Genomic DNA, 56266 nt, shown 5'->3' with positions numbered 1-56266 from the left:
CGGCGGCGCTCACCGCCCGCGCGGCGGCCTGGCGGCCCTGGCGGGCGTACGCCGTGCAGTACCTGTGGGCGACCGACAGCCACCCGATCAACTTCCTGCCCCAGTGAGGCACCGCGTGAAGCAGCACACCGTCACCGACAGCCCCTACGGCCCCCTCACCCTGGTCGCCGACGACGGCGTCCTGAGCGGCCTCTACATGACCGACCAGCGCCACCGCCCGGCCGAGGAGAGCTTCGGGCCCCGCGACGAGCGCCCCTTCGGCGAGGCGATCGACCAGCTCACCGCCTACTTCGCGGGCGACCTGAAGGAATTCACCCTGGAGCTGCGCCTGAACGGCACCCCGTTCCAGCGCACGGTCTGGGACCGGCTGCGGGCCATCCCCTACGGCGAGACACGCACCTACGGCGAACTCGCCGCCGAGCTGGGCAACCCCGCCGCCTCCCGCGCCGTCGGCCTCGCCAACGGCCGCAACCCGATCGGCATCGTCGTCCCCTGCCACCGCGTCATCGGCGCCGGCGGGAGCCTCACCGGCTACGGCGGCGGCCTGGAGCGCAAGCGCCGGCTGCTGGACTTCGAACGGGGGGCGGCGCTGTTCTGACCGGCCGGCCGCCGCGTCGTACGCCGTCAGCGGCCGACGCGGCGGCCGTTCTCCAGCTCCGCCGGCCCCGAGCCCTCGGCCAGCACGTCCAGGGCGGCCAGGACCCGGCCGTGCAGGGGGCCGAGGAGGAAGCCGGCGAGGTCCTCGCGGGGGACCAGCCGCCAGGACAGCAGCTCCTCCTCCTGGAGCCGGATCGCCTTCAGGTCGTCCTCGGTGAGGACCCCGCCGTCGTACAGGTACGCCACCAGCGGCGGCCGGCCCGTGCCCGGCACCCAGTCGACCGCGAGCAGCGGGCCCAGGGTGACGTCCAGGCCGATCTCCTCGGCCGTCTCCCGGCGCGCGCCCTGCCGGGGCGTCTCACCGGCGTCGGACTCCACCGTGCCGCCGGGCAGCGCCCAGCCCTCGCGGTAGTTCGGCTCGACCAGCAGGACGCGGCCCTCGGCGTCCCGGAACAGGGCGGCGGCACCGGCCAGGACCCGGGGGAGGCCGGCGATGTACGTGGCGTAGTCAGCAGTGCTCATCCCGGAAGCCTAACCAGGGGGCACCCGGCGCATTCCGGGCCGTTCGTCCCGTTCCAGCGGGTGGGCGGGGGCATGACGGCCGGGGCGTGCTGCGGTTAAGGTCGCAGCGGCGCGACTGCCTTGACGTGCGCAAGGCTCGGAGAGCAAGGGGAGAGCAAGGTGGCTGACGCTTCAGTGGACGGGACCCGCCGGGTACTGGTGGCCGCGGACAAGTTCAAGGGCTCGCTGACGGCCGTCGAGGTCGCCGAGCGGGTGACGGCCGGGCTGCGCCGGGTGGCGCCGGACGTGACGGTCGAGGCGCTGCCGGTCGCCGACGGCGGCGACGGGACGGTGGCCGCGGCGGTCGCGGCCGGGTTCGAACGCCGGGAGGTACGGGTCGCCGGCCCGCTCGGCGCGGAGGTGACGGCGGCGTTCGCGCTGCGCGACGGCACGGCGGTCGTGGAGATGGCCGAGGCGAGCGGGCTCCAGCGGCTTCCGGCCGGGGTGCTGGCGCCGCTGACGGCGTCCACGTACGGCTCCGGTGAGCTGCTGCGGGCCGCGCTGGACGCGGGCGCCCGGACCATCGTGTTCGGGGTCGGCGGCAGCGCGACCACGGACGGCGGCGCGGGGATGCTGTCGGCGCTGGGCGCGCGGTTCCTGGACGCCCGGGGGGAGCCGGTGCCGCCGGGGGGTGGCGGGCTCGCCGAGCTGGCCTCGGCGGACCTGTCCGGACTCGACCCCCGGCTGTCCGGCGTGGAACTCGTCCTCGCCAGTGACGTCGACAATCCGCTGACCGGGCCGAAGGGGGCGCCCGCGGTCTACGGCCCGCAGAAGGGGGCCTCGCCGGACGACGTGGCCGCGCTCGACGCGGCGCTCGACCGCTTCGCCAAGGTCCTGGAGGGGGCGGTGGGGGCACGGGCCGCCGAGTACGCCGCCTCGCCGGGCGCGGGGGCGGCGGGCGGCATCGGGTACGGGGCGCTGCTGCTGGGGGCGCGGTTCCGGCCGGGCATCGAGGTGATGCTCGACGTCCTGGGCTTCGGTCCCGCGGTGGAGCGGGCCGGACTGGTCATCACGGGCGAGGGCTCGCTGGACGAGCAGACCCTGCACGGCAAGGCGCCCGCCGGGGTCGCGGCGGCGGCGCGGGCGGCCGGCAAGGAGGTCGTCGCGGTGTGCGGGAGGCTGGCGCTGCCGGCGGAGGCGCTCGGGCGGGCGGGCATCCGCCGCGCCTACCCGCTGACGGACGTCGAGCCGGACGTGACGGTGTGCATCGCCGACGCGGGCCCGATCCTCGAACGCGTGGCCGAGCAGATCGGCCGCGACTTCCTGAACTGAGGCCGGGTCACGCACCCGTCCGTGCCTCTCGGCCGACCGAGTCGGGTGGCGGGCGGGTGCGGGTCCGGGGGCTGGGGGCGGAGCCCCCGGCAGGAAGCGCCGGGGTACGAAAAAGCGGGCCTCGGACCGAATCCGGTCCGAGGCCCGCCCGGCGGAACGTCACGGCAACTGCGCCGTCCGCGCCTCACGCCGATTGTCCCGGAAGTTGTTCACCTTGCGAGCCGTGGCGAACAGGGGGATCACCGCCCCCATGACCAACTGCAGCGCACAGCCCGTCTGCAGCAGCAACTGCCCGCTCGGCGCGTCGAACGCCCACCCCGCCAGCAGCCCCATCGACAGCACGATCCACGACAGCATCGCCACCGCGAGCCGCCCCCGCGGCTTCGGGTACTCCACCCGGCTCACCATCAGCCAGGCCGTCCCGATGATCGCCAGCACCGTCGCCACGAACGGCAGTTCGAGGAGCACGATCGAGACGACCGTCAGCGCCCCGAACGGCGACGGCATCCCCTGGAACGTGCCGTCCTTCACCGTCACGCAGGAGAATCTCGCCAGCCGCAGCACGACCGCCAGCAGCACCACGATCGCCCCGACCGCCGCCAGCCGCTGATGCGCGTCGTCGGCGACCATGCCGTAGACGAGGACGAAGTACGCCGGCGCCAGCCCGAAGCTGATCAGGTCGGAGAGGTTGTCAAGCTCCGCGCCCATCGGCGAGGACCGCAGCTTGCGTGCGACGAGCCCGTCGAACAGGTCGAAGACGGCCGCGCACAGCATCAGGATCACGGCCGTCGCGGCGCTGTGCCGCGCCATGCCGCTCTCCTGGCTGCCCTGGAGGTGCGGGATGAGGATGCCGGTGGTGGTGAAGTACACCGCCATGAAGCCGCACGTGGCGTTGCCGAGGGTCAGGGTGTCCGCTATCGACAGGCGGAGCGAGAGCGGCATCTCCTCCTGCTCGAAGACCTCGTCGGCCTCGTCGGCCTCCGGGACCCAGTTCGCCTTGGTGTCCGGATCAATCACGGTCAATGCGAGTCACCCCTGCCACGGTCTTCTGACCGACCTCGACCGCGACCTCCACGCCCTCCGGCAGGTAGAGGTCGACACGCGAGCCGAAGCGGATCAGGCCGATCCGCTCACCCTGCTCGACCTTGGTGCCCTGCGGCACGTACGGGACGATACGACGGGCCACCGCGCCGGCGATCTGGATCATCTCGATGTCACCGAGTTCGGTGTCGAAGTGCCAGACGACCCGCTCGTTGTTCTCGCTCTCCTTGTTGAAGGCGGGAACGAAACCACCGGGCACGTGCTCGACCGAGGTGACCGTGCCGGACAGCGGCGCGCGGTTCACATGGACGTTGAGCGGGCTCATGAAGATGGCGACGCGGGTGCGGCCGTCCTTCCACGGCATGATGCTCTGCACCACGCCGTCGGCGGGCGAGATGACCCGGCCCTGGGCGACCTCGCGCTCGGGGTCGCGGAAGAACCACAGCATCCCCGCCGCCAGCGCGGTGACGGGGACGGCGACGGCCTTGGCGGCTCCCGAGCGGCGGGCGCGGACCAGGCTGACGGCCGCGGTGGCGACGGTCGGGAGGAGCCACGGCGATGCTCCGCGCGCGAGGCGTACGCCGGCGAGGCTGTCGCGAGGTGCAGAGGTTTGGCTGTGGGGCATGGATGACCTTCGTAGCGGATGAGGCCGCGCTCTGACGGGGGACGGCGGCTTTTCGGCGATCGTAGCGGCTCGGGGCCGCAACTGGGTAAGCCAGGAAGCCGAGTCGGCGGCCGAGGGGCCCCTACGGGGTGTGATCTTCTTCTCCAAGAAAACACCCCGTATCCGGACATTCAGCCCTGGAATCGATACTCTTCGAGCAGCCTGCGCCCGATGATCATTTTCTGGATCTCGGCGGTCCCTTCACCGATCAGCAGCATCGGCGCTTCCCGGTAGAGGCGCTCGATCTCGTACTCCTTGGAGAAACCGTAGCCACCGTGGATACGGAAGGCGTCCTCCACGACCTCCTTGCAGTACTCGGACGCGAGGTACTTGGCCATCCCCGCCTCCAGGTCGTTTCGTTCGCCGGAGTCCTTTTTGCGTGCGGCGTTCACCATCATCGCATGCGCCGCCTCGACCTTGGTGGCCATCTCGGCCAGCTTGAACTGGATGGCCTGATGCTGGGCGATCGGCTTGCCGAAAGTGTGACGCTCCTGGGCGTACCGGACACCCAGCTCGAAGGCACGCTGGGCGACGCCGCAGCCACGCGCCGCGACATTCACCCGTCCCACCTCCACACCGTCCATCATTTGGTAAAAACCTCGGCCGGTGGTCCCGCCGAGCACCCGATCGGCCGGAACGCGCAGTCCGTCCATGATCAACTCGGTGGTGTCGACGCCCTTGTAGCCCATCTTGTCGATCTTCCCGGGGATGGTCAGACCGGGGCGCACCTCGCCGAACCCGGGCTCCTTCTCCACCAGGAACGTCGTCATCGACCGGTGCGGGGCGGTCCCCTCGGGGTGACCCTCGTCACTGCGGACCAGGACGGCCACCAGGGACGACGTACCGCCGTTGGTGAGCCACATCTTCTGGCCGGTCAGCACGTACTCGTCGCCGTCCCGGACGGCCTTGGACGTGATCGCCGAGACGTCCGAGCCGAGCGCCGGCTCCGACATGGAGAACGCGCCGCGGATGTCCCCGGCGGCCATCCGGGGCAGGAAGTACTCCTTCTGCTCCGCCGTGCCGTGCTGCTTGAGCATGTACGCCACGATGAAGTGGGTGTTGATGATGCCGGACACCGACATCCAGCCGCGGGCGATCTCCTCCACGCACAGCGCGTAGGTGAGCAGCGACTCGCCCAGGCCGCCGTACTCCTCGGGGATCATCAGGCCGAACAGGCCGAGTTCCTTCAGGCCGTCCACGATGGCCTGGGGGTACTCGTCGCGGTGCTCCAGTCGGGTGGCGACCGGGATGATCTCCTTGTCCACGAAGTCGCGGACGGTGGCCAGGATCTCCTGCTGGACGTCGGTCAGACCGGCGGTCTGGGCGAGGCGCGCCATCGCTACTTCCCCTGTTCCCTCAGCTCGGGGCGGCCCGGCTGTTCGCCGCCGCGCTCCTCGGTGTACGTCTCGGTGGGCACCATCACCTTGCGGCGGAACACGCACACCAGGGTGCCGTCCTGCTTGTAGCCCTTGGTCTCCACGTGCACGATGCCGCGGTCGCCCTTGGACTTCGACGGCCACTTGTCCAGCACGGTCGTCTCGCCGTAGACGGTGTCGCCGTGGAAGGTCGGCGCCACGTGCCGGAGCGACTCGATCTCCAGGTTGGCGATCGCCTTGCCCGAGACGTCCGGCACGGACATGCCGAGCAGCAGGCTGTAGACGTAGTTGCCGACCACCACGTTCTTGCCGAAGTCGGTGGTGTGCTCGGCGTAGTGGGCGTCCAGGTGGAGCGGGTGGTGGTTCATGGTGAGGAGGCAGAAGAGGTGGTCGTCGTACTCCGTGACCGTCTTGCCCGGCCAGTGCTTGTACGTCGCCCCGACCTCGAACTCCTCGTAGGTGCGGCCGAACTGCATCGCGCTCACGCCTCCGGGATCTCGAACGTGCTGGTCCGCCTCATGCCGGCCGCGCGGCCCTTGCCCGCGATCACCAGCGCCATCTTCCGGCTGGCCTCGTCGATCATCTCGTCGCCGAGCATCGCCGAGCCCTTCCTGCCGCCCGCCTCGGACGTGTAGTACTCGTACGCGTCCAGGATCAGCTCGGCGTGGTCGTAGTCCTCCTGGGACGGCGAGAAGATCTCGTTGGACGCCTCGACCTGGCCCGGGTGCAGCACCCACTTGCCGTCGAAGCCGAGGGCGGCGGCGCGCCGGGCGACCTCGCGGTAGCCGTCGACGTTGCGGATCTGGAGGTAGGGGCCGTCGATCGCCTGGAGGTCGTTGGCGCGGGCGGCCATCAAGATCTTCATCAGGATGTAGTGATAGGCGTCCGCCGGGTAGCCGGGCGGCTGCTCGCCCACGACGAGCGACTTCATGTTGATCGACGCCATGAAGTCGGCCGGTCCGAAGATGATCGTCTCGATACGCTGACTGGCCGACGCGATCGCATTGACGTTGTTGAGGCCCTGTGCGTTCTCGATCTGCGCCTCGATGCCGATGCGGCCCACCTCGAAGCCCATCGTCTTCTCGATCTGCGTCAACAGCAGATCCAGGGCGACGATCTGCTGGGCGTCCTGCACCTTCGGCAGCATGATGCAGTCGAGGTTCTGCCCCGCGCCCTCGACGACCGTCACGACGTCCCGGTACGTCCACTCGGTCGTCCAGTCGTTGACGCGGACCACCCTCGTCTTGCCCGTCCAGTCGCCCTCGTTGAGGAACTTGACGACGGTGTGCCGCGCCTCGGGCTTGGCGAGCGGCGCGCACGCGTCCTCCAGGTCGAGGAAGACCTGGTCGGCCGGGAGGCCCTGGGCCTTCTCCAGGAACCGCGGGTTCGAGCCCGGCACGGCCAGACAGGAACGCCGGGGACGAAGGCGGTTGACGGTAGTCATGCGGGGACCTCCAGGGGGTCGAGCTCGTTCGCGTTCCGGATCTCGTCCACGATCCGGCCGATGATGCCGGTGATGTCGAAGTCCTTCGGGGTGAAGACCGCGGCCACTCCGGCGGCCCGCAGCGCTTCGGCGTCACTGCTGGGGATGATGCCACCGGCGATCACCGGTATCTCTGTGGCACCGGCCACACGCAGCCGCTGGAGCACGTCGGGGACGAGCCGCGCGTGCGAGCCGGACAGGATGGACAGGCCCACCGCGTGCACGTCCTCGGCCAGGGCCGCGTCCACGATCTGCTCCGGGGTCAGCCGGATGCCCTGGTAGACCACCTCGAAGCCGGCGTCCCGGGCCCGCACCGCGATCTGCTCGGCGCCGTTGGAGTGCCCGTCCAGGCCGGGCTTGCCGACCAGGAAGCGCAGCTTGCCCACGCCCAGGTCCCGGGCGGTCAGCTCCGCCGCCCGGCGCACCCGGGCCAGCGCGCTGCCCTCCGCGGCGGTGACCGCCACGGGCGCCGAGGACACGCCCGTCGGGGCGCGGAACTCGCCGAACACCTCGCGCAGGGCGCCGGCCCACTCGCCGGTGGTGACCCCGCAGCGCGCGCACTCCAGGGTCGCCTCCATGAGGTTCTCGGTGCCGCGGGCCGCCTCCTTCAGCCGCTCCAGCGCCGAGGAGCACCGGGGGTGGTTGAACGGCGGCTGCCAGCGGGTGTCCCGCCACTGCTGGAGCGCGGCGACGACCTGGGCCTCGACCGCCGGGTCCACCGTCTGGATCGCGGTGTCCAGGTCGGCGGTGAGCGGGTTGGGCTCGGTGGTCCCGAAGGCGTTGACGCCGACGATCTTCTCCTCGCCGGACTCGATCCGGGCCCGCCGCTCGGCGTGCGAGGCGACCAGCCGGGACTTGAGGTAGCCCGACTCGACGGCGGCCATCGCGCCGCCCATCTCCTCGATCCGCCGCATCTCGCCGAGCGCGTCGGCGACCAGCTCGTCCACCTTGGTCTCGATCACCTTCGAGCCCTCGAAGATGTCGTCGTACTCCAGCAGGTCGCTCTCGTAGGCCAGCACCTGCTGGATGCGCAGCGACCACTGCTGGTCCCAGGGGCGGGGCAGGCCCAGCGCCTCGTTCCAGGCGGGCAGTTGCACGGCACGCGCACGTGCGTCCTTGGAGAGGGTGACGCCCAGCATCTCCAGCACGATCCGCTGGACGTTGTTCTCCGGCTGCGCCTCGGTCAGACCGAGGGAGTTGACCTGGACGCCGTAGCGGAAGCGGCGGTGCTTGGGGTTCTCGATGCCGTACCGCTCGCGGGTGACCTGGTCCCAGATGCGGCCGAAGGCGCGCATCTTGCACATCTCCTCGACGAAGCGGACGCCCGCGTTGACGAAGAAGGAGATCCGGCCGACGACGTCCCCCATGCGCTCCCGCGGCACCTGGCCGCTGTCGCGCACGGCGTCCAGGACGGCGATCGCGGTGGACATCGCGTACGCGATCTCCTGGACCGGGGTGGCGCCCGCCTCCTGCAGGTGGTAGCTGCATATGTTGATCGGGTTCCACTTCGGCAGGTGGGAGACCGTGTACGCGATCATGTCCGTGGTCAGCCGGAGGGAGGGCCCCGGCGGGAAGACGTGCGTCCCCCGGGACAGGTACTCCTTGACGATGTCGTTCTGGGTGGTGCCCTGGAGCCGGCTGATGTCCGCGCCCTGCTCCTCGGCGACGACCTGGTAGAGCGCCAGCAGCCACATGGCGGTGGCGTTGATGGTCATCGAGGTGTTGGTCCGCTCCAGGGGGATGCCCTGGAACAGCTTGCGCATGTCACCGAGGTGGGCGACCGGCACCCCCACCCGGCCGACCTCGCCGCGGGCGAGGACGTGGTCGGCGTCGTAGCCGGTCTGCGTCGGCAGGTCGAACGCCACCGACAGACCCGTCTGGCCCTTGGCGAGATTGCGCCGGTACAACTCGTTGGACGCCTCGGCCGTGGAGTGGCCGGCGTACGTGCGCATGAGCCACGGCCGGTCCCGTTCCTGCCGCGCCCGCGGCGCGGTCTGACGCTCACTCATGGACGACCTCAGACGTTCCGGAAGCGGTTGATGGCGTCGATGTGCTGGGCGCGCTTGGCCTGGTCGCGCACGCCCAGGCCCTCCTCGGGCGCCAGGCACAGCACTCCGACCTTGCCCTGGTGGAGGTTGCGGTGCACGTCGTACGCGGCCTGGCCGGTGTCCTGAAGCGGGTACACCTTGGACAGGGTCGGGTGGATCTTGCCCTTGGCGATGAGCCGGTTGGCCTCCCACGCCTCGCGGTAGTTGGCGAAGTGGGAGCCGATGATCCGCTTCAGCGACATCCACAGGTAGCGGTTGTCGTACTCGTGCATGTAGCCCGAGGTGGAGGCGCAGGTGGTGATGGTGCCGCCCTTGCGGGTGACGAAGACGGACGCGCCGAACGTCTCCCGGCCGGGGTGCTCGAAGACGATGTCGATGTCCTCGCCGCCGGTCAGCTCCCGGATGCGCTTGCCGAAGCGCTTCCACTCCTTGGGGTCCTGGGTGTGCTCGTCCTTCCAGAACCGGTAGCCCTCGGCGGTGCGGTCGATGACCGCCTCCGCGCCCATCGACCGGCAGATCTCCGCCTTCTGCGGCGAGGACACCACACAGATCGGGTTCGCGCCGCCGGCCAGCGCGAACTGGGTGGCGTACGAGCCGAGGCCGCCGCTGGCGCCCCAGATCAGCACGTTGTCGCCCTGCTTCATGCCGGCGCCGTTGCGGGAGACCAACTGGCGGTAGGCGGTGGAGTTGACCAGCCCCGGCGCGGCGGCCTCCTCCCAGCTCAGGTGGCCCGGCTTGGGCATGAGCTGGTTGGACTTCACCAGGGCGATCTCGGCGAGCCCGCCGAAGTTGGTCTCGAAGCCCCAGATCCGCTGCTCCGGGTCGAGCATCGTGTCGTTGTGCCCGTCCGAGGACTCCAGCTCCACGGAGAGGCAGTGCGCGACGACCTCGTCGCCCGGCTTCCAGGAGTTCACCCCGGGGCCGGTGCGCAGCACCACGCCCGCGAGGTCGGAGCCGATGATGTGGTACGGCAGGTCGTGCCGCCTGGCCAGCTCGCTGGTGCGGCCGTAGCGCTCCAGGAACCCGAAGGTGGACAGCGGCTCGAAGATCGAGGTCCACACCGAGTTGTAGTTGACCGAGGAGGCCATCACGGCCACCAGGGCCTCGCCGGGGCCCAGTTCGGGCACCGGCACCTCGTCCAGGTGGATCGACTTGCGGGGGTCCTTGTCGCGGGTCTGGAGGCCCGCGAACATCTCCGTCTCGTCCTTGTGCACGGTGATCGCGCGGTACGACTCGGGCAGCGGCAGGGCGGCGAAGTCGGCCGGCGTGGAATCGGGCGACTGGATCGCGTCCAGGATGTCCTTCACGGTCACGGTGTTGCCTCCGGCGGTGAGCGCCCTGAGGGAGGGGCGCTTGAGGGGTACGTCGGTGCTGTTGCTGAAGGTGCCTGTGACGCAGGCGTCCGGGAACGCGGGCGACGGCTCGCGGGGACAGCCCGGACTCCCTCAACGTATGGCACCCCGTGTCACGCCGCAAGGCACTGGGTGCCAGAAATTGCTCTCAGATGAAATCTTTACGTAACAGATGAGCGATGATCGATCGAACGCGTGGTAAAGGGCGGGCGAAATCGGGCCCGGACACGCGAAACGGCCACCCCGGGGGGTGGCCGTCGTCACATGAGGGAGGGGAGGGTCAGCGCTCCTTCAGCGCCTGCTCGATGGCCCGCATGACCTCGCCCAGCGGGGCGTCGGTGCGGGCCACGGCCACCAGGACCTCGCCCTCGGCGGCGACCGTCGCCGGCCGCGGGGCGGCACCGCCGCGCCCGGCGCCGATGCCGCTGCCGAAGGTCTTGCGGACGATGGCGAAGGCGTGGTCGAGCTGGGTCTCCACGTCGCCCTGGCCGTCCGCGCGCAGCCAGCGCCGCAGGACGTGGTTGTGGGCGGTGACCACGGCGGAGGCGGCGACCTCGGCCAGCAGCGGGTCGTCGTTGGCGTCGTCGTCGTGGGCGTGCTCGTCGAAGTGGCCGAGGAGGTAGCGGGTGAACAGCCGCTCGTAGCGGGCGACCGACGCGATCTCCGCCTCGCGCAGGGTGGGCACCTCGCGGGTCAGCTTGTACCGGGCGACCGAGATGTCCGGGTGGTCCGCGTACATCTTCATGACTTCCTTGATGCCGCGGCACACCGTGTCGAGCGGGTGCTCGTGCGCGGGGGCGGCGTTGAGCACCGCCTCGGCGCGGACCAGGGTGTCGTCGTGGTCGGGGAAGATCGCCTCTTCCTTGGAGCGGAAGTGCCGGAAGAAGGTGCGGCGGGCCACCCCGGCCGCGGCGGCGATCTCGTCGACGGTGGTCGCCTCGTACCCCTTGGTCGCGAACAGCTCCATCGCGGCGGCCGCCAGTTCCCGGCGCATTTTCAGCCGCTGGGCGGCGGCGCGGCCACCGGCGGCACTCTCCGGCGCGTCGGACGCGGCAGGTGTACGTGAGGACTTGGCGGGCTGGGACATGCCCCGAACGTACTGCATGTGCCCAGCTCGGTGCGCACGACGGCCGAATCCCCCGCCCACGGGGGGCGGGGGAGGCACCATCGGGTCGAGCAGTCCGCCCCAGTCGTCGGCGGGCCGGAACCAGTCGCCGGGCCGGCGGTCAGCGGCGGGCATACTCGCGGAAGCCGCGGCCCGTCTTGCGGCCGAGGCAGCCCGCGGCCACCAGGTGCTCCAGCAGCGGCGCGGGGGCCAGCCCCGGGTCGCGGAACTCGCGGTGCAGCACCTTCTCGATGGCCAGCGACACATCCAGGCCGACCACGTCGAGCAGCTCGAACGGGCCCATCGGATAGCCGCCGCCCAGCTTCATCGCGGCGTCGATGTCGTCGAGGCTCGCGTAGTGCTCCTGCACCATCTTGACCGCGTTGTTCAGGTACGGGAACAGCAGCGCGTTGACGATGAAACCGGCCCGGTCGCCGCAGTCCACGGCGTGCTTGCGCAGCTTGCCGCAGACCTCGCGGACGGTGGCGTGCGTCTCGTCGGCGGTCAGCACCGTGCGCACCACCTCGACCAGCTTCATGGCCGGCGCCGGGTTGAAGAAGTGCATGCCGATGACGTCCCGCGGACGGGAGGTGGCCCGGGCGCAGGCGACGACCGGCAGCGAGGAGGTGGTGGTGGCGAGGACCGCGCCCGGCTTGCAGACCTTGTCCAGGGTGGCGAACAGGTGCCGCTTGACCTCCAGGTCCTCGGCGACCGCCTCCACCGCCAGGTCGACGTCGGCGAAGTCGTCGTACGTCCCCGTCGGCGTGATCCGCTCCAGCGCCCGAGCGGCGGCCTCGGCGGTCAGCCGGCCCTTGTCCACGGAACGCGCCAGGGACGTGCCGATCCGGGCCCTGGCCGCCTGGGCCTTCTCCTCGCTGCGGGCGGCGAGGACCACCTCGTAGCCGGCCTTGGCGAACACCTCGGCGATGCCGGAGGCCATGGTGCCCGAGCCCGCCACGCCGACCGCGCGCACCGGCCGGCCGGGCACGGCGGTCGTGTCCTCGCGCGGGGTGAGGGCGTCCGGCACCACGACCGCGCTGCCCGGCCCTTCGTAGGTGTAGAAGCCGCGCCCCGCCTTGCGGCCGGTCAGGCCCGCCTCGCTGAGCTGCCGGAGGATCGGCGCGGGGGCGTGCAGCTTGTCGTGGGAGGCGGCGTACATGGCCTCCAGCACGGTCCGCGCGGTGTCCACGCCGATCAGGTCGAGCAGGGCGAGCGGGCCCATCGGCAGTCCGCAGCCCAGGCGCATCGCGGCGTCGATGTCCTCCCGGGAGGCGTACCGCGCCTCGTACATCGCCGCCGCCTGGTTCAGATAGCCGAACAGCAGCCCGTCGGCGACGAAACCGGGCCGGTCGCCGACCGCGACGGGCTCCTTGCCGAGGTCCAGGGCGAGGTCGGTGACGGCCGCGACGGCGGCGGGCGCGGTCAGCACCGAGGAGACGACCTCGACCAGCTTCATGGCCGGGGCCGGGTTGAAGAAGTGCAGGCCCAGCACCCGCTCGGGGTGCGCGGAGTCGGCGGCCAGCCGGGTCACCGACAGTGCGTTGGTGCCGGTCGCCAGGATCGCCGTGGGCCGCACGATGCCGTCCAGCTCGCGGAAGATCCGCTGCTTGACCTCGTACGACTCCGGCGCCACCTCGATCACCAGGTCGGCGTCGGCCGCGGCCCGCAGATCGGTGGAGACACGCACCCGGGCCAGGGCGTCCGCGCGCTCGCCCCCGGTCAGCCTGCCGCGTTCGACGGCCCGCGCGGTGGACGCCTCGACGGCGGCGACCGCGCGGGCGGCCTGCGCCTCGCTGATGTCGATGCCGACGACGGTGCGGCCGGCGCGGGCCAGCACCTCGGCGATGCCGGTGCCCATGGTGCCGAGGCCGACCACGGCGACGGTGCGGAGCGGGGACAGGGAGGGGTCGGGAAGGGAGGTGGCCATCGCGGGGCTCCTGGGATGAGGGTGACGACGGGAGCCGCACCCCGGCGCGCCGGGCGGCGGGCCGGGGTGCGTGCGGTGTGTGGAGTGCGGGTGTTGCCGGGCTGCCGGCGCACACGCCCGGTGCCGTGGGACGGGCGTGCACACGCCCGCGCCGCGGCGGAACCGACCGGCCCTGTCCCGGAGCCGAGTCGCACTGCGGTACCCGAGGTACCGGAAATGGAGCTGACTCCCGCACCGGCCGCGTCACCAGACCGCCACGGGAGAACACGAGTGGGTCACTCGCTCGTCCGACCTTAACCGCCGGGTAACGAGCGCGCCAGACCCCGGTGTTCGTGAGGTACGTCCCAGCCGGCCGGTGACCGGCATAACCTCGGTGCCATGGACGAAGAGTCGCGCTCGCTCACGGAGCGTTTACGGGCGGAGTCGGGCGGGCCGCCGGCGTACGACCGTCTGCTGAAGGCCGAGGACCCGGACGAACTGGCCGCCGTGCTCACCGGGCCCGGACAGCCGCTGTGGGCCCGTGAACTGGCCGCGTTCCAACTGGGCGTGGCGGGGGACCGGCGGGCCTTCGAGGCCCTGGTGCTCTTCCTCAACCACCGCGACCCGCCCCGCTGCGCCTCCGCCGCGTACGCCCTCGCCCGGCTCGGCGACCCCCGTACCGCCCGCGCGGCCGCGGCCCTGGCGACCAACGAACTGCGCGTCGCCTACGCCCTGTACCCGGTCCGCCTGCTGACCGAACTGCGCGCCCCGGAGTCCGTGCCCGCCCTGATCACCACCCTGCGGCGGCGGCTGCGCCCGCACGACCCCTACCGCCGGGTGGCCCTGGCCTGCGTGGAGGGGCTCGCCGCCCTCGGTGACCCACGGGCCCGGCCGGTGCTGACCGAGGCCCTGGCCCACCCGGCGGTGGCCGAGGCGGCGGCGCGGGCACTGAAGCGCCTGCCCGAGCGCGACTGAGCGGTCAGCCGGCGACGACCGCCAGGGCCTCGATCTCCATCAGGAACTCCGGCCGCACCAGGGCCGCGACCTGGACCGCGGAGGCGGCGGGGAGCCGGTCGTCGGCAAGGTGCGCGGCACGGGCGGCGCGGACGGCCGGCATATGGGCCATGTCCGTGACGTAGTAGGTGAGTTTGACGACGTCCGCGAAGCCGGCCCCGGCGGCGGCCAGGCAGCGGCGCAGGTTCTCGAAGACCTGGCGGGCCTGCGCCTCGGGGTCGCCCTCGCCGACCACGCGGCCCTCCTCGTCCAGCGGAAGCTGGCCGGAGACGGCCACCAGCCTGCCGGTGGCGGTCACGACATGGCTGTACTGGGCGGCGGGGGCGACCCCGGCGGGGGCGGCAATCCTGGTCGGCTCGGTCATGCGCCCATCATGGAGCACACGGGTGGCCGCGCCCCCGCCCCCGGGTGCCGGGCGGGCCGTTCGTCCAGCCGCGGTCAGAGGAACGACAGTTGGGTCGGGCCCGGGACCTCGGGGACGGCCCGCGGTTCCGCCACCCTGATCCGCCGGGGCATTCCCGCGCGGGCGGGGCCGATGCCGTACTCCTGGGCCAGGTCGTGCACCTGGCGGGTGACGCGGCGCTGGTACCACTTCGGGGCGTAGGAGCCCTCGGCGTACAGCCGCTCGTAGCGGCGCACCAGGTGCGGGTGGTACCGGGCCAGCCAGGCCATGAACCACTCCCGCGCGCCGGGCCGCAGATGCAGCACCAGCGGGGTCACCGAGGTCGCCCCGGCCGCCGCGATCGCCCGTACCGTCGCCCGCAGCCGGTCCGGGCCGTCGCTCAGGAACGGGAGCACCGGCGCCATCAGCACCCCGCAGCCGATGCCGTGCGCGCCCAGCGTCCGCACCACGTCCAGCCGGCGCTCCGGGGCGGGCGTGCCCGGCTCCACCGTGCGCCACAGCTCGGTGTCGGTGAAGCCCACCGAGACCGAGATCCCGACGTCCGTCACCCGGGCCGCCCGGGTCAGCAGGTCCAGGTCGCGCAGGATGAGCGTGCCCTTGGTGAGGATGGAGAAGGGGTTCGCCCGCTGCCGCAGGGCGTCGATGATGCCCGGCATCAGCCGGTAGCGGCCCTCCGCGCGCTGGTAGCAGTCCACGTTGGTGCCCATCGCGATGTGCTCGCCCCGCCAGCGCGGCGAGGCCAGGTCGCGGCGCAGCAGCTCGGGCGCGTTCACCTTGACCACGATCTGGCTGTCGAAGCCCAGTCCGGTGTCGAGGTCCAGATAGCTGTGGGTCTTGCGGGCGAAGCAGTACACGCACGCGTGCGTGCAGCCCCGGTAGGGGTTCACCGTCCACTCGAACGGCATCCGCGAGGCGCCCGGCACCCGGTTGACGATCGAGCGGGCCCGCACCTCGTGGAAGGTGATCCCCCGGAACTCCGGGGTGTCGAAGGTGCGGGTGGTGACCGCGTCCGCGCCGAACAGCGCGGCGTCGGCCGCCCGGCCGTGACCGGACTCGGAGAGGTTCTCCCAGCGCATGACGCCTCCTCGGTAGTGCTCCGCCCACAATAGAACAAGTGTTCCCTTGATCGTGCGGACCAGCCCGGACGCCCCCCGATTTGGCGGCCGGACGGCGGGGTGATTGGCTTGCCCCGACCCCGAGGAACCAGGCCCTGGAGGAACCCCGATGGCGCAGGTCGAGGCCACGACGGAGCGGATCGTCGCCGCTGACGCGGAGACGGTGTTCGACGCTCTCGCCGACTACAGCGGCACCCGCGCGAAGCTGCTGCCCGAACAGTTCAGCGAGTACGAGGTGCGCGAGGGCGGCGACGGCGAGGGCACCCTCGTCCACTGGAAGCTCCAGGCCACCAGCAAGCGCGTCCGCGACTGCCTGCTGGAGGTCACCGAGCCCGCCGACGGCGAGCTGGTCGAGAAGGACCGCAACTCCTCCATGGTCACCACCTGGCGGGTCACCCCGGCGGGCGAGGGCGCGTCCCGGGTCGTCGTGGTGACGGTCTGGAACGGCGCCGGCGGCATCGGCGGCTTCTTCGAGAGGACGTTCGCCCCCAAGGGCCTCGCCCGGATCTACGACGCACTGCTCGCCGAACTCGCCACCGAAGTGGAGAAGTGACCAACACACCGACGCACGGCGGCAGTTGGCCGCCTCACCGATTCGAGTGATCCTCACGCCCCCGGGCCGTACGCCGTAACTCGCCGCACCCGTTCGTAGTTGTCGCCTCATGCGGGAAATGAACGGCAGTGCGACGACGGGAGCGGTACATGGGCGGGATCACTCTGGTGAAGGACGCGCCGGCCGCCGCCGCGCCGCCGGACGTCCCGGCGCCCGCCCCGCGGCCGGACGCCGGGCTCGGCCCGCGCCGGGTCCGGCTGGTCTTCTTCGGGCTGATGCTGGCGCTGCTGCTCGCCGCGCTGGAGCAGATGATCGTCGCCACCGCCCTGCCGAAGATCGTCGGTGAGCTGCACGGCCTGGACAAGATGTCCTGGGCGATCACCGCCTACCTGCTCACCTCCACCGTCGGACTGCCGATCTACGGCAAGCTCGGCGACCTCTTCGGCCGCAAGGGCGTCTTCCAGTTCGCCATCCTGGTCTTCGTGATCGGCTCCGCGCTGGCCGGCCGCGCTCAGACCATGGACCAGCTCATCGCCTTCCGCGCGGTCCAGGGCATCGGCGCCGGCGGCCTCATGATCGGCGTGCAGGCGATCATCGCGGACATCGTGCCGCCCCGCGAACGCGGCCGGTACATGGGCCTGATCGGCGCCGCCTTCGGCCTCGCCTCCGTCGCCGGACCGCTGCTCGGCGGCTACTTCACCGACCACCTCTCCTGGCGCTGGTGCTTCTACATCAACGTGCCCTTCGGCCTGGTCACCATGGCCGTCGTCGCCCTCGTGCTGAAACTCCCCGGGCGGCGCGGCCGGCCCCGCCTGGACGTGCTCGGCGCGCTGCTGCTCACCGCCGCCTCCAGTTGCGTGGTCCTGCTCACCAGTTGGGGCGGCACCGAGTACGCCTGGGGCTCCACGGTCGTCCTCGGGCTCGGCGCCGGGGCGGTGGCGGCCACCGTCCTGTTCCTCGTCGCCGAGCACTTCGCCGCCGAACCCCTCATCCCGCTGCGCCTGTTCAAGGACTCCGTCTTCACCATCACCGGCCTGGTGGGACTGGTCGTCGGCGTCGCCCTGTTCGGCGCCGCCAGCTATCTGCCGACCTTCCTGCAGATGGTCGACGGCGCCTCCGCCACCGAGTCCGGCCTGCTGATGCTGCCGATGATGGGCGGTATCGTCGCCGCCTCGGTCGTCTCCGGGCAGCTCATCAGCCGCACCGGCCGCTACCGCATGCACCCCATCCTCGGCGGGGTCCTCTCCGTCACCGGCATGTGGCTGCTCTCCCGCCTCGGCACCGACACCCCCCGCCCGCTCTACAGCCTCTGGATGGCCGTCCTCGGTGCCGGCATCGGCATGGTGATGCCCGTCCTGGTCCTCGCCGTGCAGAACTCCGCCCGCCCCGCCGACCTCGGCACCGCCACCAGCGCCAACAACTACTTCCGGCAGATCGGCGGCAGCGTCGGGGCCGCGGTCTTCGGCACCCTCTTCGCCGGCCGGCTCACCGACGCCCTCGCCGACCGCCTCCCCGCCGACGCGGGCGCCGGGCTCCCCGACGCCGACGCCATCACCCCGCAGCTCGTCCACACCCTGCCGCCGGCGCTGCGCGACGCCTACGTCCAGGCGTACGCCGACGCCATGCCGCGGATCTTCCTGTACCTGGTGCCGGTACTGGCCCTCGGTCTGTTCCTCGCCTTCTTCCTCAAGGAGAAACCCCTCGTGTCCCACCACGCGCCCCTGACCGAGACGGAGACCGAGCGGCTCACCGCCCCGGTGCCGGGTGCCCGCGCGGTCCACACCGGCGGCATCCCGGTCTGCGGCACCGTGCAGCACCCCGACGGCACCGTCGTGCCCCGCGCCGCCCTCACCCTCATCGACGCCTCGGGACAGCAGATCGGCCGCGGCGCCAGCGGCGCCGACGGCCGCTACGCCCTGGCCACCCCGGGCGCCGGGGCGTACGTCCTGATCGCCGCGGCGGGCGGCCACCAGCCGCAGGCCGTCTCGGTGACCGTCGGCGAACGCCCCGTCGAACTCGACGTGGTCCTCGGCGGCGCCGGACGCCTCGCCGGCAGCGTCGTCACCGCCGACGGCACCCCCGTCCGGGACGCCACCGTCACCCTCACCAACGTGCACGGCGAGGTCGTCGCCGCCACCCGCAGCGGACGCGAGGGCGGTTACGTCATCACCGAGCTGGTCGCCGGCGAGTACACCCTGGCCGGCAGCGCGCCCGCGTTCCGCCCCGCCGCCCTGCCGGTCACCGTCCAGGCGTCCCGCGAGACCCGGCAGGACATCGAACTGGCCGGCGGGGCCGTGCTCCGGGGCACCGTCCGGGCCGGCGGCGGACGGCCCGTCGAGGACGCCCGCGTCACCCTCCTGGACGCCGCCGGCAACGTCGTCGACACCCTCACCACCGGCCCCGACGGGACCTTCCGCTTCGTCGACCTGTCCTCCGGCGAGTACACCGTCATCGCCGCCGGCTACCCGCCGGTCGCCACCGTCCTCCAGGTGGCGGGCGGCGGCCGTACCGAGCGCGATCTCCAGCTCGGCCACGAGGACTGAACCGCCCCCCGGCGCGCGGGCGTACGCCGGGGCGAGGGCGAGCCGCTCGCAATTCCCGGTTCCCGCCACATCGCGCCGGGCGCGGGCCGTACGGTGGTGACGGCGGCACGAGCCTGCCGAGCCGTGGAGAGAGGGCCTGACGCCATGGACCGTGGCAGCGAGCCGGAGGCGTCGTACGGCCGCATCCCGCTGGCCGTGGTCGTGGTCGACGGCGAGGGACTCGTCTCCCACTGGAGCCGGGGCGCCCGCCGCCTGTTCGGCCTCCCCAGGGAGCGGGCGATCGGCCGGCCCGCCCTCGACCTGCTGCCCGTCTCCGGAGCGTTCCCCGAGGAGGGCGACACCGCGTACGGCTACGGCTCGTACGCGGTCCCCGACGGACTCGGCCCCGGCCTGGAGACCTCGCTCGGCGGGCGGCTGTCCTACCCGGCCGCCGGACGCGCCCGCCTCCCCGCCGCCGGCCCCGGCCGGCTCGACGTCCTGTGGTGGGCCTACCCGCTGGCCGGCCCCGGCCCGGAACGGCTGCTGGTGCTGGCCGCCGACGCGGGCGCCCTGCTGCCGGACGCCCCCGGCGACATCCCGCCGTCCGAGCGCGTGGCCCCCGGCTTCGCCTCGCACACCGACTTCCCCGGCGCCGAGGAACTCGCCCGCCGCCTCCCCGAGATCCTGCCCAGCATGAGCGTCGGCGAGAGCGCCCGCATCGTCGCCCAGGTCCTCGAACTGGGCTACCCCGTCCTGGAGTTCAGCCAGAGCGAACGCGTCCCCGTCACCCCCGACTGGGGCGTGCCCCGGCGGGCCGAGCGCCGGGCCCGGCGGGAACGGGCCGCCCGGACCCGCGCCGCCGGCCGGCCCCTCCCGGCGGACCTCCGCGACGAGGCCGAGGACCTGGAGTACGCCGCCGTCCGCGAACGCCTGGAGTTCCTCAACGAGGTCAGCGGCCGCATCGGCACCTCACTCGACCTCGCCGAGACCATCGGCGAGGTCAGCCGGGCCGTCGTGCCCCGCTTCACCGACGTCGCCGGCACCTATCTGCGCGAACAGGTCGTCGCCGGCGAGGGCTTCCCCGACGGCGTGCCCGACACCACGACCATGTCACCGGGTCGCCCTGGAGCACACCGACGAACCGGGGCGCTGGGACGACGTGGTGCCGGTCGGCGAGGCCATGCCGTTCCCCGCGCACACCCCGTTCTTCCAGTGCATGACCACCGGCGAGCCGGTGCTCGTGCCGCGCATCACCGAGGAGACGGGCCACGCCATCGCCTCGCAGTTCGACAAGCGGGACATCCGGCCGCTGATCACCGGCCGCTCCATGCTCGTCGTCCCGCTCAAGGCCCGGCAGGTCGTCCTCGGCTTCATGATCCTGCTGCGCCACCCCGAGCGGCCCGTCTTCAACGACATGGACCGCGTCACCGGCGCCGAACTCGCCGCCCGAGCGGGTCTGGTGCTGGACAACGCGCGGATCTACACCCACCAGGAGAACGTCGCCGAGACGCTCCAGGACAGCATGCTGCCGCACATCCCCGCCCGGATGGCGGGCTGCGACATCGCCACCCGCTACCTCCCCGGCACCCTGCTCGGCCGGATCGGCGGCGACTGGTTCGACGCGGTGAAACTGCCCGGCGCCCGCACCGCCCTGGTCGTCGGCGACGTCATGGGCCACGGCCTGAACTCCGCCGCGATGATGGGCCAGTTGCGCACCGCCGTGCAGACCATGGCCGCGCTCGACCTGCCGCCCGCGCGACTGCTGCGCAACCTCGACGACCTCGCCCAGCGGCTCGGCGACAGCTACCTCGCCACCTGCCTGTACGCGGTCTACGACCCGATCGCGGGCGAACTGGCCCTGGCCGACGCCGGGCACGTCCCGCCCGTCCTGGTCCGCGCCGCCGACGGCCGCAGCGAACTGCTCGACCTGCCCACCGGCGCCCCGATCGGCGTCGGCGGGGTGCCCTTCGAGACCGTCCGGGTGCCGGTGGCGAGCGGCGACCGGCTGGTGATGTGCACCGACGGGCTGGTCGAGGTGCGCGGCGAGGACATCGGCGTCGGCCTGGCCACGCTCTGCGAGTCCGCCGCCCACCCGGCCGCCTCCATGGACGACGCCTGCGACACCATCGTCCGCGCCCTCAACGCCGGCGGCGACCGCAAGGACGACGTCGCCCTGCTGATGGCCCGCCTCGGCGGCATCGCCCCCGGGGACGTCGCCGAGTGGCGGCTCGCCCGCGACGCCGCCGAGGTGCGACGGGCCCGCGCGGCGGTCCGCGAGCAGCTCCACGGCTGAGGGCTGGCGGCGCTGGCCGACACCGCGGAGCTGCTGGTCGGGGAACTCGTCGCCAACGCCGTACGGCACGCCCGCGCCCGCCCCGTCGACCTGCGCCTGGTGCGCGGGGACACGCTGCTGTGCGAGGTGGACGACGACGACCACGGACTGCCCTCGCTGCTGACCGCCGGACCCGGCGACGAGTACGGGCGGGGACTGCGCGTGGTCAGCACCCTCGCCCGTCAGTGGGGCGCGAGCCGCACCGGGGCCGGCAAGACGGTCTGGTGCGAACTGCCCCTGCCCAGGCGCTGATCCGGGGCGCCCGCCCCGCTTGTGGAGCCGGGCGGACAGCGATACACCGTACTGGCCCGCCCCTGGCGGCGGGCCGGACACGGCCGTCGCACCCTGGGGAGTCGGGCATGAGCGTGACCAGTCGGTACCGGGACGCCTGGGAGGGATTCTGGGCCGAGGCCCCCGACGATCCGGGGGCGGTGTTCTGGGACGCCGAGCCGGTCCTGACCGTGGGCCGGCACCTGGCCCTGTTCGAGCCCCGCCTCGCCGCGCCCGGCCTGCCGCTGCTCGACCTCGGCTGCGGCAACGGCACCCAGACCCGCTACCTCGCCGACCGCTTCCCGCACGTCATCGGCGCCGACCTGGCCGCCGCCGCCCTGGACCGGGCCCGCCGCGCCGACCCCGCCGGGCAGGCCGCGTACCGGCAGTTCGACGCCACCGACCGGGACGCGGCGCGCGCCCTGCACGCCGAACTCGGCGACGCCAACGTCTACGTACGGGGCCTGCTGCACCAGTGCCCGCGCGAGGACCGGCAGGCGGTGGCCGACGGGCTGGCCGCGCTGCTCGGGGAGCGCGGCCGGGCCTTCCTCGTCGAGCCCTCCGAGGCCGCCGCCCAGGTCCTCGCCGACCTGGCCGGCGGCCCCGGCGGCCCGCCGCCCAAACTGGCGCCGGTGCTGCGGCACGGCATCGCCCCCGGCGGACTCACCGACGCCGCCGTGCCGGACCACCTGCGCGCCGCCGGGCTCGGTGTGCTGGCCCGGGGCGAACTGCCGCTGTTCACCACGGAGTACCGCTCCGACGGCACCCGGACAGCGCTGCCCTCCCTGTGGATGGTGGCCGGGCGGGCGGACTGATTCGGCGCCCGCACCGACGCCTGTTCCCGCGTGACGCGTGAGGCGTAATGGTTTATGAAAATGCTCTCCCTCTGTTTACGACGTCGGATCAAATGACAGATTGAATGGCAGACTTCGGACGGCAGCCCCAAGGATCACCGGAACGGGTACTTAGGCGCCTGAAAATTGCAGGGGGCTAAGCGTTGGTCGCGAGGGTTCCCCGCAATCCGTTGGCGGCGATTTACTGTACGAGCGTGTTTTTCCCACCCGCCGCATCGCCGTCGAGCACTGGGCCGACGACACTTGAATAAACGTTTCACCAAGCGGCTCCGGAATCGCATGGCGAGTGGCCATCGAACAGGAGTTCCAAAATGACCTTGCGTACCCTTTCCACCTACCTCGTCGCCGCGACGGCGGCGGTGGGACTGACCGCGGTCGGTACCACGTCCGCGACGGCCGCCGAGGCAACCGGGGCGACTTCGGCCTCGACCGCCAAGGGCACCTTCTACTACAGCGATCTGCTCGCCGGCACGGGATCCATCAGCAACCCGACGCTGGGCACCTGTTACACCCTCCCGACGCTCGCCCTGAGCGCGACCAACAGCACCAACGCGACCGCCCACCTCTACACCGGGACGAACTGCTCGCTGCTGGCGAACGACCTGCCTCCGGGCAACACGATCAACACCTGGCTCTTCATCTCGGTGAAGTTCGGCTGACGGTGACCGGACGGCCGGATCCTGCCGGGGTCCCAGCCAGTCCTCTGGGAAGCGAAATACCGCACGCTCCTGAGCCCACTTCAGGAGCGTGCGGTGCGGCGCCCCCGTTCCCCTGGGCCGCGCCGGAAGCGACCGGTTCGGCCACCGCGCGCCCCGGGCGGCGAACCTGCACGGTCCATCAGGAGTGCCATGCACAGTGTCACGGCCGCCGACGTGGCCGATCTAGCCCGGGGGGCCGCCGTACTGGGCTCCGGCGGGGGAGGCAACCCCTACATGGGACAATTGATGGCCGAGCACGCCCTGGCGGAGCACGGTCCGGTCACCGTCCTGGGCCTGGAGGAGGTTCCTGCCTCGTCCCGCGTCGTCGCGGTCATGGTCATGGGTACGCCGACGGTCTTCTACGAGAAGATGCTCGCCGGTGACGAGATGCTGCGGGCGGTCCGGGCGGTCTCGCGGGCGGCGGGTCAGGCCCCCACGCATCTGATGCCGGGGGAGATCGGCGGTGTGAACGCGACGATCCCCCTGGTCCCCGCTGCCGAGTCGGGCCTGAGCCTGGTGGACGGCGACTTCATGGGCCGGGCCTTCCCCGAACTGTCCATGCTGCTGCCCGCCCTGGCCGGCCTGTCGCTGGCTCCGCTGGCGCTGACCGACGAGAAGGGCAACGTGCTGGTCCTGGAGGCGACCGACATGGACTGGGGCGAGCGGATCGCCCGTGTCTGTTCCGTCGCCATGGGCGGTACGGCAGTCGTGGCGTACGCGCCGCTGTCCCCGGGACAACTCCGGGGTGCCATGGCCCACGGCACCGTCGGACGCGCGCAGGCCCTGGGGAAGGCGATACGCCTGGCGCGGGAGGACCGCCGCGACCCGGTGGAGGCCGCCCGTCGGGCCCTGTCCGGGGTGACGGTGTTCCGGGGCAAGGTCGTCGACGTGGACGGCCGGCCGGGCGGAGGCTTCCTCTGGGGCCGGGCGGTGGTCGAGGGGACCGGCCCCGACACGGGTACCGAACTGGTCGTGCGGTTCCAGAACGAGTACCTGCTCGCAACGCGCGGCGGTCGGGCGCTGGTGACGACCCCGGACCTGATCTGTGTCCTTGAGGAGGAGGGCGCGCAGCCGGTGCCGGCGGACGCCCTGCGGTACGGTCTGCGGGTAGCGGTCGTCGGGGCCCCGTGCGACGAAGCGTGGCGCTCCCCGCAGGGTCTGGAGATCACCGGCCCCGGGCACTTCGGGTACGACCACCCGTACGCGCCGCTCACCGCGCCGGGTCCTGCCGACCGGTGACGTGCAGATCGCCCACTGCCTTGACGCGCAGGCGGGTGACTCTTCCCGGCAGGTAGGTCAGAGGGACCTCCTCCACCTCGACGATCCGGACCGAGTGCGGCGAGGCGCCCGCGGCCACGGCCTTCTCGGCGGCCTCGGTCCTCGCCTCCTCCAGCAGCCGGGCGCGACGGCGGCCGTCGGCCATCGGGGCGACCCGGTCCACCTCGCCGCTCACCTGGGCTATGGCCGCCCCCACGGCGTTGGCGACCGCGTGGTACGGCGGCCGGTGGACCCGGCTCACACCCTTGATCCGGGCGGGCACCAGGACGCCGCCTCCGCCGACGACCACCAACGGCACCGCCGCGCGGGTCGTGCGCATGCGGTCCACGGCGTCCTCCACGGCGCGGTGGACGCAGCGCAGTCCCTGGTCGACCAGGTCCTTCTCCAGGCCGTCCACCAGCGACCGGTCGCCGATGTCCGCCAGACCCTTGGCGACCGCCAGGTCGGTGGCGGTGAGGATGTCACCGCCGAACACCAGGGACCGGCTGCTCAGCAGGTATCCCACGCTGCGCGGTCCGACTTCGACCGAGCCGTTGTGCCGACGCACCCGGCTGCCGCCACCGATCCCGATGGACTTGACGTCGGGCATCCTGAAATTCGTCCGTACTCCCCCGATCTCCGAGTCCAACGGAGCCTCACGGGGGAAGCCGCGGACGAGCACCCCTACGTCGGAGGTGGTTCCGCCCACGTCCGCCACCACGCAGTCGTCCAGCTCGGAGAGGAACGCCGCTCCCCGCATCGAGTTGGTCGGGCCCGAGGCGAACGTGGCGACCGGAAGACGGACGGCGTGCTCCAGGCTGCGCAGTGTGCCGTCGTTCTGGGAGAGGAACAAGGGGGCGCGGATGCCCCGGACAGCCACGGCTTCGGACAGCGCCCGCCCGATGCCCTCCGACAACTCGCGCAGGCAGGCGTTGAGGACCGTGGCGTTCTCTCGCAGGGTCAGCCCCAGTCTCCCGGTGTCAGCCGACAGACTCACCCGGACCTCGGGGCACTCCTCGGCGGCGATCCCCGCCACGCGCCGTTCGAACTCGTCGTTCACCGGAGAGAAGACCGACGTCACCGCCACCGAGCGGAGCCCTCTCGCGACGAGATCGTGAAGGGCCGCGCGGATCTCCCCCTCGTCCAGTCGGCTGATGTGCCGTCCGTCGAACTCGAACCCGCCGCGGCACAGGTACGTTCTCCCGCCCACCACCCGGCGCAGGCCCCGCGGCCACCCGGCCAGCGGCGGCACCGCCCGGGTGGCGGGCGCTCCCAACCGGACGACCGCCACCGGGGACAGACTCCGCCGCTCCACGACCGCGTTGGTGAAGTGGGTCGTGCCGATCATCACCGCCCGCACCGCACGCGGTTCCCGTCCCGCCTCGCTCAGTACGGCCGCCAGAGCCGCCGTGATCCCGGTGGTGACGTTCGCGGTCGTGTCCCGTTTCGCCGTCGCCAGCACCGCCGAGCCCTCGACCAGTACCGCATCGGTATGCGTGCCGCCCACGTCCACGCCGATCCGCAGCATGGGTCCTCCGCTCTTCTGACGCCCGGGAAGCAGAACCCGGCGAGAAGCCGGTTGCCACGGCAGGGGCCTCACTGGGTCGAATTGTGGCGCCCGGACCCTCGCACCGGAGTACCGGATCAGGACACGTCGGCGGGCCGGGCCCCGACGCGCGCCCCGGCGTCCGTGATCGCCACGCCGGGCTATCCACACTGACTCCGCCTGACTATGGACGGGGCCCCGGCCCCCGCGGACACTGCTGGTGACAAGGCCGTGGAGTGTCCGTGGTGCGGAGAGCTGGTGACGAGCCTGTGGCCGCAGTTTCGCTGGACGTGCTGGAAAGAGGGCAGGACGTCGCCGACCTACCGCTCCTGACCACCAGCACCTTGTCACCTGGCTCGAGTACGGTCCCGATTCCCGGTGCCCACGGCATGTACCTCACCGGAGGAGCACGACAGGACACGGACTCCGCCGGCCCTCCGAAGATCCGCCGGGCCGCCCGGCGGGCCGCCCGCCGGCTGGCGGTCTTCAGCGGGTACCTCGAAAGCGAGGACGTGGGGGGCGGCAACGTCGTCTGCGCCCATGACCGGGCCGACAACGCGGTCGCCTTCGCTCAAGCCGTCTTCGTCCGCGGGCGCAGCCATTTCCTGCACCTGCGGGGCGTGAGCCCCCGCCCCGCGCAGGGCCGGTTCGAACAGGTCAACATCGTGACGGGGCCCTGCCTGTTCAGCAACCGGGCCGTGCGGTTCGTGGACGACCTGGGCCAGTCCGTGGACCTGGTCGGCACCCGCCCCCGCCGGATCACCCGCCGGTTGACCGGCATGACGTCCCAGCCCCACCTGTCCTTGTACGAGTACGAATCCATCACCCGGCACAGTTCCCTGATCGCCGACGTCGCCTCCGTCCTCCCCGCGGAGACACGGCTGACCGTCACCCTCGACGTACCCCGCGTGCAGTACTACACATACCTCCTGGACGCCTTTCGCGACGGACTCGTCGACAGTGACCTGGCGATCCGGTGGTTCGAAACGGTGGACGCTCGCCACGCCCTCGTCCTCGGCGCCCTCCGCCGGAGCCTGTGCGACCGCCTGCTCCACGCCACCCCGCGAGCCGTCCCGGTGACGGAGGCGGACACGCTGCGCGGTGTGGGCGAGAGCATCCGCCAGGCGGTCACCGGCCAGGGAGCACCGGAGTTGGGCGAGACGCTCGCCATCCTGCGCTCGGAAGACGACCCGGCCTGGCGCCTGGTGCTCGCCACACAGCCTCCCCACGACCTGGCGGCCGTCGCCGGCGCCAGCTACACGGTCGAGGAACTGCGGGCCGCCTCTCCCGGTGAGAGCGGGGGACCCACTCTCGGTATCGCTGTCGAGAACTACATGGAATGGAAGATCCATGATCAGGCGAGTCGCGTCCTGAGGAAGCTGGACACCACCCACCGGAGCGCGGGCGCCCCCAGTCTCATCGGCGTGTACCCGTTGGAGAGGTTCCTGTCGCCCTCCCTGAGATGGGGACATCTGTACTACCAGGACCCCGGCAGCCGTGCACGGGACGGCCACGGTCACGTCATCGACCTGTTCGAGCGCTCCGGCGCCGTCTGAAGGACCTCACAGGAGACATCCATGGCCGGTCAGCAGTACGACGGGATCATCGACGCGTACCTCAACGCCTCACGTTTCCTCGGCTTCTACCGGGACACCGTGGAGTTCCCCTCGTTCCTGCACGCGCTGGGCGACGTCCGCGGAAAGGACGTCCTCGTCGTGGGGTGCGGCGACGGTACGTACGCTCGCCTCGTCAAGGAACACGGGGCCGCGCGGGTGGAGGGAGTGGACGTCTCGAACGCGATGATCTCCGCCGCGAGGACCGCCGAGGCACGCCGGCCGCGAGGTATCGCGTACCACGTCCACGACGCCGCTCACCTGCCGGCGCTGGGCAGCTTCGATCTGGTCCTCGCTACCCACCTGCTGCACTACGCACCCGATCACGACTCACTCGCCGGCATGTGCCGGGGCCTGTTCTCCCACTGCGCCCCCGGTGGTCGCATGCTGGCCTACGTCCTCAACCCCGATGTCGGTTCCGCGGCCCTGGAATCCCTCGGGATAGCCGTCGAGCGTCCCGGCGATCCGCAGGAGGCCGACGCCGTCGTCGTCCGTATCCTCACCTCGCCCCCCACAGACCTGCGGGTGCGTCACTGGCCCCGCTCGAGTCTCGTCCGGCACCTGCGCCGAGCGGGGTTCCACGGCGTTCACTGGCCACCGCTGCATCCCGCCGAACCGGTCGGCCCGGAAGCCCGGGAGCGGGTCCGGTACTGCGTCGAGCACCCTCTCGACCTCCTTCTGGGCGCGACGGCCCCGCCGGCCCGCAACGGCGGTTGAAACCACCGGCTCGGTGCGGCACGGATGCCGTCCGACAGGGGACGCCTCCGCCCGTACCGCGCTACCGTGTCAGGCGGAGACAGGCCCCCGTCCGGGCAGCGGGGGAAGCCTCTTCCGGTGTGCTCCGATCTTCCGGATGTGTGTATGCGCGACAAACCACCCTCTTCCCTCGTCCTCTCGGCCGTCCGGGCCCGTGTCCTGGGTGACGGGCGCGTGCGGGACTGCGCGGTCCTGTCCCGTCGTGACGAGGCCGGCGGTCTGACGGTTCTGGTGGTCCCGCACGGCGCCGTCGGCCGGGACAGGCTGGAGCGGGAGCTGAACGCCGTACTCCCGCGCGAACAGCGGGTGGCCGTCCGTCTCGTCAGCCATCTCCCCCCGGCGCTGGAGGGACTGCCGCAGACGCTCCCCCCGGTGACGGACCGGCGGGCGACGGAGACCCTGCGGCGGCTCTGCGACGCCGTCTTCGGCTCCGGGCGGCTGCGGGTGAGCGAAGGCAGGGCCCCGTTGCCCGACCTTCCCGTGGTCGGGTGCGAGCCCGTCGCGCACCGGCCCCCGGCCGCGCCGCGCCCGCGTCCCGTCGCACCCGGTCCGGGCCACACCCATCAGCCGCCGAAGCGGGCGGCGGCCGACGGACGCGAGGACAGGGCGTACCTGGACGGCGGTGCGCCGCCGGCCGGCCTGCCGGAGTCCCTGCCGGAGCTCCTGCACGCCCGCTGCGGAAGCAGCCCGGGGGAGGAACTGATCGGGTACGTCCGGCCGGACGGCTCCGTCGCCTGGAGCGGCTACCCGTCCCTGCGGGCGGCCGCCCTGCGCGTCACCGGCCGGCTGCTCAGCGCGGGGACGCGTCCGGGCGACGCGGTGGTGCTGTGCGCCGACGACGTCCGCGCCTTCTTCGAGGGGCTGTGGGGCTGCCTCCTGGGAGGTTTCGTGCCCGCTCCCGTGGCCGCCCCGCCGGCCTTCGCGGACGGAGCGCCCGGCGTGGACCGGCTCGCCGCCGTCGCCGCCTTCCTCCCCGATGCCGTCCTCCTCACCACCGAGAGGGCCGCGCGCACCGCACGGCCCTACAGCCGGCGCCACCGGCTGCCCTGGCGGGACATCGTCACCATTGACGCCGACGGGCAGGACACGCCAGGGCGCCCGGCCCGGGTCGGCCCCAACGACGTGGCGCTGAACCTGTTCACCTCGGGCAGCACGGGCCGGCCCAAGGCGGTGGTGCTCACCCACGCCCAGGTGCTGGCGGAGGCCGCCGGCACGGCCCGAGCGTGGGGGACGGGCGGCCCGCCGGGCACCGCGAACACCGACCTGATGCTGAGCTGGATGCCCCCGGAACACGGCGGGAGCATCGCCATGATGCACACCACCGCCCTCCTGACGGCCATGCCCCAGATACTGGCCATGCCCCAGCAGATCCTCGGTGACATCGCCCGGTGGCCGGCCCTGATGTCGCGTCACGGGGTGACCGTCAGTTGGGCGCCGCAGTTCGCCTACGGTCTGCTCGCCGAGTACCTCGAACGGCACGGCGCCGAGGACAGGGACTGGGACCTGAGCCGGGTGCGGCTCCTCGTCAACGGAGGGGAGGCGGTGGTCTCCCGGGCCGTACGGCGTTTCCTGCGGGGCCTGGCCCCCTACGGCCTGCCCCCCGACTGCGTATGCCCCGCGTGGGGCATGGCCGAGACCTCCTCGGGGGTCGTCTATGGGCGCTTCCGCCTGGAGACCTCCGGCGACGACGACGCGTACGTCCGCCTCGGAGGGCCCATCGCCGGTGCACGCCTGCGGGTCATGGCACCCGACGGGGCCCCGGCCCGCCAGGGCGAACAAGGCGCGCTGGAGGTGTCGGGCGCCACCGTAACCTCCGGCTACCGCGACAACCCGGCCGCCAACGCCGAATCCTTCACCGAGGACGGCTGGTTCCGCACCGGCGACACCGCCCTCGTCCGGGACGGGCAGCTCACCGTCACCGGCCGGACCCGCGACACGATCATCATCAACGGCGCGAACTACTTCAGCCACGAGATCGAGTCGGTCGTCGAGGAGATCGACCGGGTGGAGTCCTCCTACGTCGCCGCGTGCGCCGTCCGCCCCGCGGGCGCCGACACCGAGCAGCTCGCCGTCTTCGTGTCCGTGGCCGAGGGCGGCGACCGGGACGAGGTGCTGGCCGAGGTCTCCGCGGCGGTGGCCCGCTCGGTGGGGGTCCGCCCGGACCATGTCGTCGCGCTGCGCCGCGACGAGTTCCCCAAGACCGATCTGGGCAAGATCCAGCGCGGGCGGCTCGCCGAACGGCTGCGGCTGCGCCTCGAAGCGGCCGCCGCCGACCGCCCGCCGCCGGGCGGCCCGGCCGGCGACGCGCTCCCCGCCTGGTTCTTCCGCCTGGAATGGGTGCCGACCCGCCCGCCCGGACCCGCCCCCGGCCACCGCCCGGAACGACTGCTCCTGTGGTCGGCCTGCCCGGCCGGTGCGGACGAAAGCCCCGCGTCCGGCACCACGCTCGGCTGCGAAGTCCTGCGGGCACTGCGGTCCGCCGGCCGCCCCGTCCTGCACGTCACGGCTGTTCGAGGCGCCGCCTTCACCGTCGACGGCCAGGACGTCACGCTCGACCCGGCGGCGGACGCGCACCTGGACGAGCTGACCGCGCACCTCGGCCGGTCGGGCCCGCGGCCGGGTGAGGTCGTCTTCCTGCCGGCCGAACCGGGCGCCGACGCGTCCGCGGGGTGGGGACGGCAGAGCGAGAACGCCTACCAACTGGTGCGGCTGCTGCGCCTGCTGGAGCCGGCCCGGCCGCCGGCCCCGCCTCCCTCCCACCAAGGTGCGGGCAGCCTGGTCCACCTGCGTCTCGTCAGCACGCTCCCCGCCGACGCGCGCCCCGGCTCCGGACCGGCGTGCGGCGACCCCCTGCACGCCCTGGCCACCACCGCCGCCACCGAGCTTCCCTGGCTGTACCCCACGGCACTGTCGGTGTCCGGCGTCGACCCGCGCTCGGCGGCCGTGCACGTCCTGACCGAGCTGGAGGGCGGCACCCGCGAAGCCCGGGTCGCCTTCCTCGGGGGTGCCCGGCACACCGCGCGCCTGCTGCCGCACCTGCCCAGCGGGTCCCACGCGTGCGGTCCCGGCTGGCGAAGGGGCGGGCGCTACGTCATCACCGGGGGTCTCGGCGCCCTGGGCACCCACATCGCCGAACACCTGCTGACCGAGTGGGACGCCGACGTCCTGCTGTTGAGCCGCCGGACACCCGAGCGCACCGCCCCGGACAGCGCCACCGGCCTGGCATGGCGGCGCCTGCGCGGCCACGGCCGCGGACCGCGCCACGCCCAGGTCGACGTCACCGACCGCGAGGCGCTCAGGACCGCACTCGACGCCGCCCGCGACGGCTGGGGAGGCGAGCCGACGGCGGTACTGCACCTGGCCGCACTCGCCGAACGCGGGCCCTGCACCTCCCTCACCGTCGACGACTTCGAACGGGCCGCGGCCGCCAAGGTCCGGGGCGCCGAGCACCTGACCGAGCTGCTGCGCGGGACCGGCATCGCGCTGGTCCTCTTCTCGTCTGCCGCGGCCCTGACCGGCTCGGCCCACGACGGCGCCTACGCCTGGGCCGGCGCGCTCCTCGACCGGATCGCGCTCAGGGAGGCGTCCGCGGGGCATCCCGTGCGGAGCATCGCCTGGGGCCTCTGGCACGAGCAGGGCCTCAACCGCGGTTACGCCACCACCGCGATACGCCTCCACCGCGACGGCACACCGGCGGTGGGGGACCAGCGCCATCCGAGGGACCCGCTGGAATTCCTGTACGAACAGGGCCTGCCTCCCCTCTCCGTGGACCAGGGCCTGCGGAGCCTCGCCGTGTGCCTGGCCCATCCCCACCCGTACCTGGTCGCCGGGGTGCACCCGCACGGTGAGCGGCTGCGCCACCTCCTGCCCGATTCCGAGCCCCACCCCGTCACCTGTCCGGAGGCGGTGGCGGACGACCCCGAGGTCGCGCGCCGGGCCGGTGCCCTGTTGTCGGGGGTCATGGTGCGGGACGCGGCCGGCGCCCCCCTGCCCTGCCGCGTCTCCTGCCGGGCGAGCCGGCCGTCCCACGGTGCCGAGGGGGGTGACGACCTCGTCGGGCGGCTGCGGGTCCTGGTCGCCGCCGTCCTCGGGCTACCTGACGTGGCGGCCGAGCAGGACCTCTTCGCACTCGGCGCCGGCTCGCTGCAACTCTCCCACCTGCACGTGCGTATGGAGGAGGAGTTCGACCGGGACATCCCGTGGCAGGACGTGCTGGGCTGCCGGACCGTCACCGACCTCGCGGCCCTGGTGAGCGGCGCGGCCGGCCCCGGCGACCGCGCCGTCGTCCTGGACGGGGTCACCTACGCCTGCCACACGGTGCCGGCACAGCATCCCCGGCGCGCGGGGCGATCCGCCGGTCCGGCCGTCACCCGGGTGCTGATCCCGGGGAACCTGGGCATGCACTCGGTGCCCCGCTTCAGCCATCTGCTCGCCGACGACGCCCCCCTGCTCGTCGTCGACCTCCCCGGCTCGGGCAGCGCCGACGACGTCCCGCCGGAGCGGGAGGGATTCGCCTTCCTCACCCGCTGCCTGGACCACCTCCTGGACACGGCGGGCCATCAGCGGATCGACCTCATCGGCCTGTCCTACGGGGGCAGCATCGCGTACGCCTACGCGCGGCGGCACCCGGGCAAGGTCGCCCATCTCGTCCTGGCGGGAACGGTGACGAAGGACGCCCGCCTCGCCCGGGTCGCGTCACCGGAGCAGCTCCAGCGCCTGCGGGACAGCAGCCTCGACCAACTCGTCGAGGAGCTGATGCGGATGACCATGTGCCTCGACGAGAGCAAGCCGGTCCGCGATCGCGACCGGGTCCGTGAGCTGATCGAGAAGACCCTCCGGTCGGCCGGCCCACGCAGCCTGCGCCGGTTCATCACGGCCTACGAGCGGATGCTGACCGGATTCGAGGAAGGCCCGGTTCCGGACGTGCCCAGCCTGGTTTTCACCGGAGAGCACGACGTCAGCATCTCCCCGGACCTGGTGCGCGACAGCGCCCGGGTCTTTCCCCGGGCCGTCGCCGCCGTCATCCGGGAAACCGATCACATGTCCTTTCTGCAACGCCCGGAGGAAACCGTTGAACTGATCACCCGTTTCCTGCGCGACGATCTCACCACCGCACCCGCGTTCTGTGCCGGTTACTGGCGATTCCCGTCCTGAACGTCCACGTGACCGCGGTACGCGGAAAGGTCCTCGAAACAATGGCTCGAACACGGAGTCGACCATGGATGGCGCCGGACGGTTCCGATGCCAAAAAATCATTCGCGCGGGACTTCCGGCCCGCCCGGGACAGCGCTTGACTGGAACCGCGGGAAACAGCCGAAAGACGCCTTCGGAACCGAGGCGTACTACTGCTCCTCAAGGAGAGACAATGAATGCGAGATCCTTACCCGGAATACTCGTCGCCGCAGTGGCGGCGGTCGGACTGAGCGCAGTCGGCACTTCCACGGCAGTGGCCGGGGAGCCGGCCGCCGCGGCACCGTCCTCGGGTATCACGGGCACCTTCCACTACAGTGACCTCCTGGCCGGCACGGGGAGCATCAGCAACCCGACGGCGGGCACCTGCTACACGCTGCCCAGCATCGGCCTGAGCGCGACCAACAACACCAACGCCACGGCCCACCTCTACATCGGGACCAACTGCTCCATCGCGGGCAACGACCTGCCGCCGGGCAACACCTTCAACTCCGGCCCTTTCATCTCCGTCAAGTTCGACTCACCCTGATCCTCCGCCCCGAGGGACCGGTGGCAGGTGTGATTCCCAAACCCCGCATGGGGCGGAACACGCGATCGTGCCCGCGAAACAGCGGGAAGAAACTGCGCAATGGCCGCTTCGGAATCCGCAGCCGCCCACCCTGCGAGCAAGGGCGGCCGGTCGCACCGGGAAGCGGCACCCGCACCACGCGTTGCCGCCCGGCGCCGAGGGCGCCAGGCCGAGCGCACGACCAAAGGTCAGTGATAAAATGTTAGCTCGCCGCTTCTTCGCCATAGCCCTGGCAGGCGCCTTGTCGCTGCTCGGCGCGACGGTGGTTCCCGCCTCCGCCTCCTCCGCCGGTGTCCTCGACGTCACCTGCGCCGGCAGCCAGTCGACCACCTACACACCCGCGTTGACGCTCGCTCCGCAGGCGTCGACCATCGCAGCCTCCACGCAGTACGGTCCCTGCGTCTCCCTCAGCCAGTCCGGGCTCACCTCGGGGTCCCGCAGCGCGTCGCTCTCCTACCCCAGCCGGTCGTGCCTGGACCTGCTGGACTCCGGGACCGTCACCTACACGATCACGTGGAACACCGGGCAGACCTCGACCATCTCCGGCAACTCCACCGCCACCGTGGCCGGGGCCGCCTTCGTCGTCACCATCACCGGAACGGTGACCTCCGGACTGTTCGCCGGGGACAGCGCGGTACAGGTCAACACCGGGCCCGCCACCGACGTCACCCTGTGCACACTGGGCCTCGGGTCCGTCTCGAACACCTACCTGCTGGTCGCTCTCGAGCTCACTTCCGTCTGATGCCGCGACGGCGCCCGCCATGCGGGGTGACCGGTCCGGCCGTCGCCCGGGACACGGAGGCGATGTCGGCAACCGACGCCGACGTACCGGCCAGCGCCGGAGTGTGGTCTCTGGCCACCCCATTCGGCGGCCTGTAGCGTCCTCCGTATGAAGATCCTCATCAGCGCCGACATGGAGGGCGCCACCGGGGTGACCTGGCCGGCCGACGTGCTGCCGGGGACCCCGCAGTGGGAGCGGTGCCGGGCGATGTTCACCTCGGACGTCGACGCCGCCGTGCGCGGCTTCTTCGACGGCGGCGCCGACGAGGTCCTCATCAACGAGGCGCACTGGACCATGCGCAATCTGCTGCTCGAACGGCTCGACGAACGGGCGCAGATGCTCACCGGCCGGCACAAGGCCCTGTCCATGGTGGAGGGCGTGCAGCACGGCGACGTGGACGGCATCGCCTTCGTCGGCTACCACGCGGGCGCCGGCATGGAGGGCGTCCTCGCCCACACCTACCTCGCCAACCAGATCACCGGCGTCTGGCTGAACGACGTACGAGCCAGCGAGGGCCTGCTCAACGCGCACGTCGTCGCCGAGTACGGCGTCCCGGTCGTCCTGGTCACCGGCGACGACGTGGCCTGCGAGGACGCGCTCGGCTACGCGCCCGAGGCCCGCAAGGTCGCGGTCAAGGACCATGTGTCGCGGTACGCGGCCGTGTGCCGGACCCCGGCCCGCACCGCCGCCGACATCCGGGCCGCGGCCAAGGACGCCACGGCCCTCGCGGTCCGCCACGAGCCGGTGACCGGCGGCCCGTTCACCGTCGCCGTGGAGTTCGACGCCGAGCATCTGGCGGACGCCTCGACGGTGGTCCCGGGCGTGGCGCGGATCGGCGAACGCAAGGCGGGGTACACCACCGGCACGATGTACGAGGCGATCCGGACCTTCAAGGCGGTCACCACGATCGCCTCGGCGGCGGTGGAGGAGCAGTATGGCTGAGCACGGCGGGGCCCCGGACGGACAGGCCCTCGACGAGGTCGTCCGCTTCACCTCCGAGCTGATCCGGATCGACACCACCAACCGGGGCGGCGGCGACTGCCGGGAGCGCCCGGCCGCCGAGTACGCCGCCGAGGCGCTCGCCGGGGCCGGGATCGAGCCCACCCTGCTGGAGCGCACCGAGGGCCGGACCAACGTGGTCGCCCGGATCGAGGGCACCGACCCGTCCGCCGGGGCGCTGCTGGTCCACGGCCATCTGGACGTGGTGCCCGCCGAGGCCGCCGACTGGAGCGTCCACCCGTTCTCCGGGGAGGTCCGCGACGGGGTGGCCTGGGGGCGTGGCGCGGTGGACATGAAGAACATGGACGCGATGATCCTCGCCGTGCTGCGGGGCTGGGCCCGCCAGGGCGTACGGCCCCGGCGGGACCTGGTGATCGCGTTCACCGCGGACGAGGAGGCCAGCGCCGAGGACGGCTCCGGGTTCCTCGCCGACCGGCACCCGGAGCTGTTCGAGGGCTGCACCGAGGGCGTCAGCGAGTCGGGGGCGTTCACCTTCCACGACGGCGCCGGCCGGCAGCTCTACCCGATCGCCGCCGGTGAGCGCGGCACGGGCTGGCTGAGGCTGACCGCCCGCGGCCGGGCCGGACACGGCTCCAAGGTCAACCGGGAGAACGCGGTCACCCGGCTCGCCGCGGCGATCACCCGGATCGGCGCCCACGAGTGGCCGCTGCGGCTGACCCCCACCGTCCGCGCGGCCCTCACCGAACTCGCCGCCCTGTACGGCCTCGACACGGACCTGAGCGACGTCGAGGCACTGCTGGAGAAGCTGGGTCCGGCCGCCGCGCTGGTGGAGGCCACCGTCCGCAACAGCGCCAACCCGACCATGCTGGACGCCGGTTACAAGATCAACGTCATTCCGGGCTCGGCCGTCGCCCATGTCGACGGGCGCTTCCTGTACGGCACCGAGGACGAGTTCCGCGCCACCCTGGACCGGCTCACCGGGCCGGACGTGGACTGGGAGTTCGCCCACCGGGAGGTCGCCCTCCAGGCGCCGGTGGACTCGCCGACGTACGCCCGGATGCGCGCCGCCGTCGAGGAGTTCGCCCCGGAGGGGCACGTGGTGCCGTACTGCATGTCGGGCGGGACGGACGCCAAGCAGTTCTCGCGTCTGGGCATCACCGGCTACGGCTTCGCGCCCCTGAGACTGCCCGAGGGCTTCGACTACCAGGCCCTCTTCCACGGGGTCGACGAACGCGTGCCCGTCGAGGCGCTGCACTTCGGCGTCCGCGTGCTCGACCGGTTCCTGCGCACGGCCTAGGGGAGTGGGGGAGACAGTGCGGACCCTGGCGTACGGATCGTGGCCGTCACCGATCGACGCGGCGCTCGCCGCCGCGCACGACGGGCGGCCCGAGGACGTCGGCTTCGTCGGCGACGAGGTGTGGTGGACCGCGCCCCGGCCCACCGAGGGCGGGCGGCGCACCCTGGTGCGGCGGCGCGCCGACGGCGGCGAGGAGGTCCTGCTGCCCGCCCCGTGGAACGTGCGCAGCCGGGTCATCGAGTACGGCGGCCGGCCCTGGGGCGCCGCCGTCACCGCCGACGGCCCGCTGCTGGTGTTCGTGAACTTCGCCGACCAGCGGTTGTACCGGTGCGCGCCCGGTGGTGAGCCCCGGCCGCTCACGCCCCTGTCGCCGGTGGGCGGCGGGCTGCGCTGGGCGGAGCCGCAGGTGCTGGTGGAGCGCGGCGAGGTGTGGTGCGTGCTGGAGGAGTTCACCGGCGACGGCCCCACCGACGTGCGCCGGGTGCTGGCCGCCGTGCCGCTGGACGGCTCGGCCGCCGACGACCGGGGCGCCGTGCGCGAACTGACCGACGACCGGCACCGGTTCGTCACCGGCCCCCGGACAGCGCCCGGCGGGCGGCGGGCGGCCTGGCTGGTCTGGGACCACCCCCGGATGCCGTGGGACGGCACCGAACTGCTGGTCGCCGACATCGGCCCCGACGGCGTCCTCGGCCCGCCGGAGACCGTCGCCGGCGGCCCCCGGGAGGCGATCGCCCAGGCCGACTGGGCCCCCGACGGCGCCCTGCTGTACGCCTCCGACCGCACCGGCTGGTGGAACCTCTACCGCGACGGCCGGCCGCTGTGCCCCCGCGAGGAGGAGTTCGGCGGGCCGCTGTGGAAGCTGGGCATGCGCTGGTTCGCCCCGCTGGACAACGGGCTGATCGCCGTCGTGCACGGGCGGGGCGCCACCGCGCTGGGCATCCTCGACCCGGAGACCGGCGAGGTGGTCGACGCGGCCGGCCCCTGGACCGAGTTCGCGCCCGCCCTCGCCACCCACGGCGAGCGGATCGCCGCCGTCGGCGCCAGCCCGCGCAGCGCCTACGAGGTGGTCGAGCTGGACGCCCGCACCGGCCGGGCCCGGGTGATCGGCGCCGCCCACGACGACGCCGTCGACCCCGTGCACTACCCCGAGCCCCAGATCCGCACGTTCACCGGACCCGACGGCCGGGAGATCCACGCGCACGTCTACCCGCCGCACAACCCGGACTGCGTCGCGCCCGGCGACGAACTGCCGCCGTACGTCATCTGGGCGCACGGCGGGCCCACCAGCAGGGCGCCGCTCGTCCTCGACCTGGAGATCGCCTACTTCACCTCCCGCGGCATCGGCGTCGCCGAGGTCGACTACGGCGGCTCCACCGGCTACGGCCGCCGCTACCGCGAGCAACTGCGCGAGCAGTGGGGCGTGGTCGACGTGGAGGACTGCGCGGCCGTCGCCCTCGCCCTCGCCGAGGAGGGCACCGCCGACCGCAACCGGCTCGCCGTGCGCGGCGGCAGCGCGGGCGGCTGGACCGCCGCCGCCTCGCTGGCCTCCACCGACGTCTACGCCTGCGGCACGATCAGCTACCCCGTGCTGGACCTGACCGAGTGGAGCGCCGGCGGCACCCACGACTTCGAGTCGCGGTACCTGGAGTCGCTGGTCGGCCCGTACGAGGCGGTGCCCGCCCGGTACGCGGAACGCTCGCCCGCCGAGCACGCCGACCGGATCACCGTCCCGTTCCTGCTGCTCCAGGGCCTGGACGACGTGATCTGCCCGCCCGCGCAGTGCGAGCGCTTCCTGGCCCGGTTCGCGGGCCGCGGGGTGGCGCACGCGTACCTCGCCTTCCCGGGTGAGGGGCACGGCTTCCGGCGCGCGGAGACCATGGTCCGCGCCCTGGAGGCCGAACTCTCCCTGTACGCACAGGTGTTCGGCATCGACCCGAGGGGCATCCCCACTCTGGAACTGACCACGTGAGCGCCCGGCGTAGGCTGTCCGGATGCCGCACACCCCGTCCCGCTACCTGACCGAGGGCCCCCGCACGGGCCTGCGTCACTTCACCCACGCGGACGCCGCCGAGTTCACCGCGCGGGCCCGGGAGAGCAAGGACCTGCACCACCCCTGGCTCTTCCCGCCGGACAGCGCGCAGGCGTACGCCCGGTACGCGGGGCGGCTGATCGAGGACCCCACCAAGGCCGGGTTCCTGGTCTGCGAGAAGGCCGCCGACGGCGCGATCGCCGGGTTCATCAACATCAACAACATCGTCGAGGGCGGCTTCCTCAGCGGGGCCCTCGGCTACGGCGCCTTCGCCCACGCGGCGGGCCGCGGGCTGATGCGGGAGGGCCTCGGCCTCGTCGTCCGCCACGCCTTCGGGCCGATGCGCCTGCACCGGCTGGAGATCAACGTCCAGCCCGGCAACGCCGCGTCCATCGCCCTGGCCCGCTCCTGCGGCTTCCGCCTGGAGGGCTTCTCGCCGAAGATGCTCTACGTCGACGGGGCCTGGCGCGACCACATGCGGTGGGCGATCACCGCCGAGACGACCGCCGTCTGAACCGGTGGCCGGACGGGGACCGGCCCCGCCCGGCCACCGGTTCACGCACGGCGGTCGGCGTACTCGTACACCACGCCGTCGGGATGACGGACGATCAGGTTGCGGCCCACCGGGGTCGGCACCGGGCCCGCGATGACGTCGGCGCCCAGGCCCGCCAGGACCCGCGCCGCCTCCTCCACGTCCGTCACGGCGATGGTCGCGGCGACCTTGCGCAGCAGCTCCAGCTCGGCCTCGGGCCCGCTCATCAGCAGGAAGCAGCCGATCGCGGCGACTTGGACCCCACCGCGCTCGAAACGCAGGGCCCGGCCGCCGGCGATTCCCTCGTAGAAGGGGATCGCCTTGTCCAGGTCGTCGACACAGACGCGCAGTGTGGCTCCCAGAATGTCCATGCGGGCGAGCCTAGGGCCTGTCGTTCGGATCAGCCCGCAGACGCGGGGCCTGGCACGCGCACCTGCGGCGTTGTCGTCGGTTGTCAACGCTCCGCGTTGCCGCCCTCCTCCGCCTTGCATCTGCACGCACCAGGCCCCGCTCACCGGCATGACCAGGCGCAGCCGATTCCCTGCGACCTGATCCGAACGACAGGCCCTAGTTGGCCCGGCGGGCGGGCCGCCCATGGACCGCCGGGTTGCGGGTACCCGCCCGGCATGGACCGCTTGGAGCATCTGGAGCATCTGGACAAGCACCTGGTCGACGAGCTGGCACAGGTGGCCCGCGAGACCGTCCGGGACGAGCTGCGCGAGCAGACCCGCAAGCAGCGCCGCCGCGCGACGCTGTACGCCGCGTCCGGCGCCGTCGCCCTCTACGCGGGCGCGGCCCTCGCGCTCGCCGCGGGCCTCCTGCTCGCCCTCGCGCTGCCGGACTGGGCCGCCGCGCTGATCACCGCCGCGCTGCTGGCCGCCGTCGCCTACGCGCTGCGCGGCGCCGCCCGGCCGCACCGCCCCGACGGCACCGCCGCGCCGACCGCCCCGGGCCGGACGGTCGGCGGCACCGCGCCCGCCACGCCGCCCAGCGGCCTGGGCATGCCCTACCCGCCGATGCCGCCCGTCGCCCCCGGCGGCGCCTCCGCCGGGACCGGGGCGCCCGGCGGCACCGGCCCGGCCGCGCCGCGCTAGGACGACGTCGACCCCGAGGCCCCGCACGACCGGAGCTGATCCGGCCGGGCGCCGCCCCGGCCCCAGCGGGTCTACTGGAGCCGGGGCAGTACCTCCGTCCGGTAGAAGTCGAAGAAGCCGCGCAGGTCGGGGCCGATCTGGTTGACGTACACCCGGTCGAACCCGGCGTCGGCGAACCGCTTCAGCTCGGCCACGTGCGCGTCGACGTCGTCGCCGCAGACCCTGTTCTCCCGGACCATGTCCTCGGTGACCAGGGTCTGCGCCTGTTCGAAGTGCTTCGGCGAGGGCAGCACCTGGCTCAGCTCGCCGGGCAGCAGCTCGTTGCCCCACAGCCGGTGCACCGTGCGGACGGCGGCCTCCCGGTCGGTGTCGTAGCAGACCTTCGTCCCGCCGCTGACCGGCTTCGCGCCGCCGCCGTCCGCGCGGTAGCGCTCGACCATCGAGGCGTCCGGCATCATCGTGATGTAGCCGTCGCCGACCCGGGACGCCAGCTTCGTCGCCGCGGGGCCGAAACCGGAGACGTCGATCGGGACGGGCTCGTCCGGGACGGTGTAGAGGCGGGCGTTCTCCACGGTGTAGTGCTTGCCGTGGTGGCTGACCTCCTCGCCGCTGAACAGGCGGCGCATCACGTGGATCGCCTCCTCCAGCATCTCCAGCCGGACGCGGGCGGGCGGCCAGGCACCGCCGACGATGTGCTCGTTGAGCGCCTCGCCGGAGCCGACGCCGAGCCGGAACCGGCCGCCGGTCATCACCGCGCTGGTCGCCGCGGCCTGCGCCACCACCGCCGGGTGCGTGCGCACCGTCGGACAGGTCACCGCCGTCTCGACGGGCAGCGACACCGCCTCCGACAGCGCGCCGATCACCGACCACACGAACGGGCTCTGGCCCTGCGCGTCGTTCCACGGGTGGTAGTGGTCGGAGATCCACAACGACCGGAAACCGGCCTGCTCGGCCATCCGGGCCTGCTCGATCAGCTCGGCGGGGCCGAACTGCTCGCACGAGAGGAAATAGCCGTACTCGGGCATGGGAGGACGCCTCCGGGAGGTGAGCGTGCGGGGTCCCGGGCCGGGTACCCGCACGCGAGGCCGGAAACCGGCGGTACGGCCCGTCCGCCCACGTTTGACCGCACGGGCCACGGGGACGCGGAAGGCTCACGCGTACGCGAGAAGGCGGGAGCCGCCCCCGTACGACCCCGGCCCGCCCGGGGGCGGTGCCGGTCCCTCCACCGACGTACCCGCGGAAGGAGACTCATGAACACCGAGGAACTGGTCGAACTGGCCCAGCAGTTGCGCGTCGACAGCGTCCGCGCCGCGGCCGCCGCGGGCTCGGGGCACCCGACCTCGTCGATGTCCGCCGCCGACCTGATGGCCGTACTGCTCGCCCACCACCTGCGCTACGACTTCGAACGCCCCGCCCACCCCGGCAACGACCGCTTCGTGCTGTCCAAGGGACACGCCTCACCGCTGCTGTACGCCGCGTACAAGGCGGCCGGTGTCGTCGACGACGAGGAACTGCTCACCTTCCGCAAGCTGGGCAGCCGCCTGGAGGGCCACCCGACGCCGCAGCGCCTGCCGTGGGTGGAGACCGCCACCGGCTCCCTCGGCCAGGGCCTGCCCGTCGGCGTCGGCATCGCGCTGGCCGGGCAGCGCCTGGACCGCACCGGATACCGGGTATGGGTGCTGTGCGGGGACAGCGAGCTGGCCGAGGGCTCGATCTGGGAGGCCGCCGAGCACGCCGGGTACGAGCACCTGGACAACCTGACCGTCGTCGTCGACGTCAACCGGCTCGGCCAGCGCGGCCCGACCCGGCACGGCCACGACCTCGACGCCTACGCCCGCCGCTTCCGCGCCTTCGACTGGCACACGGTGGAGATCGACGGCCACGACGTGGACGCCATCGACCGCGCCTACGGCGAGGCCCTGTCCACCCGGGGCCAGCCCACCGCGATCATCGCCCGCACCCTGAAGGGCAAGGGCGTCGCGGACATCGAGGACCACGAGGGCCTGCACGGCAAACCGCTGAAGAACGCCGACGACGCCATCGCCGAACTCGGCGGCCGTCGGGGCATCACCCTGCACGTGCACGAGCCGCCCTCGGCCCGCTCGCTGCACTCGGTCTCCTCCGGGCGGATCGAGCTGCCCCGCTGGGAGAAGGGCGAGGAGGCCGCCACCCGCGACGCCTTCGGCCAGGCGCTCACCGCGCTCGGCACCGCCCGCGGCGACGTCGTCGTCCTGGACGGCGAGGTCGGCGACTCCACGCGCGCCGAGTACTTCGCCGAGGAGCACCCCGACCGGTACTTCGAGTGCTACATCGCCGAGCAGCAGTTGGTCGCCACGGCGGTCGGCATGGCGGCCCGCGGCAGGCTGCCGTACGCCTCCACGTTCGCCGCGTTCCTGACCCGGGCGTACGACTTCGTGCGGATGGCCTCCGTCAGCGGCTCCGGGATCGTCCTGAACGGCTCCCACGCGGGCGTCGCCATCGGCCAGGACGGGCCCAGCCAGATGGGCCTGGAGGACCTGGCGATGATGCGCGCGGTGCACGGCTCGACCGTGCTGTACCCGTGCGACGCCAACCAGACCGCCAAGCTGGTCGCCGCGGCGGCCGAGCTGGAGGGCATCCGCTATCTGCGGACCTCGCGCGGCGGCAGCGAGGTGCTCTACGGGCCCGACGAGGAGTTCCCGGTGGGCGGCAGCAAGGTGCTGCGCTCCTCCGGCGAGGACCGGCTGACGCTGGTCGCCGCCGGTGTCACCGTGCCCGAGGCGCTGGCCGCCGCCGACGTCCTGGACCGCGAGGGCATCAGGGCCCGGGTGATCGACCTGTACTCGGTCAAGCCCGTCGACCGGGACACCCTGCGCCGGGCCGCCGAGGAGACCGGCTGCCTGGTCACCGTCGAGGACCACCACCCCGAGGGCGGCATCGGCGACGCCGTCGCGGAAGCCTTCGCCGACGGCGGTCCCGTGCCCCGGCTGGTCCGGCTCGCCGTGCGCACCATGCCGGGCTCGGCCGCGCCCGACCAGCAACTGCACGCCGCGGGCATCGACGCCGAGTCGATCGCGGCGGCCGGCAAGCTGCTGGTGGAGGAGGCGGTCGTGCGGTGAGCCCGGACGCCCCGAGGACCGTGCGGGCCGGCCGGCGCACCGTCGAGGTGCACCGGCCGGACAAGGTCCTCTTCCCCGAGGACGCGGAGGGCACGGAGTACACCAAGGGCGACCTGGTCGACTACCACCGGGCCGTCGCCCCGTTCATGCTGCCGCACCTGCGGGGCCGCCCGCTGATGCTGGAGCGGCACCCGGACGGCGTCGACGGCCCGGTCTTCATGCAGAAGAACACACCGGACCACTACCCGGACTGGATCACCCGCGTCGAGCTGCCCAAGGAGGGCGGCACCGTCCGCCACACCGTCTGCGACGACACCCCCACCCTGCTCTACCTCGCCGACCAGGCCGCCCTCACCCTGCACCGCTGGCTGTCCCGCACGGACCGCGCGGGCGGCGTCGGCCGGCCCGACCGCCTGGTCTTCGACCTCGACCCGGCCGGCGACGACTTCGCCCCGGTCCGCGAGGCGGCCGCGTACCTCGGTGAGCTGCTCGACACGCTGCGGCTGCCCTCCGCGCCGATGACCACCGGCTCCAAGGGCGTGCACGTGGTGGTGCCGCTCACCGGACAGCAGACCTTCGACGAGGTACGGGAGTTCGCGCGGGCGGTCGCCGAGACCCTCGCCGCCGCCCACCCCGGCCGGTTCACCACCGCCGCCCGCAAGAAGGACCGCGGCGACCGGCTCTACCTCGACATCCAGCGCAACGCCTACGCGCAGACCGCGGTCGTGCCCTACACCGTGCGGGCCCGGCCCGGCGCTCCCGTGGCCACCCCCTTCACCTGGGACCAGTTGGCCGACCCGGCCCTGAACGCCCGCCGCTGGACGATCGCGGACGCCGTGGAACAGGCCCGCACCGGCCCCTGGGCCGGAATCATGGGCCGCCCCCGTGCGCTGGGCCCGGCCCGCCGGCGTCTGGACGCCCTGGGGCACTGAACCTCGCCCGCGGAGGTTTGGCCATGAGTTGTGCGGCCACACGAAGGGAGAGGTGGCCATGTCGAACACAAAAAACACATCAGATTCACCGACCCGGCGGCGCAGTTCACGGACATCACGGAACTCCCACGAGTCGGAGGCCGAGACCGAGAACAACACCGAAGGCACCGAGGACACGGACGACACCGAGAACACCGAGAACAGCGAGAACACCGACAAGACGAGTAAGACGGGCGACTCCGGCAGGACATCCGGGAACACCCGGGCGAACCGCCGGCCCAGCGCCATGGAGGTGCTGCGCCAGGCGCGCGACCAGCTCGCCGAGCTGACCGGCATGGTCGCCGAGTCCGTGTCGTCCTTCGAACAGACCGAGGACGGCTGGGCGCTGGAGGTCGAGGTCCTCGAACTCGAGCGGGTGCCCGACACGATGAGCCTGATGGGCAGCTACCAGGTGGAACTCGACCACCAGGGCCAGCTCACCGGCTATCGCCGGGTACGCCGCTACGAGCGGGGACGGGCCGACGGACGCAGGGCCGGCGGCTAGCGGAACCCGCCCGGACATCACACCCAACCCAAGGAGGGATCAACCGGCATGAGTGTCGTACCGGCACAGCAGACCGGCGGCGGAGGCGGCAGCAGCGGCCTCTACGACGTGCTTGAACTGGTTTTGGACAGGGGGCTCGTCATCGACGCATTCGTGCGGGTGTCCCTGGTAGGCATCGAGATCCTCAAGATCGACGTACGGGTCGTCGTCGCCAGTGTCGACACCTATCTGCGCTTCGCCGAGGCGTGCAACCGCCTCGACCTGGAGGCCGGCCCCCGCAAGGACCCCGGCCTGCCCGACCTGGTCGGTTCCATCACCGAGTCCGGGGCGCGCGGCAAGTCCAAGGGTGCGCTGTCCGGCGCCGCCCAGACCATCTCCGACGCCTTCCAGCAGGCGCGCGGCGAGGGTGAGGGCGAGTCCCGGCCGCGGACCCGCAAGTCGGCCGCGTCGCGCCGGAAGGAGGAGCAGGAGTGAGCACTTACGTCTACGGGATCGCCGCGAGCACCCACCCCGCGCTTCCCGAGGGCATGGACGGCGTCGGCAATCCGCCCCGCAAGATCCGCATCCTGAAGGAGGGCGAGCTGGCGGCCGTCGTCAGTGACGCCCCCGAGGGGCTGCGCCCCAAGCGCAAGGACCTGCTGGCCCACCAGAACGTGCTCAGCGAGGCGGGCGCGGCCGGCTGCGTGCTGCCCATGCGGTTCGGCAGCGTCGCCACCGACGACAAGTCCGTCACGGACGTGCTCGCCGAGCGTGCCGACCACTACAAGGAGCGGCTGGGCGCGCTGGACGGCCGGGTGGAGTACAACATCAAGGCCAACCACGTGGAAGAGGCCGTACTGCACCACGTGATGGCCGAGAACCCGCAGATCCGGTCCCTGGCCGAGGCCAACCGCAAGGCGGGCGGCGGCAGCTACGAGGCCAAGATCCAGCTCGGCGAGATGGTCGCCGCGGCGGTCCAGGCCCGCGAGGCCGAGGACGCCCGCGCCCTGCGCGGCGTGCTGGAGCCGGAGGCCGAGGCCGTCAGCGTCGGCCCCGACTCCACCGGCTGGCTCGCCAACGTCTCCTTCCTGGTCGGCCGTGACACGGCCGAGGACTTCATGGCCGCCGTCGAGCGTGCCCGCGCGGAGCTGCCGCACCTGGAGGTGCGGGTCAACGGCCCGCTGCCCCCGTACAGCTTCGTCGAGCCCGGCCCGGCCGAGCCCGCGGGGACCGCCGCGGGCGGCGGCGCGGGTACCGGGGCGGGGTGACGACGTGGGCCTGATCTCCGAGGTGCTGCTGCTGCCGTTCGCCCCGGTACGCGGCAGCGCCTGGGCCGTCAGACAGGTACTCCAGGAGGCCGAGCGGATCTACTACGACCCGGCGACCGTACGGGCCGAACTATCCCGCCTGGAGGAACAGTTGGAGGCCGGTGAGATCACGGAGGAGGAGTTCGACCGGCAGGAGGACGAACTCCTGGACCGGCTTGAGATCGCTTCGCGCAACAGCGCGGGAACGGGCAACGGGACGACACCATGAACCGAGTCGGACTCGGCCTCGCCGTAGGGGCCGGCTATCTGCTGGGACGGACCAAGAAACTCAAACTAGCCGTCGCCGTGGGCACCATGGTGGCCGGCAAGAAGATGAACCTGACGCCGCGCGGCATCGCGGACCTGGTCACCACCCAGTTGCAGAACAACCCGCAGTTCAAGGAAATAGGCGACCAGCTCCGCGAGGACATGCGGGGCGTCGGCAAGGCGGCCACCGGCGCGCTGGTCGAGCGGCGGATCGAGGCGTTCGCCGACCGGCTGCACGGCCGTACCTCGCAGGTCCGCGACGAGATCAGCGGCGTGGCGTCGAAGGTGCCGGGCACCGGCTCCGGCGACCGCGACGAGGACGCGTACGACGAGCACGACGAGCACGACGACGGTGACGACCGCGAGGACTACGCGGACGACGGCGACGAGCGCGACGAGCGCGAGGACCGTGCCGCCGAGCGGTCCGAGCGGCGCCCGCGGCGGCGCGGCGGCCGGGACGACGCGGACGAGCCGGAGAAGAAGGCGCCCGCGAAGAGGACGGCGGCCAGGAAGACCGCCGCGAAGAAGGCCCCCGCCCGCAGGACGGCGGCGAAGTCGGCGCAGTCGGCGCGCAAGACGGCCCAGGGCACCGCCCGCGGTACCCGCCGCCGGACGCCGAAGGGTGGCGATGAGTGATGTCGGGGACTCTGGGAGGCGCGGCCAAGGCCGCGGGCGGCGCGGCGAAGCAGAACCCGCTCGCCGACGTCGCCCGCAGCGAGGCCGCCGACCGGCTCAAGGCGGAGGTGCAGGAGTACCTCGCCGCGCAGGCCACCCGCATGCTGGTGGGCGTCGGCCGCAAGCTCGGCCAGACCACCGTCAAGCTCAACGACATCGCGGAGGGCAACAGCCCCGGCTTCGCCAAGCTCGCCCTCGAAGGCGGGCGCAAGCTCGCCGAGGGCAAGAGCCCGGTGCGCAGCGCGGTGGAACTGGGCGCGGGCCGCCTGAAGGACAACGTCGTCGGCGCGGTGAAGAACCTCGCCGGCGGCAAGGGCAAGGGCAAGGGCGGCGCCGGCAAGAAGCCGACCGTCATCCTGGAGTACGTCGATGTCGGCGTGCCGCTGCGCACGGCCTACGACCAGTGGACGCAGTACCAGGACTTCAGCACCTTCGCCAAGGGCGTCAAGAGCGCGAGCCGCGCCGACGACACCACCTCCGACTGGCAGATGAAGGTGTTCTGGTCCAACCGGAGCTGGAAGGCGAAGACCACCGAGCAGGTACCCGACGACCGGATCGCCTGGACGTCCGAGGGCGCCAAGGGCACCACCAAGGGCGTGGTCTCCTTCCACCGGCTCGCCGACAACCTCACCCGGGTGCTGCTGGTCATCGAGTACTACCCGAAGGGCCTGTTCGAGAAGACCGGCAACATCTGGCGCGCCCAGGGCCGCCGGGCCCGTCTGGACCTGAAGAACTACGTCCGGTTCATCACCCTCAAGGGCGAGGCGTCCGACGGCTGGCGCGGCGAGATCCGCGACGGCGAGGTCGTCACCAGCCACGAGGACGCGGTCGCCCAGGAGGAGCAGGAGCAGCACGAGGACCAGGAGGGGCGGGAGGACGAGGACCAAGAGGTCCAGGGCGAGCACGACGACCCCGAGGACGAGGCGGACGCCTCCTACGACGACGAGGAGCGCGACGAGTACGACGAGGAGGAGCCCGAGGCGGAGGAGGCCGCCGACGACGAGCCCGAGGACGAGTACGACGAGGACGCCGAGGAGGGCGAGCCCGAGGACGAGTACGACGAGGAGGACGAACCCGAGGGCGAGTACGTCGACGAGGCCGAGGACGGCGAGCAGGCCAAGGGCGGCGACGAGGACGACGGCTACGCGTACCGGGACGACGACGAGTACGCCGAGCGCGGAGGCCGCCGATGACCACTCCCGGCCGGCTGCCCGAACCGTACGGACAGGGACAGAGCGCCAATCTCGCCGACATCCTGGAACGGGTGCTGGACAAGGGCGTGGTCATCGCGGGCGACATCCGCATCAACCTGCTCGACATCGAACTGCTCACCATCAAACTGCGGCTCATCGTCGCCTCCGTCGACAAGGCCAAGGAGATGGGCATCGACTGGTGGGAGAGCGACCCGGCGCTCTCCACCAATGCCCGGCACAAGGAACTCGCCCGGGAGAACGAGGAGTTGCGCCAGCGCCTGGCCGAGCTGGAGTCGGGCCGCGCACCGAAGGAAGAGACACCATGACCGGACTGCGGTACGTCTACGCCGTCTGCCGCCCCTTCGGCGCGGCCCTCCAGGCCCAGTTGGGGGGAGTCGCGGGCGACCCGCCCCGGCTCCTCGCCCACCGCGGCCTGGTCGCCGTCGTCAGCCATGTGCCCGAGGCGGACTTCGCCGAGGAGCCGCTGCGGTCCCATCTGGAGGACCTGGACTGGCTGACCGCGACCGCCCGCGCGCACCAGCAGGTCATCGACGCGCTCACCGTCGTCACGACGCCGCTGCCGCTCCGGCTGGCCACCGTCTTCCGGGACGACAGCGGCGTGCGGGTGATGATGGAGGAGCGCGAGGAGAGCTTCCGGCGCACCCTGGAGCGGCTCGAAGGCCGCGTCGAGTGGGGCGTCAAGGTGTACGTGGACAGCGCCGAGGAGCAGTCGGCGCAGGCTCCGCCCGCCAAGCCCGCCTCGGGCCGGGAGTACCTGCTCCAGCGCCGCCGGCGGAACCGGGCCGGCGAGGAACTGTGGCAGCGGGCCGAGGAGTTCGCCACCCGGCTGCACCAGGCGCTGTCGGGCCGGGCGGACGACGCCAAGCTGCACGCGCCGCAGAATCCGGCGCTCTCGGGCGCGGCCGGACGGAACGTCCTCAACGCCGCCTATCTGGTGCCCCGGGACCACTCCGAGGAGTTCGTGGAACTGGTGGACCGGACGAAGGACGACGCCGAGGGCATCCGGGTGGAACTCACCGGCCCCTGGGCCGCCTACTCCTTCGCCGGGGAGAACGGCGGAGCCGAGGACGGCGGCGGGGAGGGCATGTCGTGACCGTCGTGGAGCGCCGGGAGATCGCCCTGGTGGACCTGCTCGACCGGCTGCTGGCCGGCGGGGTCGTCATCACCGGCGACCTCACCCTGCGGATCGCGGACGTCGATCTGGTCCGCATCGATCTGAACGCGCTGATCAGCTCGGTCAACGCCAATGTGCCGTCGCCCTGGGAAGACTGACATGAGCGAGAACCGAGGCCGTATCGAGTTCCAGCCCGACACCGTCGAGCGCGATCTGATCAAACTGGTGCTGACCGTGGTGGAACTGCTGCGCCAGCTCATGGAGCGCCAGGCGCTGCGCCGCTTCGACGAGGGCGACCTCAGCGAGGAGCAGGAGGAGCGCATCGGGCTCACCCTGATGCTGCTGGACGACCGCATGACCGAACTGCGCGAGCGCTACGGGCTGCGGCCCGAGGACCTGAACCTGGACCTCGGGCCGCTCGGTCCGCTGCTGCCCCGGAACTGACCGGGCGGCCCGCCGTACCGGTGGGCCGGACCGGGCCGGCGCCGTACCGGTGGGCCGGACCGGGCCGGTCAGGCGTCCTTCCTGCACAGGATCTCCCCGTGCAGCACGCCGAACCAGCCCTCCTCCCGCTCGCCCCATTCCCGCCAGGCCGCCGACACCGCGCGCAGCCGGTCCCGGGTGGCGTGGCCGCCCGCGACGGCCTGCCCGGCGTAGGCCGGCTCCAGGGTGCGGTCCGCCCACAGGCCGCTCCACCAGGCGCGTTCCTCGGTCGTGGCGAAGGTCCAGGTCGCGGAGGTGGCGGTGATGTCCGTGAACCCGGCTTCCAGGGCCCATGCCCGCAGCCGGCGCCCGGCGTCCGGCTCGCCGCCGTTGGCGCGGGCCACCCGGTGGTACAGGTCCGCCCAGTCGTCCAGGCCGGCCGAGGCCGGGTACCAGGTCATGCCGCCGTAGTCGGCGTCGCGGACGGCGACGAACCCGCGCGGCCGGGTGACCCGCCGCATCTCGCGCAGCGCCGCCACCGGGTCGCCGACGTGCTGGAGCACCTGGTGGGCGTGGACCACGCAGAAGGTGTCGTCCGGGTAGTCCAGGGCATGCGCGTCCGCCACCGCGAAGTCGACGTTGACCAGGCCGCGCCCGGCGGCCGTCGCGCGGGCGCGGTCCAGGACGTCGGGGGAGCGGTCGACACCGGTGACATGGCCGTCGGGGACCAGCGCCGCCAGGTCGGCGGTGATGGTCCCCGGGCCGCAGCCGACGTCCAGGATCTTCATGTGGGGCTTCAGGGAGCCGAGCAGGTACCCGGCCGAGTTGGCGGCGGTGCGCCAGGTGTGCGAGCGGAGCACGGACTCGTGGTGTCCGTGCGTGTAGACGGCGGTCTCCCGGGTTTTCGGCATCGCTGGTCCCCTCTGCGGTGTTCGCCTTCCGGCGACTGGGATCACCGTAGGCCGAACAACCGCATGCTGAGACCAGTGTTTCGTCATGTGAGACGGCCGAAGGGGTGGCGGCGGGTCAGTCCGGCAGCGGGCGGTACACCGTGAGCGCCTCGGGCAGCTTCTCCAGCGTCACGTCGCCCTCGGTCTCGGTGATCTCGCCGTCGTAGGCCATCAGCGTGCCCGGCGCGATGCCGGTCAGATGCAGCCGGCCGACCTGGACGGCGGCGTGGGCGGGGGAGCGGGTCAGCGGTCCGGCCAGCGCGGCGGAGAGCAGCCGCAGCGCGGGCCGCCGCCCGCCGTGCACCACCCGGACGTCCAACTGCCCGTCGGCCAGGTCCAGCCGCCGGCCCGGAGCCAGCCCCATGCGGTGGTACGTCCCGTTGCCCGCGAACAGCATCCACAGCGGGCGCCGGCGGCCCCGCACCCGCGCCTCCAGGGGATGCCGGTCGGCGCGCAGCACCCGGACCGCCGCCAGCACCCCGGCCGGCCAGGCGCCGATCCGCGGCGACCACAGCTCCCGCTGGCGCACCAGCTCGGCGTAGACGCCCAGGCTGAAGGTGTTCAGGAAGACGCCTTCCTGACCGCCCGAGACGAACCGGCCCACGTCCACCCGGACGCCCTCGCCCTGCTCCAACGCCCGGCACAGCGTCCGCACGTCCTCCACGCCGAGGTCGTAGGCGAAGTGGTTGAGCGTGCCGCCGGGCAGCACCGCCAGCGGCAGCCGGTGGCGCAGGGCGACCCCGGCGGCGGCGTTCACCGTGCCGTCGCCGCCGCACACGCCGAGCACCCGGGCCCGGCCCGCGGCCTTCTCCAGCTCCGCGCGCACGTCGGCCGGCTCGCACTCGATCACCTCGGCCCGGGGCAGCGCGTCGCACAGCGCCCGCACCCTGTCCGAGGTGCCCGAGCCGGTGTTGGCGACCATCACCAGACCGTCGCCCTCGGGCAGCGCGGGCAGCTCGGCGCGCGGCCGGGCGGGCGGGACGAGCTGGGCACGGGTCGGCACCAGACCCCGCACGGCGAACGCGGCACCCGCGCCGAGGGCCGCCCCGGCCACCACGTCGCTCGGGAAGTGCACGCCGGTGTAGACCCGGGAGAGGGCGACCGCGGCGGCCAGCGGCGCGACGGCCGCGCCCCACGCCGGGGACTCCAGGGCGACGCCGGTGGCGAACGCGGCGGCCGAGGCGGCGTGCCCGGACGGGAAGGAGGTGGTGATCGGCTGCCGCTTGAGCTGCCGGACCAGCGGCACCGGGTCCAGCTCCGGCCGGGGACGGCGGACGGTGCGCTTGCCGAGGGTGTTGATGGTCAGCGAGGCCAGGCTCAGCGAGGCCAGTCCGCGTGCGGCGGCCCGGCGGGCCCGGGGCGTACGGGACACGGCGAGGCCGGCCGCCGCGGCGAACCACAGCACGCCGTGGTTGGCGCTGCGGCTCAGCCGGGGCAGGACCTGGTCACCGCCGGGCCAGTGCCGGGCGGCGACCGCCTCGAACAGGCGGTGGTCCAGTCGCAGGAAGCCGTTGCGGACGGGATGCGGGCCGGGGATCGGGACGGTGAGGTCGAGGTCGGGGCTCATGCCTCCCCGCCTACCCGCCCGGCCCCCGTTCCTGCCCGGCACCCCGGGGCAAAAGCGGTTGCCCGGCCGCCTCACCGGGACCGACAATCACCCCCATGGGCCACCTCGAAGCAGCGCACCTCGCATACCACCTCCCCGACGGGAGGACGCTGCTCGGCGACGTCTCCTTCCGGGTGGGGGAAGGCGCCGTGATGGCCCTCGTCGGGCCCAACGGCGCCGGGAAGACCACCCTGCTGCGCCTGCTCTCCGGCGAGCTGAAGCCGCACGAGGGCACCGTCACCGTCAGCGGCGGCCTCGGCGTGATGCGCCAGTTCATCGGCTCGGTACGGGACGGCACGACCGTACGCGACCTGCTGGTCTCCGTCGCCCCGCCGCGGGTCCGCGAGGCCGCCCGCGCGGTCGACGCCGCCGAGCACGCCCTGCTCACCGTCGACGACGAGGCCGCGCAGCTCGGGTACGCGCAGGCGCTCGCCGACTGGGCGGAGGCGCGCGGCTACGAGGCCGAGACGCTGTGGGACATGTGCACCACGGCCGCGCTCGGCGTGCCGTACGAGAAGGCGCAGTGGCGCGAGGTGCGCACCCTCTCCGGCGGCGAGCAGAAACGCCTGGTCCTGGAGGCGCTGCTGCGCGGCACCGACGAGGTCCTGCTGCTCGACGAGCCGGACAACTACCTCGACGTGCCCGGCAAGCGCTGGCTGGAGGAGCGGCTCGCCGAGACCCGCAAGACCGTGCTGTTCGTCTCCCACGACCGGGAACTGCTGGCCCGCGCCGCCGAGCGGATCGTCTCCCTGGAGCCGGGCCCGGCCGGCGCCGACGCCTGGGTGCACGGCGGCGGCTTCGGCACCTACCACGAGGCCCGGCGCGAGCGCTTCGCCCGCTTCGAGGAGCTGCGCCGCCGCTGGGACGAGAAGCACGCCCAGTTGAAGAAGCTCGTGCTGTCGCTGCGGCAGGCCGCGTCGGTCAGCCACGAGATGGCCTCCCGGTACCACGCGGCCCAGACCCGGCTGCGCAAGTTCGAGGAGGCCGGGCCGCCGCCCGAGCCGCCGCGCGAGCAGGACATCACCATGCGCCTCAAGGGCGGCCGCACCGGCGTCCGCGCCGTCACCTGCGAGCGCCTGGAACTGACCGGCCTGATGCACCCCTTCGACCTGGAGGTCTTCTACGGCGAGCGGGTCGCCGTCCTCGGCTCCAACGGCTCCGGCAAGTCGCACTTCCTGCGCCTGCTGGCCGGCCAGGACGTGGCGCACACCGGGCACTTCAAGCTGGGGGCGCGCGTGGTGCCGGGGCACTTCGCGCAGACCCACGCCCACCCCGAGCTGCGGGGCCGCACCCTGCTGGACATCCTGTGGCGCGAGCACGCCCAGGACCGGGGCGCCGCCATGTCCCGGCTGCGCCGCTACGAGCTGACCGGGCAGGCCGAGCAGAGCTTCGACCGCCTCTCCGGCGGCCAGCAGGCCCGCTTCCAGATCCTGCTGCTCGAAGTCCAGGGCGTCACCGCGCTGCTGCTGGACGAGCCCACCGACAACCTCGACCTGGAGTCCGCCGAGGCGCTCCAGGAGGGCCTGGAGTCCTTCGACGGCACGGTCCTCGCGGTCACCCACGACCGCTGGTTCGCCCGTTCCTTCGACCGCTTCCTGGTCTTCGGCAGCGACGGCCGGGTCCGCGAGACCGCGGAACCGGTCTGGGACGAACGCCGGGTCGTCCGGGCCCGCTGACCGCCGCGGGCCCGGACGGGGCCGGCCTGGGGGACGCGGGCTCGGGTGACGCAGGTTCGGGTGACGCGGACCCGGGCGGCCCGGGTCCGGGCGGCGCGGGGGTCACCGCCGGCCGGGTCACCGCCAGCGCAGCAGCGCCCCCAGACCGCCGACCGGGGTGTCCTCGCCGCCCTCGGGCAGCGCCGGCACCACCGAGACCGCCGGGGCGCCGGTCATCACCGCCGAGCGCAGCAGGGCGTCGTCCGCACGGGCCGACCAGGAGTTCTGCTCGCCGAGCGTCTTCAGTTCGGTCCGGCGCACCGCCACCTGGTCGGCGTCCTCACCGATCCACACCTCGCGGTGCGTGTCCGGCCCGTCCGGGATGACCAGCAGCTCGTCGATGCGGTGCTCGCGGGCGGCCTCCACCAGCGCGGGCACCCCCTCGACCGCGGCGGCCCGGCCCTCGCCGTCGGGGGTCCGGGCGGCCAGGAACCGGTCCAGGTCCCGCTGGGCCCGCGCCCGCACATGGTCGGCGCGCAGCCGTTCCACCTCGTCGTCCAGGAGCCGGCTGCCCGCCCCGCGCGAGGCCTCCGTCACACAGGGCGCCAGGTGCTTGGGCAGTTGCTCGCGCACGGCCCGCCGCTCCCGGTCGTCGCCGACCAGGATCAGCAGGTCGGCGCCGGTCTCCTCCTGGCACCCGGCGAGCGCGTCGGCGATCTCCGCCGCGTTGTGCTCCCAGGTGTTCTCCACCCGGAGCTGGAAATGCCGCTCCGACCAGTCGACGCTGCTGGTGCGGTGCACCGGCCACTGCCGCCCGGTCACCTCGCCCGCCTCCCGGCGGCCCAGCGCGCTGCGCAGCTCGAAGCAGGCGCCCTTGCGGTCGACGTAGGCGACCACACAGACCGGGTCCTCGCCGGCCAGTTCCAGCAGCGGGGACACATGCGGCAGCGGCGCCCAGTGCGCGGCGCCGACGCCCTGCGGGGCGCGGGCCAGCGGCCGGTCGAGCAGCACCTGCCCGGCGCGGGCGAACAGCACCCGGCCGTGCTGGTCGGTGGAGTGCCGCAGGTCCTCCACGGCCTCCCGCACGGCTCGGCAGGTGGCCTCGTCCGCGCCCTGCTCCGCCAGTTCCCGGGCCAGCGCCTCCCCCGTCAGATGGCGGGCGTGGGAGGTGTCCTCCGCGTGCCGTGAGAGGTCGACGTAGACAGAGGCCCAGGGGCCCGGATGTTCGTAGAGGGGGTGCAGGAATGCGAGATCCATGGATTCCTCCCGGATGCCGCTCGGGGGTGGTGGTCCACCGGGCGGGTACCCGGACGCCATGAACGAACACGAGAGCGCGACCGGAGTGGACCCGGGCCGCCTGGACGACCAGCAGCTCATGAAGGAGCTGGAGAACATCCACCGCACGCGTCACGACACGCTGCTGTACGGGTCGAACGACGCGCTGCGGGCCCACAACGAGCGCATGGCGCAACTGGAGGGCGAGTGGCTGCGCCGCAACCCGCGCCGCCCCGTCGCCGCCGGCCGCACCCGGGAGGGCGCGCGGGAACGCGCCGGCGGGGACTCCGCGACCCCCTCGGGCACGTGAGCGTGTGAGTACGTGAGTGGGGGGGGCCCCCCCCCCCCCCCCCCCGGCCCCCCCCCCCCCCCCCCCCCCCCCCCCCCCCCCCCCCCGGGGGGGCCCCCCCCGGGGGGGGGGGGCGGCAACCAGAACGG

At 72.9% G+C, this 56266-nt stretch carries 51 protein-coding genes and 1 pseudogene (1 of these 52 cut by a window edge); 34 read left to right on the top strand and 18 right to left on the bottom strand.

Annotated elements, in window-relative coordinates; translation table 11 throughout:
- Both ACFY32_RS17605 and ACFY32_RS17600 read left to right on the top strand, forming a co-directional pair.
- On the top strand, positions 1-107 hold the 3' end of the coding sequence (locus ACFY32_RS17605; RefSeq protein WP_390674656.1) for an AlkA N-terminal domain-containing protein. 1363 nt of this gene lie to the left of the window's left edge; 107 of the gene's 1470 nt are visible here — the last part of the coding sequence; its start codon lies beyond the left edge, outside the window; the stop codon is at positions 105-107.
- A gap of 8 nt (positions 108-115) precedes the next feature.
- Positions 116-598, top strand: a complete 483-nt coding sequence (locus tag ACFY32_RS17600; RefSeq protein ID WP_390674629.1) for a methylated-DNA--[protein]-cysteine S-methyltransferase — start codon at positions 116-118, stop codon at positions 596-598.
- Positions 599-624: 26 nt separating this feature from the next.
- Here ACFY32_RS17600 and ACFY32_RS17595 read toward each other — a convergent pair whose 3' ends face one another.
- Positions 625-1119 carry an NUDIX hydrolase gene (locus tag ACFY32_RS17595; RefSeq protein ID WP_359197219.1) on the bottom strand — a complete coding sequence of 165 codons (495 nt, stop codon included), beginning with the start codon at positions 1117-1119 and terminating at the stop codon, positions 625-627.
- Positions 1120-1293: 174 nt separating this feature from the next.
- Here ACFY32_RS17595 and ACFY32_RS17590 point away from each other — a divergent pair, with 174 nt between their 5' ends.
- Positions 1294-2430 carry a glycerate kinase gene (locus tag ACFY32_RS17590; RefSeq protein ID WP_359197339.1) on the top strand — a complete coding sequence of 379 codons (1137 nt, stop codon included), beginning with the start codon at positions 1294-1296 and terminating at the stop codon, positions 2428-2430.
- A gap of 159 nt (positions 2431-2589) precedes the next feature.
- On the opposite strand, the gene pssA is transcribed toward ACFY32_RS17590, so the two are convergent.
- The 9 genes from pssA to ACFY32_RS17545 form a co-directional block, all read right to left on the bottom strand.
- Complete coding sequence (pssA, locus tag ACFY32_RS17585; RefSeq protein WP_359197336.1) at positions 2590-3372, bottom strand: CDP-diacylglycerol--serine O-phosphatidyltransferase; 783 nt, start codon at positions 3370-3372, stop codon at positions 2590-2592.
- A 67-nt stretch (positions 3373-3439) separates the two neighbouring features.
- Complete coding sequence (locus ACFY32_RS17580; protein ID WP_359197216.1) at positions 3440-4096, bottom strand: phosphatidylserine decarboxylase; 657 nt, start codon at positions 4094-4096, stop codon at positions 3440-3442.
- Between the two features lie 170 nt (positions 4097-4266).
- Complete coding sequence (locus tag ACFY32_RS17575; protein ID WP_359197213.1) at positions 4267-5472, bottom strand: acyl-CoA dehydrogenase family protein; 1206 nt, start codon at positions 5470-5472, stop codon at positions 4267-4269.
- Positions 5473-5474: 2 nt separating this feature from the next.
- A complete protein-coding gene (locus ACFY32_RS17570) occupies positions 5475-5987 on the bottom strand; it encodes a MaoC family dehydratase (protein ID WP_359197333.1) in 513 nt (170 codons plus the stop codon).
- 5 nt (positions 5988-5992) lie between these two features.
- A complete protein-coding gene (locus ACFY32_RS17565; RefSeq protein WP_359197210.1) occupies positions 5993-6955 on the bottom strand; it encodes a CoA ester lyase in 963 nt (320 codons plus the stop codon).
- Entirely contained in the window at positions 6952-9003 is a 2052-nt protein-coding gene (locus ACFY32_RS17560; RefSeq protein ID WP_359197207.1) for a protein meaA, read from the bottom strand. The genes ACFY32_RS17565 and ACFY32_RS17560 overlap by 4 nt, the downstream gene beginning before the upstream one ends.
- 8 nt (positions 9004-9011) lie before the next feature.
- Complete coding sequence (gene ccrA / locus ACFY32_RS17555; RefSeq protein WP_359197204.1) at positions 9012-10355, bottom strand: crotonyl-CoA carboxylase/reductase; 1344 nt, start codon at positions 10353-10355, stop codon at positions 9012-9014.
- Between the two features lie 319 nt (positions 10356-10674).
- Positions 10675-11481 (bottom strand): TetR family transcriptional regulator, encoded by an 807-nt coding sequence (locus ACFY32_RS17550; protein ID WP_359197201.1) that lies wholly within the window; start codon positions 11479-11481, stop codon positions 10675-10677.
- 139 nt (positions 11482-11620) lie between these two features.
- Entirely contained in the window at positions 11621-13426 is a 1806-nt protein-coding gene (locus ACFY32_RS17545; RefSeq protein ID WP_359197199.1) for a 3-hydroxybutyryl-CoA dehydrogenase, read from the bottom strand.
- Between the two features lie 378 nt (positions 13427-13804).
- Here ACFY32_RS17545 and ACFY32_RS17540 point away from each other — a divergent pair, with 378 nt between their 5' ends.
- Positions 13805-14380: an adenylosuccinate lyase gene (locus ACFY32_RS17540; RefSeq protein WP_359197196.1), complete on the top strand. Its 576-nt coding sequence runs from the start codon at positions 13805-13807 to the stop codon at positions 14378-14380.
- A 4-nt stretch (positions 14381-14384) separates the two neighbouring features.
- Here ACFY32_RS17540 and ACFY32_RS17535 read toward each other — a convergent pair whose 3' ends face one another.
- Positions 14385-14783 (bottom strand): RidA family protein, encoded by a 399-nt coding sequence (locus tag ACFY32_RS17535; RefSeq protein ID WP_390674628.1) that lies wholly within the window; start codon positions 14781-14783, stop codon positions 14385-14387.
- A 74-nt stretch (positions 14784-14857) separates the two neighbouring features.
- Positions 14858-15898, bottom strand: coding sequence for an Rv2578c family radical SAM protein (locus ACFY32_RS17530; RefSeq protein ID WP_390674627.1), 1041 nt, complete (start codon positions 15896-15898; stop codon positions 14858-14860).
- A gap of 148 nt (positions 15899-16046) precedes the next feature.
- Here ACFY32_RS17530 and ACFY32_RS17525 point away from each other — a divergent pair, with 148 nt between their 5' ends.
- The 6 genes and pseudogenes from ACFY32_RS17525 (at position 16047) to ACFY32_RS17500 (ending at position 24405) form a co-directional block, all read left to right on the top strand.
- Positions 16047-16490, top strand: coding sequence for an SRPBCC family protein (locus ACFY32_RS17525; protein ID WP_359197176.1), 444 nt, complete (start codon positions 16047-16049; stop codon positions 16488-16490).
- Positions 16491-16639: 149 nt separating this feature from the next.
- Positions 16640-19033: an MFS transporter gene (locus ACFY32_RS17520; RefSeq protein WP_390674626.1), complete on the top strand. Its 2394-nt coding sequence runs from the start codon at positions 16640-16642 to the stop codon at positions 19031-19033.
- A 144-nt stretch (positions 19034-19177) separates the two neighbouring features.
- A pseudogene (locus ACFY32_RS17515) lies at positions 19178-21596 on the top strand (SpoIIE family protein phosphatase).
- Positions 21597-21703: 107 nt separating this feature from the next.
- The gene (locus ACFY32_RS17510; RefSeq protein WP_390674625.1) at positions 21704-22429 is read left to right on the top strand and encodes a methyltransferase domain-containing protein; all 726 of its coding nucleotides are present in this window, start codon (positions 21704-21706) and stop codon (positions 22427-22429) included.
- A gap of 350 nt (positions 22430-22779) precedes the next feature.
- Positions 22780-23127 carry a hypothetical protein gene (locus ACFY32_RS17505; protein WP_359197168.1) on the top strand — a complete coding sequence of 116 codons (348 nt, stop codon included), beginning with the start codon at positions 22780-22782 and terminating at the stop codon, positions 23125-23127.
- A 189-nt stretch (positions 23128-23316) separates the two neighbouring features.
- Positions 23317-24405: a DUF917 domain-containing protein gene (locus ACFY32_RS17500; RefSeq protein WP_390674624.1), complete on the top strand. Its 1089-nt coding sequence runs from the start codon at positions 23317-23319 to the stop codon at positions 24403-24405.
- Here the strand turns inward: ACFY32_RS17500 and ACFY32_RS17495 are convergent.
- The gene (locus ACFY32_RS17495; protein WP_359197162.1) at positions 24377-25951 is read right to left on the bottom strand and encodes a hydantoinase/oxoprolinase family protein; all 1575 of its coding nucleotides are present in this window, start codon (positions 25949-25951) and stop codon (positions 24377-24379) included. The genes ACFY32_RS17500 and ACFY32_RS17495 overlap by 29 nt on opposite strands.
- Before the next feature lie 407 nt (positions 25952-26358).
- On the opposite strand from ACFY32_RS17495, the gene ACFY32_RS17490 reads away from it, so the two are divergent.
- The 9 genes from ACFY32_RS17490 (at position 26359) to ACFY32_RS17450 (ending at position 39677) form a co-directional block, all read left to right on the top strand.
- Positions 26359-27525 carry a hypothetical protein gene (locus ACFY32_RS17490; RefSeq protein WP_359197159.1) on the top strand — a complete coding sequence of 389 codons (1167 nt, stop codon included), beginning with the start codon at positions 26359-26361 and terminating at the stop codon, positions 27523-27525.
- A gap of 21 nt (positions 27526-27546) precedes the next feature.
- On the top strand, positions 27547-28299 hold the full coding sequence (locus tag ACFY32_RS17485; protein WP_359197156.1) for a class I SAM-dependent methyltransferase: 753 nt from the start codon (positions 27547-27549) through the stop codon (positions 28297-28299).
- 144 nt (positions 28300-28443) lie between these two features.
- Entirely contained in the window at positions 28444-33492 is a 5049-nt protein-coding gene (locus ACFY32_RS17480; RefSeq protein WP_390674623.1) for an alpha/beta fold hydrolase, read from the top strand.
- A gap of 211 nt (positions 33493-33703) precedes the next feature.
- Positions 33704-34057, top strand: a complete 354-nt coding sequence (locus ACFY32_RS17475) for a hypothetical protein (RefSeq protein ID WP_359197151.1) — start codon at positions 33704-33706, stop codon at positions 34055-34057.
- Between the two features lie 238 nt (positions 34058-34295).
- Positions 34296-34838, top strand: coding sequence for a hypothetical protein (locus tag ACFY32_RS17470; protein WP_359197148.1), 543 nt, complete (start codon positions 34296-34298; stop codon positions 34836-34838).
- A 147-nt stretch (positions 34839-34985) separates the two neighbouring features.
- Positions 34986-35819, top strand: a complete 834-nt coding sequence (locus ACFY32_RS17465) for a M55 family metallopeptidase (RefSeq protein ID WP_359197145.1) — start codon at positions 34986-34988, stop codon at positions 35817-35819.
- Positions 35812-37134, top strand: a complete 1323-nt coding sequence (locus ACFY32_RS17460) for a M20/M25/M40 family metallo-hydrolase (protein WP_390674622.1) — start codon at positions 35812-35814, stop codon at positions 37132-37134. Before ACFY32_RS17465 ends, ACFY32_RS17460 begins: the two co-directional genes overlap by 8 nt.
- A 4-nt stretch (positions 37135-37138) precedes the next feature.
- A complete protein-coding gene (locus ACFY32_RS17455; protein WP_390674621.1) occupies positions 37139-39103 on the top strand; it encodes a prolyl oligopeptidase family serine peptidase in 1965 nt (654 codons plus the stop codon).
- A gap of 22 nt (positions 39104-39125) precedes the next feature.
- Positions 39126-39677, top strand: coding sequence for a GNAT family N-acetyltransferase (locus ACFY32_RS17450; protein ID WP_390674620.1), 552 nt, complete (start codon positions 39126-39128; stop codon positions 39675-39677).
- Positions 39678-39718: 41 nt separating this feature from the next.
- Here ACFY32_RS17450 and ACFY32_RS17445 read toward each other — a convergent pair whose 3' ends face one another.
- Positions 39719-40066 carry a VOC family protein gene (locus ACFY32_RS17445; protein ID WP_359197133.1) on the bottom strand — a complete coding sequence of 116 codons (348 nt, stop codon included), beginning with the start codon at positions 40064-40066 and terminating at the stop codon, positions 39719-39721.
- Positions 40067-40321: 255 nt separating this feature from the next.
- Here ACFY32_RS17445 and ACFY32_RS17440 point away from each other — a divergent pair, with 255 nt between their 5' ends.
- Positions 40322-40789 (top strand): phage holin family protein, encoded by a 468-nt coding sequence (locus ACFY32_RS17440; RefSeq protein ID WP_390674619.1) that lies wholly within the window; start codon positions 40322-40324, stop codon positions 40787-40789.
- A gap of 71 nt (positions 40790-40860) precedes the next feature.
- Here the strand turns inward: ACFY32_RS17440 and ACFY32_RS17435 are convergent, their stop codons facing one another.
- Positions 40861-41814: an LLM class F420-dependent oxidoreductase gene (locus tag ACFY32_RS17435; protein ID WP_390674618.1), complete on the bottom strand. Its 954-nt coding sequence runs from the start codon at positions 41812-41814 to the stop codon at positions 40861-40863.
- Between the two features lie 225 nt (positions 41815-42039).
- Between ACFY32_RS17435 and ACFY32_RS17430 the strand changes: the two genes are divergently transcribed.
- The 12 genes from ACFY32_RS17430 to ACFY32_RS17375 are packed head-to-tail and all read left to right on the top strand — an operon-like array spanning position 42040 to position 50363.
- On the top strand, positions 42040-43887 hold the full coding sequence (locus ACFY32_RS17430) for a transketolase (protein ID WP_390674617.1): 1848 nt from the start codon (positions 42040-42042) through the stop codon (positions 43885-43887).
- Positions 43884-44819 (top strand): non-homologous end-joining DNA ligase, encoded by a 936-nt coding sequence (gene ligD / locus ACFY32_RS17425; protein WP_359197121.1) that lies wholly within the window; start codon positions 43884-43886, stop codon positions 44817-44819. Before ACFY32_RS17430 ends, ligD begins: the two co-directional genes overlap by 4 nt.
- Positions 44820-44877: 58 nt before the next feature.
- The gene (locus tag ACFY32_RS17420) at positions 44878-45363 is read left to right on the top strand and encodes a gas vesicle protein (protein ID WP_390674616.1); all 486 of its coding nucleotides are present in this window, start codon (positions 44878-44880) and stop codon (positions 45361-45363) included.
- Positions 45364-45411: 48 nt separating this feature from the next.
- Positions 45412-45837: a gas vesicle structural protein GvpA gene (locus tag ACFY32_RS17415; protein ID WP_359197118.1), complete on the top strand. Its 426-nt coding sequence runs from the start codon at positions 45412-45414 to the stop codon at positions 45835-45837.
- Positions 45834-46610 (top strand): GvpL/GvpF family gas vesicle protein, encoded by a 777-nt coding sequence (locus tag ACFY32_RS17410; RefSeq protein WP_359197115.1) that lies wholly within the window; start codon positions 45834-45836, stop codon positions 46608-46610. Before ACFY32_RS17415 ends, ACFY32_RS17410 begins: the two co-directional genes overlap by 4 nt.
- 4 nt (positions 46611-46614) lie before the next feature.
- Complete coding sequence (locus ACFY32_RS17405; protein ID WP_359197112.1) at positions 46615-46878, top strand: gas vesicle protein GvpG; 264 nt, start codon at positions 46615-46617, stop codon at positions 46876-46878.
- Positions 46875-47552, top strand: a complete 678-nt coding sequence (locus ACFY32_RS17400; RefSeq protein WP_390674615.1) for a DNA primase — start codon at positions 46875-46877, stop codon at positions 47550-47552. Before ACFY32_RS17405 ends, ACFY32_RS17400 begins: the two co-directional genes overlap by 4 nt.
- Positions 47552-48784 carry an SRPBCC family protein gene (locus tag ACFY32_RS17395; RefSeq protein WP_390674614.1) on the top strand — a complete coding sequence of 411 codons (1233 nt, stop codon included), beginning with the start codon at positions 47552-47554 and terminating at the stop codon, positions 48782-48784. Before ACFY32_RS17400 ends, ACFY32_RS17395 begins: the two co-directional genes overlap by 1 nt.
- A complete protein-coding gene (locus ACFY32_RS17390) occupies positions 48781-49110 on the top strand; it encodes a gas vesicle protein (RefSeq protein ID WP_359197104.1) in 330 nt (109 codons plus the stop codon). Before ACFY32_RS17395 ends, ACFY32_RS17390 begins: the two co-directional genes overlap by 4 nt.
- Positions 49107-49898 (top strand): GvpL/GvpF family gas vesicle protein, encoded by a 792-nt coding sequence (locus ACFY32_RS17385; protein ID WP_359197102.1) that lies wholly within the window; start codon positions 49107-49109, stop codon positions 49896-49898. Before ACFY32_RS17390 ends, ACFY32_RS17385 begins: the two co-directional genes overlap by 4 nt.
- Positions 49895-50077 (top strand): gas vesicle protein, encoded by a 183-nt coding sequence (locus tag ACFY32_RS17380; RefSeq protein ID WP_215168427.1) that lies wholly within the window; start codon positions 49895-49897, stop codon positions 50075-50077. Before ACFY32_RS17385 ends, ACFY32_RS17380 begins: the two co-directional genes overlap by 4 nt.
- Position 50078: 1 nt before the next feature.
- The gene (locus tag ACFY32_RS17375) at positions 50079-50363 is read left to right on the top strand and encodes a gas vesicle protein K (protein ID WP_359197098.1); all 285 of its coding nucleotides are present in this window, start codon (positions 50079-50081) and stop codon (positions 50361-50363) included.
- A gap of 68 nt (positions 50364-50431) precedes the next feature.
- Here ACFY32_RS17375 and ACFY32_RS17370 read toward each other — a convergent pair whose 3' ends face one another.
- The gene (locus ACFY32_RS17370) at positions 50432-51253 is read right to left on the bottom strand and encodes a class I SAM-dependent methyltransferase (protein WP_390674613.1); all 822 of its coding nucleotides are present in this window, start codon (positions 51251-51253) and stop codon (positions 50432-50434) included.
- A gap of 115 nt (positions 51254-51368) precedes the next feature.
- On the bottom strand, positions 51369-52859 hold the full coding sequence (locus ACFY32_RS17365; protein WP_390674612.1) for a bifunctional phosphatase PAP2/diacylglycerol kinase family protein: 1491 nt from the start codon (positions 52857-52859) through the stop codon (positions 51369-51371).
- 95 nt (positions 52860-52954) lie between these two features.
- Here ACFY32_RS17365 and ACFY32_RS17360 point away from each other — a divergent pair, with 95 nt between their 5' ends.
- The gene (locus tag ACFY32_RS17360; RefSeq protein WP_359197090.1) at positions 52955-54574 is read left to right on the top strand and encodes an ATP-binding cassette domain-containing protein; all 1620 of its coding nucleotides are present in this window, start codon (positions 52955-52957) and stop codon (positions 54572-54574) included.
- A 117-nt stretch (positions 54575-54691) separates the two neighbouring features.
- On the opposite strand, the gene ACFY32_RS17355 is transcribed toward ACFY32_RS17360, so the two are convergent.
- Positions 54692-55810 carry a Vms1/Ankzf1 family peptidyl-tRNA hydrolase gene (locus tag ACFY32_RS17355; RefSeq protein ID WP_390674611.1) on the bottom strand — a complete coding sequence of 373 codons (1119 nt, stop codon included), beginning with the start codon at positions 55808-55810 and terminating at the stop codon, positions 54692-54694.
- A 58-nt stretch (positions 55811-55868) separates the two neighbouring features.
- Between ACFY32_RS17355 and ACFY32_RS17350 the strand changes: the two genes are divergently transcribed.
- Positions 55869-56138: a DUF6158 family protein gene (locus ACFY32_RS17350; protein WP_359197085.1), complete on the top strand. Its 270-nt coding sequence runs from the start codon at positions 55869-55871 to the stop codon at positions 56136-56138.
- Positions 56139-56266: the final 128 nt, after the last annotated feature.

The organism is Streptomyces sp. NPDC000134, assembly GCF_042899225.1.
GTDB lineage: Bacteria > Actinomycetota > Actinomycetes > Streptomycetales > Streptomycetaceae > Streptomyces.
The sequence above is the reverse complement of the archived record's forward strand: the minus strand, read 5'-3'. Positions and strand labels throughout refer to the sequence as shown.

Excerpts from the sequence above, each read along its gene's own strand:
- ACFY32_RS17595 (WP_359197219.1), bottom strand. The coding sequence starts at position 1,119 with ATGAGCACTGCTGACTACGCCACGTACATCGCCGGCCTCCCCCGGGTC.
- pssA (WP_359197336.1), bottom strand. The coding sequence starts at position 3,372 with ATGCCGCTCTCGCTCCGCCTGTCGATAGCGGACACCCTGACCCTCGGC.
- ACFY32_RS17580 (WP_359197216.1), bottom strand. The coding sequence starts at position 4,096 with ATGCCCCACAGCCAAACCTCTGCACCTCGCGACAGCCTCGCCGGCGTA.
- ACFY32_RS17575 (WP_359197213.1), bottom strand. The coding sequence starts at position 5,472 with ATGGCGCGCCTCGCCCAGACCGCCGGTCTGACCGACGTCCAGCAGGAG.
- ACFY32_RS17570 (WP_359197333.1), bottom strand. The coding sequence starts at position 5,987 with ATGCAGTTCGGCCGCACCTACGAGGAGTTCGAGGTCGGGGCGACGTAC.
- ACFY32_RS17565 (WP_359197210.1), bottom strand. The coding sequence starts at position 6,955 with ATGACTACCGTCAACCGCCTTCGTCCCCGGCGTTCCTGTCTGGCCGTG.
- ACFY32_RS17560 (WP_359197207.1), bottom strand. The coding sequence starts at position 9,003 with ATGAGTGAGCGTCAGACCGCGCCGCGGGCGCGGCAGGAACGGGACCGG.
- ACFY32_RS17550 (WP_359197201.1), bottom strand. The coding sequence starts at position 11,481 with ATGTCCCAGCCCGCCAAGTCCTCACGTACACCTGCCGCGTCCGACGCG.
- ACFY32_RS17545 (WP_359197199.1), bottom strand. The coding sequence starts at position 13,426 with ATGGCCACCTCCCTTCCCGACCCCTCCCTGTCCCCGCTCCGCACCGTC.
- ACFY32_RS17540 (WP_359197196.1), top strand. The coding sequence starts at position 13,805 with ATGGACGAAGAGTCGCGCTCGCTCACGGAGCGTTTACGGGCGGAGTCG.
- ACFY32_RS17535 (WP_390674628.1), bottom strand. The coding sequence starts at position 14,783 with ATGACCGAGCCGACCAGGATTGCCGCCCCCGCCGGGGTCGCCCCCGCC.
- ACFY32_RS17530 (WP_390674627.1), bottom strand. The coding sequence starts at position 15,898 with ATGCGCTGGGAGAACCTCTCCGAGTCCGGTCACGGCCGGGCGGCCGAC.
- ACFY32_RS17525 (WP_359197176.1), top strand. The coding sequence starts at position 16,047 with ATGGCGCAGGTCGAGGCCACGACGGAGCGGATCGTCGCCGCTGACGCG.
- ACFY32_RS17520 (WP_390674626.1), top strand. The coding sequence starts at position 16,640 with ATGGGCGGGATCACTCTGGTGAAGGACGCGCCGGCCGCCGCCGCGCCG.
- ACFY32_RS17510 (WP_390674625.1), top strand. The coding sequence starts at position 21,704 with ATGAGCGTGACCAGTCGGTACCGGGACGCCTGGGAGGGATTCTGGGCC.
- ACFY32_RS17505 (WP_359197168.1), top strand. The coding sequence starts at position 22,780 with ATGACCTTGCGTACCCTTTCCACCTACCTCGTCGCCGCGACGGCGGCG.
- ACFY32_RS17500 (WP_390674624.1), top strand. The coding sequence starts at position 23,317 with ATGCACAGTGTCACGGCCGCCGACGTGGCCGATCTAGCCCGGGGGGCC.
- ACFY32_RS17495 (WP_359197162.1), bottom strand. The coding sequence starts at position 25,951 with ATGCTGCGGATCGGCGTGGACGTGGGCGGCACGCATACCGATGCGGTA.
- ACFY32_RS17490 (WP_359197159.1), top strand. The coding sequence starts at position 26,359 with ATGTACCTCACCGGAGGAGCACGACAGGACACGGACTCCGCCGGCCCT.
- ACFY32_RS17485 (WP_359197156.1), top strand. The coding sequence starts at position 27,547 with ATGGCCGGTCAGCAGTACGACGGGATCATCGACGCGTACCTCAACGCC.
- ACFY32_RS17480 (WP_390674623.1), top strand. The coding sequence starts at position 28,444 with ATGCGCGACAAACCACCCTCTTCCCTCGTCCTCTCGGCCGTCCGGGCC.
- ACFY32_RS17475 (WP_359197151.1), top strand. The coding sequence starts at position 33,704 with ATGAATGCGAGATCCTTACCCGGAATACTCGTCGCCGCAGTGGCGGCG.
- ACFY32_RS17470 (WP_359197148.1), top strand. The coding sequence starts at position 34,296 with ATGTTAGCTCGCCGCTTCTTCGCCATAGCCCTGGCAGGCGCCTTGTCG.
- ACFY32_RS17465 (WP_359197145.1), top strand. The coding sequence starts at position 34,986 with ATGAAGATCCTCATCAGCGCCGACATGGAGGGCGCCACCGGGGTGACC.
- ACFY32_RS17460 (WP_390674622.1), top strand. The coding sequence starts at position 35,812 with ATGGCTGAGCACGGCGGGGCCCCGGACGGACAGGCCCTCGACGAGGTC.
- ACFY32_RS17450 (WP_390674620.1), top strand. The coding sequence starts at position 39,126 with ATGCCGCACACCCCGTCCCGCTACCTGACCGAGGGCCCCCGCACGGGC.
- ACFY32_RS17445 (WP_359197133.1), bottom strand. The coding sequence starts at position 40,066 with ATGGACATTCTGGGAGCCACACTGCGCGTCTGTGTCGACGACCTGGAC.
- ACFY32_RS17440 (WP_390674619.1), top strand. The coding sequence starts at position 40,322 with ATGGACCGCTTGGAGCATCTGGAGCATCTGGACAAGCACCTGGTCGAC.
- ACFY32_RS17435 (WP_390674618.1), bottom strand. The coding sequence starts at position 41,814 with ATGCCCGAGTACGGCTATTTCCTCTCGTGCGAGCAGTTCGGCCCCGCC.
- ACFY32_RS17430 (WP_390674617.1), top strand. The coding sequence starts at position 42,040 with ATGAACACCGAGGAACTGGTCGAACTGGCCCAGCAGTTGCGCGTCGAC.
- ACFY32_RS17420 (WP_390674616.1), top strand. The coding sequence starts at position 44,878 with ATGTCGAACACAAAAAACACATCAGATTCACCGACCCGGCGGCGCAGT.
- ACFY32_RS17415 (WP_359197118.1), top strand. The coding sequence starts at position 45,412 with ATGAGTGTCGTACCGGCACAGCAGACCGGCGGCGGAGGCGGCAGCAGC.
- ACFY32_RS17400 (WP_390674615.1), top strand. The coding sequence starts at position 46,875 with ATGAACCGAGTCGGACTCGGCCTCGCCGTAGGGGCCGGCTATCTGCTG.
- ACFY32_RS17395 (WP_390674614.1), top strand. The coding sequence starts at position 47,552 with ATGTCGGGGACTCTGGGAGGCGCGGCCAAGGCCGCGGGCGGCGCGGCG.
- ACFY32_RS17390 (WP_359197104.1), top strand. The coding sequence starts at position 48,781 with ATGACCACTCCCGGCCGGCTGCCCGAACCGTACGGACAGGGACAGAGC.
- ACFY32_RS17385 (WP_359197102.1), top strand. The coding sequence starts at position 49,107 with ATGACCGGACTGCGGTACGTCTACGCCGTCTGCCGCCCCTTCGGCGCG.
- ACFY32_RS17375 (WP_359197098.1), top strand. The coding sequence starts at position 50,079 with ATGAGCGAGAACCGAGGCCGTATCGAGTTCCAGCCCGACACCGTCGAG.
- ACFY32_RS17370 (WP_390674613.1), bottom strand. The coding sequence starts at position 51,253 with ATGCCGAAAACCCGGGAGACCGCCGTCTACACGCACGGACACCACGAG.
- ACFY32_RS17365 (WP_390674612.1), bottom strand. The coding sequence starts at position 52,859 with ATGAGCCCCGACCTCGACCTCACCGTCCCGATCCCCGGCCCGCATCCC.
- ACFY32_RS17360 (WP_359197090.1), top strand. The coding sequence starts at position 52,955 with ATGGGCCACCTCGAAGCAGCGCACCTCGCATACCACCTCCCCGACGGG.
- ACFY32_RS17355 (WP_390674611.1), bottom strand. The coding sequence starts at position 55,810 with ATGGATCTCGCATTCCTGCACCCCCTCTACGAACATCCGGGCCCCTGG.
- ACFY32_RS17350 (WP_359197085.1), top strand. The coding sequence starts at position 55,869 with ATGAACGAACACGAGAGCGCGACCGGAGTGGACCCGGGCCGCCTGGAC.